We start from the raw sequence: 46,393 nt of genomic DNA, 5'->3' as shown, positions 1-46,393 counted from the left end.
GGGGGGGGGGGATCGGGGGGCGATCGGGCATGGGACTCGGTCCCGTTCTCGTCGACTCGTGGTGGCGCGCGGCCCTCGGCCAGCGATGCCGACGCCTCGCGACCCCGGCCGGCCGACCCCAGGCCGAGGCCCGGCATTATCTTATCACCCCCCGAGCCGATCGTAAGCCTCCGCGTCCGACGACCTCCGCCCCTCCCCTCCTGGCGATCCGCCCCCTTCCGGCGATCGACGGCCTCCCGGGGCGGTTACACCGACGCTCCGGCCGGTCTCTGTTCGGCGGCTCGGGGCGGCCCGAGCCGACGCCTCGACTCGATCAGCTCCCCAGACGGCTCGACTCCCCTCCCCCCTCCGGAGCCTCCCCGCCATGACTCCCCGACGCCGAACCTCCCCAACACTGCCCACCTCCCGATCCCCCCGACCGCAGGCCCAGGACGCCGGTCGGCTCGAAGGGCACGACGATCTGGCCGATGCCGTCTCTTGGTCCCCCGACGGCCGATCGATCGCCTCGGCCGGCTTCGACGGCACGATCCTCCTCGGGGACGCCGAGTCCCGGGAGCTTCACCGAGTGCTCGGCTCCCACGACGGTTTCGTCCTCCGCGTCGCCTTCGCTGCCGACGGCTCCCGGATCGCCTCCGGCGGCAGGGACAAGCTCGCCCGCATCTGGGCCGTCCCCGAAGACGTCGCCCAGGCCAACGAGGATCCGACTCTTATCGTCGAGCTGGCGGAGCACGGGTCCCAGGTCGATGCCGTCGCCTTCTCCTCGAAGGAGGGCTGCCTGATCGCGACCGGGGGGGACGATCGCCTGATCACGTTCTGGAACCCCGAGGACGGCGCCGAGGTCCGCAAGGGCGAGGCACATGCGGCGGCCGTCTCTTGCCCGGCCTTCCGCCCCGACGGCGGGCGGATCGCCGTCGCCGCGTCGGACGGCGCGCTCCAGCTGCTCGACCTCCCCCGAGCCCCGCTACGACAACCCCTCCTTGCCGTGTCGCACCGTTTCTCTTTTGCAATCATCAATGGCGCTGCTTTCGGGAACGCGAGCATGCCCGGAGCTAGGGTTGGATCAGAAGTCGGTTCGATGGACCGATCGAGATTCGAGCATGGCCCGGGGCCTCGCACCCCGCGGCGGCCCCGATGGCCCGCTGGGGCGGCCGAAGGTGACGGAGCGGTACGGAGAGGATTCGCCGATGAGCATCGACGTGATCGAGATGGAGGCCAGGGGCATCGGGGCGGACTCGGGGGCCCACGTCGGCGTGGAGCGTCGGGAGACCCCCCGGTTCACGCCGCTGGTGGATCGACTCTGGCTCGGCTGGTGGGACGGCGAGCAGTTCCAGACGATCGGCTCCCAGTTGATCGACATCAGCCTCGGCGGCGCGGCGATCGCCTGCACGGACGGCCCCGAGACGGGGGACGATGCCTGGTTCTGCGTGGTCGGGCCTCGGCTCTCGGGGGGCACCCGGGCGCAGGTGGTCGGGCGGGAGCCGATGCCCGGCTCCCCAGGCGTCTACCGGCTCCGCCTCCGATTCCTCCCGCGCTGCCCGCAGGACGTCTTCGAGATTGCCCTCGGCTTGCTTCCGGGAGACTCGGCCGAACCGGCTCTCCCCTGAGCGCCGCCCCCCAGCTCGCTCCCGGGCTGGGAACAGGGCCGGGAGATCGCTCCGATCATCGCCTGGCAGCTCCCTTGGCGGACGTCCTCGCGAGCGAGAGCCGCACGACGCGGGGAGGGGCGGGCTCAGGACGACGGGGCCAAGCCAGGCATTCGGAGGGGTCGAGCCCGTCCTCGCCGACCTCCGGCTCCCGCTCACCGACCCCGATCGCGAACTCCCGAAGCGTCGCCGACGGGTCGTCCCCCACCGCCCAGACCTGCCCCACGGCGCCGAGCACCCGGGGAGAGACGGCCCCCGGGCTCCCGGTGACGATCACTGCGTTGGCCAGCTCCCCCGGCGCTTCGGACGGCTCCCGGGAGGCTGGCAGCAGGCAAGGCGGCGCATCCGGCCCCCCAAGCACGATCCCCCAACCCCCGGGCTGGTGCGCGATCGCCCCCTCCGGATCGACCACGCAGAACTGGTACCCCCTTCCTGAGAGCCGATCGAGGACCCCGAGCACCATCGCCGACCTCCCGGCGCCCGAGGTGCCGGCGATCAGGATGGTCGTCCCGATCGGCGGGACTCCGAAGGGCCGCCCCCCGGCTCCCCGCTCGGCCCCGATCGGAAGCTCAAGCCGATTCAGCCGGGAGACGATCCCCGCCAGGTCGTCCTCATCGAGCCGATCGATCCGCTCCGCCACGCCTTCTCCCCGGCTTCCCGAGGTCGTCCAGTCGGCCTCCCCGGCCAGGGCCGGGACCGCGTTGGCAACGGCCACTCCGCACTCCGACTCCCGGAGCAGCTCTCGGTCGTTCTCCGCGTCCCCCACGGAAACGACATTCCGGGGGAAGAGGCCGATCCCCGCCATCGCCGCTCTCAGGCCGGACGCCTTGAGCCGCCGCAGGGGGTCTCGGGTCGGCCCGTCGATGGCGCCGTCCTGGGCGAGCGTGCCGTCGAAGTCGGCGGCCAGGGCGAGGAATCGAGGCATCGAGCAGCGCTCTTGCCGCGGTCCACTCCGGCCGGTTGGACGGGGGCCGTGGTCAGTCGATCGGCGTCGGCGCTGGCCGACGGCCCAGGACGGCCATCAGGGCCAGAATCGCGGCCAACTGCCCGGCGACCAGGGGAAGGAACTGGAGCCACTGCTCCCCCGGCCCCAGGCGACCGAACCAGCCCGGAACCCCTTCCGAGACGATCGTCCGGGTGAACCGCTCTCCAATCCACCAGGGGGGAAGCCGGGAGCCGGTCCAGAGCGGCAGGACCACCTCCCGGAGCGGGTCGGCCACGTCCTGCGGCAGCCGGGCCCCGACCCCCTGGAACAGCAAGATCAATCCTCCTCCCGCCAGGGCAAGCAGCCCCGAGACGATCGCCGCCGGCTTCCCTCCCGAGGCGACCACCCCCGCGACCCCGACCATCGCGAACGGGATCAGCGGCACCAGCAGCCTCGGCCCGGTCGACCAGCCCCCTGTCCATTCCGGGTAGCTGACATTCACCAGGAACACCGAGACGCTCGCCAGCAGCGAGACGATCGCCAGCCCGACCCTCCCCCTGGCGAGCAGCGCGGCCCAGCCGACAGGCGCCAGCATCAAGATCGGTGCATAGAAGAACAGCCCGCGATAGCTCCCCCAGAGCAGCGGCAGGACCTTCCCCCAGTCCGGTCCGCGCAGGCCCAGCGGGTTCTCCGCCGAGTGAACCTCGGCGAACTGCTGTGTCGCGTGGTGGGCATAGCCAATGTCGATCGGAGAGCCGAAGACGAGCACGTTGTAGCCCATCAGCAACGCGGTCGGCCCCGCCGCTCCGGCCGAGAATGCGAGCAGCCCTCGGACCGGAACGTCTCGGGAGATGACCCTCGCCACGGCGAGCAGCCCCAGCAGCGCCGAGATCGGCCCGGCCGACAGCTCGACGACCGACCCGAAGGCCGCCAGGAACCCGGCCGCCGCCATGCCGATCCCCGGCCTGAGCGCCCCGGGACGGTCAAGCAGTGCGAGCGACGCAAGCAGACAGGCCGAAGCGAGCTGGTGCCCGTAACTCATCGTGGCATAGGCATACGCCGGTGTTGCCAGCCCGTATGCCAGGCCGATCAGCGCGGCCCCTCTCGGCCGGCAGCCGACCCGGCCGGCAAGCACGACCAGCACCGCCGCTCCGATCGCCGTCGCCAGGCCCGCCGTGCCGAGCGTCGCCCAGTAGTCCCCCGGCCAGTACCGCAGCGCCGGCCCTCCGATCGGGTGGTCGGGCAGCCCAAGGGCCGCCTTCGCGATCGCATAGGGAACGACCGAGGCCAGGGAGTAGCCCGGCTGCTTGTCGGTGTAGTACCGGCCGTCGACCTGGGCGATGTCGTTGGTCTGCGCCCGGTACGCATCCAGCCGGATCGTCCCCTGATCGACGATCGCATAGGTCAACATCAATCGGCTGGCGCTGTTCCAGTCCCGGGAATGCCAGAAGAAGGCGAAGCTTGCGAGCAGGATCGCCGCCACTCCCGCCGGAGCCAGCAGGCGGTCCCTCCCGGACCAGCCGGGGAACCCGATCCGATCAGGCACCGTCCGCCTCCCTCCTCCTCCCCCGGACGAACCGGGAAGCCGCCGCGACCGCCCCCGCCACGAACCCCGAGGCGAGGATCGCCGAGCCGGACTGGATCGGCAGCAGGTAGCGGTCCCACGCCAGCGGGATGAAGACCGAAACCGTGGCCGCCGCCACCGCGAACTGCACCAGCACGGCCCAGGCCGTGGGCGGCGCTCCGAGCCGATGTTGCCGGAGGCCCAGCCAGGCCGCCCAGCCGACCCCGAGCAAGACCAGCGGCCCCCAGATCGCGGCGCCCCAGTCTTGCCGCCAGTCGTACCGGACCAGCGAGTCGGAATGCCTCGGCCCAAGCGGCCCGAATCTCCCGAACCCCTGGACGGCGACCACCGCCAGCTTCGACGGAAGGTCGGTCAGCGCATACCCCTGCTGCTGGAACAGCGGCGTCTGCTGCCCCGCCTTCGAGACGGCCGCCCGGTGCTCCAGCACGGCGAGCGTCCGGCCGATCAGCCCCGTCTCGGCCATCGCGACGTAGTCCTTCGGGGCCCCTCGAACCGGCCCGGGACGGGCGGTCAGGGTCGGGTTGCCGACGATGAACGTCCCATAAGCGATCAGCCCCGCGACCACCACCGCCCCGGCGACCGCCGCCTTCCGGCTCGCCGGCACGCCGGGCAACACCGCGGCCAGCGCGGCCCAGGCGGCCAGCGTCATCATCGCCAGGCCTCCGCTGAGCTTCGACAGGGCCGCCATCCCGGCGAGGACACCGCCGCCGAGGGCCATCGCCGCCGCCCCCCGGCCGGGTCGCCCGCCGATCAGCTCCCGCCAGGCCCAAAGGCCGACCCCCAGGGCCAGCAGGGTGAACGCCTCGGTCGGCACGTCGGACATCGCCCGTCGGGCGTGCAGCCGGTAGAGCGGGTTGATCGCCAGGACCATCCCGGCGAGGGCTCCGGCCCTCGGCCCGAAGGCCATCGCGCCGATCGCCGAGGCGGCCACGCAGCCGATCGCCCCGAGGACGACCATCGGCCAGCGGCACCACGAGAGCAGGCCCGGACTGCCGAAGGTCGAGGAGGTGTCCTTGTACCAGGAGAGGGCGTCGAGCCGGTCGGACATCGGGTACCCTCCCAGGGCGATCATCCCTCCGATGAGGTACTTCGGCAGCGGCGGCAGGTCGATCCCGCCGTATTCGAGCCAGGCGGGGTCGTCCCAGCGGCCCTCCCACCAGAGGGGGCCGAAGTAGGCCTGGGAGACGTAGGCCCACTCGTCGGCGAAGGGGGGCTCGGCGTCGAGCCCGACGCCGAAGACGAGCAGCGCCAGCAGACCGACGGCGGCCGAGCGGGCGAGGGCGGGTCGTCGGGGTCGGTGCTCGGAGGGGGGATCGGGGCCGTCGGCGGGCATGGCGTCGGGGGATTGGAGGAGTGGGGTGGTGACGATTGGACGGGTCGCGCCGGCAGGAGCGATGAGGCTATTTTATAAATCGGTACAGATGACTGGCAACCGTGCCGGCGTCGGATATGGTTCCGTGACGCCTCTCGTGCGCCCCCTCGGAGTCGGGAACCGGCGCCGGAGGGGCGATTCGTCGCGTCGCCGTCCTCCCGACGGGCGGGGAGGGCGGCCCGTCATCGCCGAGTCCCGACCGCCCCGAGCGAGCCGATGCCCCGAGCCGACTTCCCGACCCGACGCCTCCGGAGCGGTTCTCGTCCCCGACGAGCTCCCTCCGCCGGCCCGACCGGCCGGGGAGCCGGGTCCGTCGGGTCCCCGATCTCCTCCCGCCGCCGCCGACGGAGCGCCCGGCGGGCCGCTCGCCCGATCGGGTCGAGTACCCCCTGGAGGATCCCACGATGAAGACCGAGCGACGCGCAGCGACGGGCCCGCCCGCCTGGCGGGCTACGCCTCGCATCGCGCTGATCGCCTTGGCCCTGGCGACGATCGGCCTGGACGGCTGCCAGTCGCTCCAGTCGATCAACCCCTTCCGCAACTGCAACGGCTGCGGTCCGATCCGACGGCTGGGCAGCGGCATCCGGAACGGGCTGGGCAGCAGCGGCGGCGGCCTCTTCAACCGCAACCGGGGCCAGATCATCTATGAAGAGCCGCCGATCGTCATCGATTCCGACCCTGGCGTCGAGGTTCTGCCCGGCGCCCCCGCCATCATCGAGCCCGCTCCGTCGGTCGGCGCCCCGCTGACCTCGCCGGACCCGGCGCTCGAGCCCCTCCCCCGGATCGAACCCCCGTCGGACTCCCCCGAGTTGGAGCTGACCCCGCTGCCCGAGCCAACCGGCCGGGCTCCGCAGGGTTCAATCAATTCGAGGACCTCCGCCCTCCGGACCCCCGACGCCCGATCGACCGATCGGGCGCCGGCGTCCGTCATCGGCTCGGCTCCCCCGACCGGGGACGCCTACGCCGACCGGATGGCCCGCCGGAGCAGCGACGTGACCTTCTATCGGCCGGTCGCCGCCCCGGACTCCGGCAATCCTCGAGGGCCAAAGGTCCATCCGCTCCTGGCCGACGACCTGCCGAGCATCGACTCGATCCCGGCCCCAACGGCCCCCGAGCCGGCCGCCCCCGAGCCGGCCGCCCCCGGGCCCGTCGAGCCGGCCGCCTCCCCGCCCGCCCCCCCTCCTGACGAGGGGGGGGCCCCGGCCCCGGTCCCCGAGCCGACTCCCCCTGCGGAGAACTCCCAGGCCGCTGAGCAGACCACCGTGATCCCCGAGCCGAGCCCGACCACCGGGGCGGCGCCGGGGATCGCGGCGTTCTTCAGCGTCGAGCCCCACCTGGCCGGCGGCTCGGTGCCGGCCGAGGGGGGCTGGACGACCCTGGTGGAGCGGGGCTACCGCACAGTTCTGGACCTGCGACCGATCGACCAGGTTCTGCCGACGGACATTGCCGCCAGCAGCCAGGCGGGGCTTCGGCTCGTTCTGCTCCCAACGGCCCCCGGGACGATTGACGCCGCACTGGTCCGCCGCTTCGAGGACGAGATCGCCCAGGAATCGGCCCGGCCAATCTTCTTCTGCGACACCTCCGGGACGACCGCCGCGGCGCTCTGGTTCGTCCACCTCGTCGAGGCCGAGCGGTACGACCTGGAGCGGGCCCGCCGGGACGCCGAGCGGATCGCCCCGATCCCTCCCGACCTGATGCTCGCCGCCCGGGGATACCTCGGTCTTCTCCCCTCGGCCTCGGCCGGCGGGTCGCCCCTCCCCGAATCCTCGCCCCCCCTCGCCTCCGCCGATCCCGGCGCGTCGGCGACTGCGGACCCGGTCCCCACATCGACTCCCGACCAGCCCGAAGCGGCTCCCTCCCCGTCGGCCGTCGCCGAGGCGGCCCCCCCTGAGAACTCGACCGAGCCCGGTGCCTCCCCAACCGGCGACCCCGAACCGGAGGAGGAGAGCATCGCCGAGGTCTTCGCCGATCCGTTCGCCCGGCCAGTCCACCCGGTCGACTCGAAGCGATGGGGTCCGTATGCGGCGCTCTTCCTGACCATCCTGGTCGTGCCGCTGGCCTACTGGGGATCGCTGGGCATTCCAACCGGCATCAGGACGAGGGTCCGGGCCAGTCTGATGGCACCGGCGCGACGACCAAGACCGCTTCCGGCCGCGTCGGGTGACGGAACCTGAGCGACCGGGCGTGCAATCCCAGGCGATGCCCGCCGTCCGAGGCCGGCACCCGGGATCGAGCGCCGTACTTCAGGTCGCCCACAATGGGCAGCCCCCGACTCGACAACTGCACCCGGATCTGATGACTCCTGCCGCTGATCGGCCGGATCTCCAGCCAGGATCGGCCTCGCCACCGATCGAGCACCCGGAACGACAGCTCGGCGTCCTTCCCTCCCGCCCCCAGCCGCACGACATTGCTCCGCTCGTCCTTGACGAGACGATCGGTCCACGTCCCCTGGTCTTCCCCGGGCGTCCCCTCGACGATCGCCCAGTAGACCTTCTCGACCGTCCCGGAGCGGAACTGCTCCGACAGTCGACTCGCCCCCTTGCTCGTCTTTCCCAGCAGGACGACCCCCGAAACCGGCCGATCGAGCCGGTGGACCAGGCCGACGAACACGTTGCCCGGCTTGGCATGCCGGATGCGCAGGTCCTCCCGAGCCCAGTCCACCAGCGACAGGGCCCCTGACTCATCCCCCTGGGTCGGCATCCCGGCCGGCTTGTTCAGGGCGAGGCAGTGGTTGTCTTCAAGGAGGACGATCGGCTCCATCGACTCGGCTCGACCGGGGTGCCGCGGAGCGGGCGATCAACGACCTTCGATCCCAACGGCGGGGCGCGACGCCGCGTCGGTCAGCCGCTTGACGATCAGGGTGGCATAGGCCCCTCGGGGCAGCTCGAACGCCAGCTCCAGCCTCTTGTGGCCCGGGTAGAGGTCGTCTGCGACAAGCTCCGATTGATCCCATCCGGAGGGCCGGAACAGGGCGGCGCGGTCCCCCTTGGACAGGAAAACGTCCTTGAGGTGCCGGACGCGGAGATCCTCCCAGGCGATCCCCAGTTCGGAGACAACCGACCGGGCTAGCTCGGAAACCTCGTCCGAGCCCAGGGGGGTCCGGGAGGCGGGCAGCGGCAGACGGGTGGAGGCGAGGCGGTCGGCCTGGTCGGGGTCGAGGCCGACGGGGATGGGCAGCTCGGCGGTGCGGAAGGCGTAGGGGATGCGCTGGTCGGGACGGGTGAGGTGTTCGATGAACCGGCCGAGGATCAGGTTCCAGAGGTGGCTCTGATAGGCGGAGAAGTAGATCGAACGGAGGTCGCGGCGGAGGCGGGCGAAGGCGCCCCGGAAGTCGGTGGGGTGGTCGTCGAGGTAGGTGATGATGCTCCGGGCATGGGAGCGGTCGAGGGCGGCCTTGGCCTCGGTCCAGCGGCCCCAGAGGTCGCGGAGGAGGGCCTTCCGCCGAGCATCGCCGGGGCGATCGGAGTCGTTCGGCTCGGCGAGGGCGAGCCAGAGGGCCCGCTCGTGGTCGCCAGCGATCCAGGCCCGGCCGATCAGGTCGCCACTCGGTCCGACGGAGCCGAAGCGCTGGTCGTCGAAGTAGTTCGGGATGCCGTCCCGAGGGATCTCACCGGCGGCCTTCAGCGCGGCGGCGGCCTCGGCGTCGGACAGGTCTCGGAGGACGATCGTGAAGCGGTTCCCCCGAAAGCCGGAGGGGGCATAGGGCTGATCGACGCGACCGACCGGCTCCAGATCCAGGTGTTCCTGGTGCAGCGAGCGTTCGGGCCCCTGGAAGATCGTGAGGTACTGGACAGTCAGCGCGTGGCGGTCCTTCAGGCCGCCGTGGCGGACGGCATCGGGGGGGAGGTCCCAGCGGCGTCGGATGGCCTCGATCGCCTCGGGGGTGCCGAGACCGCGCTTGGTCAGGCGGTAGAGGACGAACCGGCCCCGGTCGCGGGGCGCGACGGTGGGAAGCTCCTCGACCCGGAAGTCTTCGGGCCGGCACTTGATCTTCACGATGAGGCTCGGAGCGGGGCGTTCGAGGGAGAAGCGACCATTTTCCCCATCATACAGAAGATCTCGCGCGGAGTCACAAAGCCGCGGGGAGATGGGGAGACAGGAGAGGACCATCTCCCTCGTCTCCTTCTCCTCTTTCGTTGCGGCTCCGCAACGCTGCGCGAGATCGTCTCTTCGCCCCAACACCTCAGCCGAACAGTGCGGTGACGGCCTCGGCCTTGACCAGCTCTCGGGGCTGGTTGAGGTGGTTGTAGACGATGGTGTCCGGGGCGATACCGAAGCTGTGGTAGATGGTCGCCAGCAGTTGGCCGGGGTGGACGGGGTCGTCGACCGGGGCGGAGCCGGTCTTGTCGGACTGGCCGTGGAGGTGGCCGCGACGGATGCCGGCGCCGGCGATCAGGGCGGTGTAGCAGTAGGGCCAGTGGTCGCGGCCGTCGGCGCTGTTGCCGTTGCCGGAGGTGCTGACCCCCTTCTGCGGGCTGCGGCCGAATTCGCCGACGGCGACGACCAGGGTTTCCTCCAGCAGACCGCGCTCGTCCATGTCGGAGAGGAGGCCGTAGAGCCCCTGATCCAGCATGGGGGCGGACTTGTCCCGCATGCGGTTGGTCAGGTCGACGTGGTGGTCCCAGGAGTGGTTGTCGCTGTTGGCAACCTTGGGCCAGATGACCTCCACGACGCGGGTGCCGGCCTCGACCAGGCGACGGGCGAGCAGGCAGGACTGGCCGAAGGTGTTGCGGCCGTAGCGGTCGCGGAGGGCGGGCTTCTCCTGGGAGAGGTCGAAGGCCTCCCGGGCTCGGCCGGAGACGACGAGGCTCAGGGCGCGGTCGTAGTACTCGTTCAGGTTGTAGGAGGAGACGGACTCATCGAGCACGGGCATGGCGTCGTTGAGGGCGTCGCGCAGGCGGGCTCGGCGCTGGAGGCGGAGGGCGAAGACTTCCGGGCGGAGCTGGAGGTCGTCGACCTTGATCCGGCTCATCTTGTCCATGTCCATGTCGTCACCCTCGGGGTAGAGGGTGTAGGGGTCGAACGCCTTGCCGAGGAAGCCGGCGGTGCCGCCCTTCCCGACGACGTTCGACTCCTGCAACGGACGGGGGAGCATGACGAACGGCAGCATCGGCACGTTCGGCGGCTGGAGCCGGATGATGTTCGAGCCGAAGTTGGGGAAGTCTTTCGGGCTGGGGGGTTCGAGCTGGCCGGAGGGGCTGACCTTGTCGGTCGTGTAGCCGGTCATCATCTGGTAGATGGCGGCCGTGTGGTTGAACAGCCCGTTGGGCGTGTAGCTCATCGAGCGGATGAAGGTGAACTTGTCCGTGATCTCGGCGAGCTTCGGCAGCGTCTCGACGACCCGGATGCCGGGGACCTTGGTGGGGATGGAGTTGAAGGCACTGCGGACCTTCTCGGGGGCGTCATCCTTCGGGTCCCAGAGGTCCAGGTGGCTGGGGCCGCCCTGGAGGTAGACGAGGATGATGCTCTTGGCCCGTCCCCAGCCGGGGGCGCCGAGGCGGTTGCCGTCGGCCGCGGAGGCGGCCTGCATCTGGAGCATCGCGCCGAGCGACATGCCGAACAGGCCGGAGGCCCCGACGCGGAGGATGTCGCGTCGGGTGCTGCCCAGGTGACGGTCGCAGAGGTCCTTGCCGCTGGGGCCGGGAACGAACAGCATCGCGATCCCCCTTTCGTCGGGAGCCGGTGGATTCCGGTCGAGTCGAGTCGGGTCGGGTCGGTCGGTCGCCTCGAGTCCAATCAATGGTTGAACAGGAACGCCGGGCTATTGATGAGGGCCCAGGCGATGTCCTGCGCGGCGGTCAGCCGCCGGGATTCGATCTGGTTGGCGCTCATGGCCAGGTCGGCTCGGAGCCGGGCGAGGGTTGGGTCCTCGGGGATCGGTTGCTCGGCCTCGGCGAGCCGCTGGCGGAGCTGGACGAGCTTGGGATCCTCGGGCAGGGGAGTCTTCGCCGCGGCCAGAGCGGCCTGCTTCTGGCGGTAGGGCCCGTCGGTGGCCTTGAAGTAGGCGACCACCGCCGAGCGTTGCTCGTCGGTCCACTCGCTGTCGCTCGAGGAGACGATCGCGGCGAGCTCCTCGGTGAGGCTCAGCCCGACCGGCTCGGCCTGGGTCGACAGCGACAGTCGGAAGCGGCCGATCGAGTGCTCCTTGCTCTGATAGTTTTGGGTCATCTTGACCGTCAGCAGCGTGCCGCCGGGGAAGTCGAGCGGTTCGGCAAGCTGGAAGGTCGCCCAGTGAGGGACGCCGGAGGAGGGGGAGATGGCCCAGCCCTGGGCGGGGTCCTTGGTATTGCCGTCGATCGCCGCGGCGATGGGGAAGTTGTCCTGGTTAAAGTCGGCCAGAGGGTTGGTCAACGTGAGTTTGCGGACCTGGGTCGGGTCGGTCAGCGGGGCGGCGAAGACCTCGATCTCGTTGAGCACGAAGTTGCCGTCCTTCGCTCGGCCGGGGCCCCGGCTCGGGAGGTCGGGATCGGTCAGCACCTCGAGTCGGAGGGCGTGGACGCCGGTCGCCTCGGTCTCCGCGACGATCGTGTAGACGCCCTGGCCGTTCTTGTCGCCGGTGGCGACGATCGAGCGATCGTCGCGCTGCTCCAGGGTAGAGCCGTTCGAGGCGGTCAGCCGTCGGGCCTCCAGCGGCTGCCAGGGGACGAGGTGCTGGGCCTGCTCGGCGGCCCAATCGGCGATCTTCTTCGCCAGGTCGTTTTCCTCGTAGGAGGAGAGGTCGGCCTCGGCGGCGGCGATCGCCTGCTGGCGCTGCCGCTCCCGTTCGGCGAGCGTCGGCGCGATCTCGGCCTCGTAGGAGGCCAGGGCCTGCTTCGCCTGGGCGATGGCCTCCTCGCGCTCGAGCTCCCACTGGGGCATCAGCGCGGCGACCTCGGCCTCGCGCCGGGCCAGGGCGGCGACGAGGGCCTGGTGGTCGGCCTCGATCTGGTCGAAGACCTCCAGGCAGGCGTCGATCTCCTCGATACGGGCGGGGCGGTTGAGGATGCGGAGGAACAGTTGGTTGATCAGCGCGGCGTTCCCCTCCAGCTCTCGGGACAGCGCGGCGATCGCGTTGTTGGGGTCGCCGATGGCCTCGGCCACGGTGGGGCCGCTGACGAGGGCCATGATGGGGCCGAGCTGCAGGTCGTCGGAGCGCTCGCACTCGCAGGCGCTCTCGCGAGCCGGGCGGCCGAAGGTGGTGAGGAAGCCGCTGGGCAGGTCGATCCCCGAGTCGGGCAAGGCGGCGGCGCGGGTGCCGTCGGGAACGCCGGGGATCCTCGGGATCGAGCCGGCGACCTTGAAGATGGAGTCATACAGCACTTCGGCCGGCAGCCGCTTGGGCAGGGCATGGGAGTAGTTGATCGCGTCGTCGGCGTTCCACTCGTTCGTCTCGACCGAGAGCTGATACGTCCGGGAGGTGGCGATCAGCCGCATCAGGTGGCGGACGTCGAAGCCGCTGGAGACGAACTGCTCGGTCAGGTAGTCGAGCAGTTCGGGGTTGGTCGGCGGGTTGCCGGCGCGGATGTCATCGAGCGGTTCGATGAGGCCGACGCCCATCAGGTAGCCCCAGATCCGGTTGGCGTAGCTGCGGGCGAAGTACGGGTTGTCGGGAGAGGTGATCCAGGCGGCCAGTTCCACGCGGCGGGACGCCCCCTCGGGGACCTGGTACTCGGCCTCGAACGGGAATTCGGGGGGGGTGACCTCCCCGGTGCGCTCGTGGGTGATCTCCCCCTGCTCCGCGTCGGCGACGATCTCGTACAGCGGCTTGGCCCCCTCGACGGCGGTGCCGCCGATGCGGCGGTCGCCGCTCTCGGGGTCGGGCTTCAGGTCGACGCGGGCGAAGTAGGCGGCCGTCTCGTAGTACTGGTCCTGGGTCCAGCGCTCGAACGGGTGGTCGTGGCACTTGTTGCAGTTGAACCGGACGCCGAGGAACAGGTGCGTCGTGTTCTCCATCGTCTCCGCCGGGGAGCGGAGGATCTTGTAGTACGACGCCGCCGGGTTCTCCCGGTTCGAGCCGCTGGCGGTGAGCACCTTCCGGACAAACTCGTCATACGGGGTGTTCGCCGCCACCTGCTCCCGGATCCAGCCTCGGAAGGCGGTGGCTCCCTCCTGGCCCAGGAACTTGGCGTTCACCTGGAGGAGATCCGCCCACTTGTTCGTCCAGTACTCGACGAACGCATCGGAGCCGATCAGGCGGTCGACCAGCGCCTCGCGCTTGGCGCGGGTCGGCCTCGGGTCCTCGAGGAAGGCGGTGACCTCCTCGGCCGAGGGGGGAAGTCCCGTCAGGTCGAGGAACACGCGGCGGATGAATTCCGAGTCGGTGCAGAGGCCGGAGGGGAGGATCTTCATCCGCTCCCACTTGCGGGCGACGAGCCGGTCGATCGGGTTGTACATCTCGGGCTCGACCCAGGCGAAGCCCTCGCGGTCGCCCATGACGGTGAGGGTCGTGGCGGCGTAGGCCCCCTCGAAGCGGGCGAGGATCGGAGCCTCGCCGCGACGGGCGGCGGAGATGAGCCCGCGGTCGCCGGCGGCGGCAACCTCGGTGTTCCCGCTTTCGATGAAGGCGTCTCGGGTCACGTCTCGGGAGGAGCCGTCGGCGTAGGTGGCGACCACTCGCATCTGCTGCCGGGCGCCGACCCGACCGATCACCGGCTTGGCCGGCAGGACCTCAATCGAGGCCACGCGAGGGGTGTCCAGCTCGAGTCGGGCACCGGCGGCGATCCAGTCGCGGACGATCCGGTAGTACGGATCGTCGGGGCTCATCAACACGCCTCCCTCGTGCGGGACGATGCCGGCCGGCTTGAGCAGCATCAGGCTGTCATCCGGCGAGGCGAGGTTCACGCGACGGGCGGCGTGGTCGTCGGTTAGGGAGCGGATGTCGAAGATCGGGTCGTAGCCCCGAAGCGAGAGCTTGAAGCCGTTCTTGCCCGCCTGGGCGCCGTGGCAGGTGCCGGCGTTGCAGCCGAGGCGGGAGAGGACCGGGTTGACGTCCCGGACGAAGTCGACCTCGAAGGTGCCGGAGAGCCCCTGCACGACAACTGGCACGCTGGCCGACTGCCCGGCGAGGCGGATCTCCAGGAGCGCGGACCCGTCGGTTCTCGGGGTGACGAACCCGGATCGGGAAACGGCGGCCACGGGGCTGGAGAGGGAGAGCTCGGCCGTCCGGGTCAGGTCGACCACCTCTCCGCTGGCGAGCGTGCCGGAGACGACGACTTGGACGGAGTCGAACGGATTGGTCAGACGGACTTCGGCGGGGGAGACGGCCAGTTCGACGAGCTCGGCCCCCTCGGGGAGGCGGTCGGCCTCGGCGACCTCGGCCGAGGAGTCGGCCTCGACCGCCCGGGGAGTGACCGGCCGGTTGGCGTCGGCGACCTCGGCCGAGCCTTCATCGAGCGGCGCCGGGGAGAAGGTGGCGGCGATGGCCCCGGTCGTCGGGTCGATCACCCGGACGACGCCGTCTCCTCCGGAGGCCAGCAGCATCCCGTCGGGCCGGAACGCGAGGGCGTAGAGGCCGGTCTCGGGGATCGAGACACGGGCCAGCTCCTTGACCCCCTCCTTGTGGTAGGCGTCGAGCTTGGCGGCCTCCTCGGCCGACCGGGTGGTGACGACCTTCTCGTTGATCGCCTTGATCTCGTCCGGCAGGCTGGTGTCGAAGTCGTAATTGAAGACGGCGACCTCGCCGGCGTTATCGAGGCTGCTGGCCGCGGCGATCTTCGAGCCGTCGGGGCTGACGGCGACGGCGAAGATGCGGCCCTTCAGCGCGGGGAACTCCCGGATCAGGTTGCCGTCGTCGCCAATGACCCGCTTGGTCAGCCGCTCGATCCGGTAGAGCTTGGGCACGCCGTCGGCCCCGCCGACGACGATCTCGTCCCGGCTCGGGTGCCGGGCGACGGAGTGGACCCCGCCCTTGAGGGCACCAGGGGTGATCGAGGTGATGTTGTCGACGAACCGCTGGGTGTCGACCTCCACGAGCTTCACGGCCATGTCCCGCCCGACGGAAACCAGGTGCGAGCCGTCGGCCGAGAAGATGGTGTCGAGGGCCCAGTCCTCGTGAGCGAGGAGAAAGAGAACCTGCTCACCGGTTTCCACGTCGATGGCGCGGACGGTGTTGTCGGCGCAGCCGAAGGCGACCTTGGTGCCGTCGGGGGACCAGCTCGCGCCGTAGACGGTGTCGTAGGTCACGGGGACCGAGCGGAGCAGGCGGCCCGACGCGACCTCCCAGATCTGCACCTCCCCCATCCGGCCGGGGTTGCCGCCGGTGACGGCGAGCTTCGAGCCGTCGGGGCTGAAGGCGACCGACTCGATCCGCTCCGACATGCCGATGAGGCGGGCCTTGCGCTCGGAGCCGTCGGCCGAGAGGAGCAGGACCTCGTTGAAGCCGGAGACGGCGATGGTCTGTCCGTCGGGAGCGACATCGATCGAGGAGATGACCGGCGGGCGGACGTAGACGGGCGGGTTGTCCGAGCTGTAGCGGACCCCCTCCCCCTCGGGGGAGTCGTCCACAGCCCCCTCGGCGATCCAGCGTCGGATCAGCTCGATCTCGGAATCGTCCAGCGGAGGGCCGTCCTGAGGCATGAGGGCCTCGCCGTCGACCGGAGTGACCTGGTCGAGCAGGTAGCTCTCCTCCGGGTGGCCGGGGACGATGGCCGGGATCTCCGACTCTCCGCCCGCGAGCAGGCGGGCGAAGTCGGTCATGACGAACTTGCCACCGGCCTTGGCCGGCTGGTGGCAGCCCTGGCACCGGGCCATGAAGATGGGACGAATCTGCTGGTGGTAACTGACCTTCGCGTCGCCTGGGGAGCCCGACGCCTCGGGCTCGTCGGCCCCGGGGGCCGTTGCGGCAGGGATCAGGGAGAGCATGAAGGCCGAGACCGGCATCAGGTGCCCGAACCATCGTCTCATGTCGGCGGTCTCCTCAGCGGCTCGATCCGGCTCCCGGAACTCCGGAGTCCCGGGAGCGGCGACCGGCGCCTCGGCCGGCGGCGGCTCAACCGGGTTGCTTCGGCGGGATGATCCCGGGGAGGGCTCGCCCGGAGGGATTCGGCGCGCACGACCCGGGCGAAGGTTCATCTTTGGTTATACAGAGTCCCTCGCCATGGGACCAACACAATTCCGACCCGAGCTCCTCGGGATCGTGCCCCCGATCGTCGCCGAAGGCCAAGCCGGTCGAGCCGATTCCGGCGGGGGTCGTCGCGATTCGGGTGATTTCGCCGCACAACCGGCCCTCGGTGGCGAATAATCAGGAGAGAAGCACCCCCGGGAATGGGATGGACCGTGGAGGGACCTTCTTGTGATCCGCGATCGCTGCGGCCAGGAGCGGCTCGGCTGAGTGCTCGGCTCCGGGGCCGCGACCGACCGCCGCGGCCCTGCGGAAAGGAGCCCACAATGAAAAGCACAACTTTAGAAGGGAAAATCAGTTACGTTTCCTGGATCCTCGGCCAGACGTCGGCGTTGCTCGGCGTGATCCTGTCAATCCTCTGGGGATTCGAGCTGGTCTTCCTGCGGGCGCAGGCCCTGTATGCCCAGACAGTGGGGCAGGATCTGGCGACGTCCGACGGCGGGGCTCCCCCCTTCGGACCGGCCTTGCTCGGGCTGGGAATCGCTCTGGCTGGCTGGTTGGTCGCTCATCTGAAGCACTGTCGGACGCCGACCCCGGTGTTTGTCGGCGCGGCGGTCAACCTGCTGGCGCTGGTGCTGGCGATGCTCGCCTCGGCGTTTTGAGCGGGGGGGGGGAATCGAATGGGCGCGGGCCCCACCGGAATCGGTCAACCCGGTCGAGCCCCCTCAGAGGCGACTCGTTCAAAGTAGTCCCGAAGCCGAGGGATGCAGACATCAAGCGAGTACCGCTGCTCGATCCGCTCCCGGGCCGCCCGGCCGATCGGGGAGAAGGCGGCCGGATCGTCGAGCACCCGGCGAGCGAGGTCGAACTGGGCGTCAAGGTCGAACAGCGGCGCGACCAGGCCGGACGTGTCCGGCTCGATCACCTCCCGGACGGCCTCGACGTCCGAGCCAAGCACCACGGCGCCGCAGGCCATCGCGTTGAAGAGGGACCACGACGGCACAAACGGTACGGTCGGGTAGACGTGCAGGTCGCTCCGGGACAGAAGCCGGGCGATGACCTCGGGCTCGACCTGGCCGAGGAAGAGGATGCGGGACGGGTCGACCGGGGAGCGCTCGAGGGCCCAGTCTCGGAAGCTCGGGCGGCCGACGTGGAGGCGATCCCAGGCGTAGTAGCTCCACTCCGAGCCGGCGACGACGGCCAGCACATCGGGGCGGTGGCGCATCAGCCGGCGGGCGAGCTGGAGGAACAGGTCGAAGCCCCGCATCGACTCCAGCCCCCGGGAGACGTACGAGATCACCCGAGCATCCTCGGGGATCGACCGCCCGGCGATCGTCATCGGCCCCCGGGGGCGGGGACGGTACAGATCGGTGTCGATGCCGTCGAAGTGAACCTCGATCTTGGGAAGGAACCGCGAGGGGAACGATCGCCGCTGAGACTCGGTGGCGGAGTAGCCCGAGTCGCAGGCCACCAGACCGAGGAGCGTCGTCGCGTTGATCGACCGAGGGTAGAACGGAGAGAGCTCGACGGGAGGGAGGTCGACGCGGTAGGTCAGATCCCCCATCCGGGGCTGGTGGTAGTATTCGCAGTAGGAGATGGTCGGGCAGTCGATCTCGACGTCCAGGAACAGGACCGGGCCGAGGCCGCAATGGCCGACGATGAGGTCGGGCCTCAGGTCGGGCCGGCCCCGGAGGTAGTCGGCCTGGCGGCGGCAGAGCTCGACGGCGACCTCATGCGCCCGCATCCAGTGCGTCACTCCCCGACCCAGGTCGGGCCCGGGGGGCAGGCGGTGGAGGTCAACCTGCTCGAGCAGCTTCGGAGAGGGGGGAGGGCAGCTCCCCATCTCCTCGGCGAGGAAGGAGCAGCGCCAGCCAAAGCGCTCGGACAGCTCGACGGCGAGGTGGCCGAACTGCGACGGGAAGGCGCGATGGAGGAACAGGACGTGCATCGGCGGCAGGACGCTCGACGGTCAGGGGCCGGATGCGTCGTCGGCGTCGGTCGGCCGGCGACGGCGACGGGCCCGTTCCCGGTGGGTCGCCAGCTCGCGTTCGAGGGCCCGGCGACGGTCGTCGGCGAGCCTCCGGCGCTGGCGATCGGCATACCGTCGGGTCGCCCAGAGGTCGAGAACGGCCAGCAACATCACCTGGCCCAGCAGCAACAAGACCACGAGCCAGGTGGCGATGAAGGCCATCCGCTCTCCCCGGCCGGCTCGGATGTCGATGTTGCCCCCGACGCCGATGCCCAGGCCGAGCAGGGCCAGCAGAACCACTCCCCGGTAGCGTCGGCGGTCCTGGCGGGCGAAGAAGCGGCGGTCGGCCTCGTCGTCCAGCTCCCGGCGGCGGCTGGTCTCGACCCGCTGACGCCAGGTCAGCAGGAAGGCCACGCCGATGACGAAAAGGGCGAGCACGGTGCTCGCCGGGCCGATCGAGAGGTCGTCGTCGATCCCCATGCGCGTCGCCTCGATCCGAGGGGCCGTCGGGGAGTGGCGATCGGCGGCCCAATCACGAGTCGGGGGGGCGCCCGGAGGCAACCCGTTCGAAGTAGTCTCGCAGGTCGGGGACGCAGGCGTCGAGGCTGTACCGCTCCCGGATCAGGTCGGCGGCGGCCCGGCCGATCGGCTCGAACTCCGAGGGGCGGGCAAGCACCTCCAGCGCCAGCTCGGCCCAGCGGTCGGTGTCGAACAGCGGAGCGACCAGCCCGGTCCGGCCAGGATCGATCACCTCGAGCACCGGGGCGACCTCGGCGCCGATCACCACCCGAGCGCAGGCCATCGCGTTGAAGAACGACCACGACGGCACGAACGGCACCGTCGGGAACAGGTGCAGGTCGCTCCGGGAGAGCACGGCCGCCAGGGCCTCCGGCTCGATGTGGCCGAGGAAGGCGAAGCGGTCGGCCGGGGCATCGAGACGCTCCATCGCCCAGGATCGGAAGGACGAGGCCCCTCCGGTGTGGTGATTGTCCCAGCCGTAATAGGTGATCTCCGATCCCGCGCAGACGAAGACGACGTCGGATCGCTCCCGAGCGATCCGGGAGGCAACCGCGACGAACAGGTCAAAGCCCCGCATCGACTCCAGCCCTCGGGCGACGAAGGTGACGACCCGCTCCCCGGGGCCGATCCGGCGTCCGTCCGGGAGGATCAGCTCCCCGGCCGGCTGGGGGCGGTACAGCTCGGTGTCGATGCCGTCGAAGTGGACCTCGATCTTCGGGTGGTAGCGCTCAGGAAACGAGTCGCGCTGGAACCGGGTGGGGGAGTAGCCGGCGTCGGCGTTCTGGAGGGCGATCAGCGTCGGGGCGTTGATGCAGCGGGGGTAGAACGGCGCGACCTCGGCGGGAGGGAGATCGACGCGGTAGGTGAGATCCGCGAACCGGGTTGGGAAGTAATATTCGCAATAGTTGACAATCGGGGCACTGACCGCCTCCCGGAGGAAGGCGATCGGCGCCCCCTGGCCGCCGTGGGCGACGACGAGGTCGGACCGGAGGCCGAGCCGGTCGAAGGCGGAGCGGTACGAGGAACACTGCTCCAGCCAGCCGCCGAAGACCTGGGGCCAGGGGAGGCCCCCCCTGGGTCGGGGAGGATCAACCGGGACCTGGTGGATCTCCAGCGTTTCCAGCATCGACCGGCTCGGGGTCGGGCAGGCCGAGAGCGACTCGACCAAAAACCGGCAGCGCCAGCCGTACCGCCGGGCCAGCTCCAGCGCCAGCCGGCCGAACTGGGCCGGGAATGCCTGGTGGATGAACAGGACATCCATCGGCGATCACCGCCCCCCGATCGCCGGGGAGTAGGACCGCTTCGCCAGGTCGTCCAGGAGCCCGGCCAGTCGGGAGAGGCAACGATCTCGGTCGAATCGCTCTCGGGAGACGGCGGCGGCTCCCTCTCCGATCGCCTGGCGGGTGTCGGCGTCGGCGAGGAGATCGAGCGCAAGGAGAGCGGCCCGCTCCGGGTCGTCGGCGGGGGTGATCCGGCCGGTTCGGCCGTCGTCGAGCACCTCGCGCACCGGCTCGGCGTCCCAGGCCAGGACCGGGGCCCCGGCGGCCATCGCCTCGAACAGCGACCGGCTCGGCACGAAGGGCCGGGAGGGGTAGACGTGGAGGTCGGTCGTCCGGAGCAGCTCGGCGACCGTCTCGGGGGAGACGGCGCCGAGCATCCAGAGGCGAGCCGGGTCGGCGGGAGGGTCGTCCCGCAGCGCGAGGGTGCCGAAATCGGCCCCGAAGTGCTCGACGTCCAGGCCCCGGCGCACCGGGCCGCCGCCGAGGACGACGCAGATCACGTCGGCTCGTTCCCGGATCAGGCGATTGGAAAGCGAGAGGAAGCGGTCGAACCCCCGGAGGCGATCCGGCTCCGGGGCGATGAAGCTGACGACGAGGGCCCCTTCCGGCACCGATCGGCCGGCGATCGCACGCGATCGGCTCCCGGCCCGGCGAGGCTCGCCGCGGAAGCGGCGGAGGTCGACGCCGTCGTGCTGCACGAAGAAGTCGTCGCGGTACTCCGGGGGAAAGAGGCCGCGCTGCCATTCGGAGGTGGTCCAGGGGAGGACGCCGTTCTCCAGGTCGAGCAGATCCATGGCGTTGGCGGACTGCCGCCATCGGACGTAGTCGGGGGGGAGGCGGTGGGCCAGGTCGTCCGCGAGGTCGTACGAGCGGGGGAGGTAGTAATAGTCGAACAGGTTGACGATCGGGGCCCTCGGCGCGAAGGCGGGGACGAAGAGCGTGGAGCCGAGGCCGTGGGAACGGCCGAGCACGACGTCGATTGGCCCGGGTCGGCGGGCCTCGAGCACCTCCCAGGCGCCGTAGGCGTAGCAGAGGCCGCGCTCCAGGGAACGGGTCCAGGGGACCGAACGCTCCCGGGCGACGCCGCCGACCTCGAAGCGGACGACCTCCAGCCCCCGGCCGGTGGAGGGAGGCCAGTGGTCCCGCGGGCCGACGCCGTTGCAGTAGAACCAGCAGCGGTAGCCCCGGGTGCGAACGAGCCAGTCGGCCACCGCTCCCAGGCGGCCGGGGAACCTCGGCTCGACGCAGAGCAGGCAGAGGGGGTCCTGGGCCATCGGTCCGATCCCTTCCCGCCCCGGGGTCAGCGGGGAGCCCGGCCCGGGACGCCCGATCCCTTCGACTTCGAGCCGCGCGCCGCCCGGCTTGTCCCCGACTTCGACCGGGAGGCCCGGCGCCTGGGCTCCGGGAAGAGGGCGGCGACCACGTCATCGAGCGACTCGACCCCGCGGAAGGTGAGATCCTCGCGGACCTCCTCGGGCAGGTCGGTAAGATCCTTCTCGTTGTAGCGGGGGAGCAGAACCGACTTGATCCCCGCCCGACGAGCACCGAGCACCTTCTCCTTCACGCCGCCGACCGGCAGGACGCGGCCGGTGAGGGTCAGCTCGCCAGTCATCGCCAGGTCGCGGCGCACCGGCTCGTCCCGGAAGAGGCTGATCAGGGCGGAGGCGATGGCGACGCCGGCCGAGGGGCCGTCCTTGGGCACGGCGCCGGCAGGCACATGAATATGCACATCCGTCTTGGCGAACCGAGCCGGATCGATCCCGAGCTGCCGGGCGTGGGTCTTCAGGTAGCTCATGGCGGCCTGGGCGCTCTCCTTCATCGACTCGCCGAGCAAGCCGGTGAGCGTCAGCGCCCCCTTGCCGGGCATGCCGGTGGCCTCGATGAAGAGGATCTCGCCTCCGGTCGGGGTCCAGGCCAGTCCGGTGGCGACGCCGGGGACCCCGGTGCGAGCGGCGACCTCTCGGAAGTGCTTCGGCGGCCCGAGGAAGGAGGGCACGTCGTCGGCCCCGACGGCGGTGGCTCCCTTCTTCCCCTCGGCCCGCTTGCGGGCGACCTTGCGGCAGATGGCAGCCAACTCGCGCTCGAGGTTGCGCAGGCCGGCCTCCCGGGTGTAGTCGGAGATGATCCGCCGGACGGCGTCGTCGCCAATCGTCAGGTGCTTCTCGGTCAGCCCGTGGCTCTCCAACTGCTTGGGGATGAGGAACCGCTGGGCGATGAGGACCTTCTCCTCCTCGGCGTAGCCGGGCAGCTCCAGGACCTCCATGCGGTCCAGCAGCGGTTGGGGGATCGACTCCAGCATGTTCGCCGTGGCGATGAACATGATCTTGGAGAGGTCGAAGTCAATGTCGAGGTAGTTGTCGCGGAAGGTCGCGTTCTGCTCCGGGTCGAGAACCTCCAGCAGCGCGGCGGAGGGGTCGCCCCGGAAGTCGGCGCCGAGCTTGTCGACCTCGTCGAGCATGAACACAGGATTATTCGTTCCAGCCTTGCGCAGTCCCTGGATGATCCGGCCGGGCAGGGCGGCGACGTAGGTGCGGCGGTGCCCCCGGATCTCGGCCTCGTCGTGCACGCCGCCGAGGCTGATGCGGACGAACTCGCGGCCCATGGCGCGGGCGATCGAGCGGCCGAGGCTGGTTTTCCCCGTGCCGGGGGGGCCGGCGAAGCAGAGGATCGGCCCCTTCATGTCCTTCTTCAGCTTGCGGACGGCGAGGTATTCGAGGATGCGCTCCTTGATCTTCTCCAGGTCGAAGTGGTCCTCGTCGAGGATCTGGCGGGCGCGTTTGAGATCCAGGTGGTCGGTGCTCGACCGGGCCCAGGGGAGGCTGGCGAGCCAGTCGACATAGGTGCGGACGATGGAGTACTCGGCCGAGCTGGGGTGCATGCCGGCCAGGCGGTCGATCTCTCGGCGGGCCTCGGCGCGGGCCTCGGGGGGGAGCTTGGCGCGGCGGATCTTGCGTTCCAGCTCTCGGGCCTCGGCGGCCTCGGGCTCCCGCTCGCCGAGTTCTTCCTGGATGGCCTTGAGCTGCTGGCGGAGGAAGTGCTCCCGCTGGGCCCGGGTGATCTCGGAGCCGACCTGGGCCTGAATCTTGGTGGACAGCTCCATCACGTTCAGGTGCCGCGTGAGGAACTGGCCGAGGGTCATCAGCCGGGCCTTCACGTCAAGCTCGGCGAGCATCGCCTGCTTCTCCTCGACGGAGAACGGCAGGCTGGAGCCGAGCAGGTCGGCCAGGCGGGCGGGGTCTCGGGTGTTCATGGCCGCGACCTGGAGCTCCTCCGGCACGTTCTCGCTCAGCCGGTTGAACAGGCCGTTGACCAGGTGGACCAGGGCGTCGAGTTCCTCCCCCTGCTCGGCCCGCTCTCCCAGCGGCTCGACCCGACCGATCAGGTAGGGCTCCGTCTGCTCCAGACCGATCAGCCGGGCGCGGGCGATTCCCTGGCAGACGATCCGGGTAGAGCCGTCGGGGAACTTGAGCATCTTGAGGATCGAGCCCACGCAGAGGGTCGGGTACAGCTCGGCGGGACCGGGCTCGTCGAGCTCCGGGGAGCGCTGGGTGGCCAGGCCGATGATGCGGTCGCCGCCGGCGGCGTAGACCTCATCGATCAGCCTCATGCCGGCCGGCCGATTCACGACCAGCGGCACGACGGTCTGGGGAAAGACGACGTCGGCCCGCAGGGGGAGGATGGGCATCCGGCCAGGCAGGGACGGCCCGGCCTCCTCGATGGTCGGGACCGCCAGCGCGCGGCCGTCGGCCGGCGGCTCGCCGGGGGAGGGGGAGGGATCGGGACGGGGGTTCGCCTTCGACTTGCGCTTGCTCATCGTCTCGTCGCTACAGATCCCTATCGGTACGCCGAGGGGCCGGCGCGGGCTGGAAGCGATTGATTCTCGGCCAATCGGCCGGCGATTGGAAGGGCGCGGCGGCTCATCGCAGGTGATCGATCAGGAAGTTCCGGGCCCGCTGCCGGGTCCCCGGGCCAATCCCCCCGGAGAAGCGAAGCACGGGGGTCCCCCCCGGCCCGAACCGGCCGACAATCCGGCCCCGGGGAACCCCTCCCGGCTGCTCCCGGAAGAACCCTCGGATCCCCGGCACCTTCGACCGGGGAACCCGGCCCCGCACCTCGACCCGGTCTCCCGGGCCGAGCCTGATCTCGAAGTCTCCCCGCCCCAGCCCCGCCCGGCCCACCAGCCACAAGGCCGCCCCCAGCGCCAGGAGCACCGCGACGATCCCCAGCCAGATCCCCGACGGGCCCATCGCCATCGTTACCGCCCGCCCCGCCACCAGTCTCCCGGATCGTCAACGGCGCCTCGGCCGCGCTGCAACACCTGGAGCTGCTGGAAGTTGTTGAAGGCGAAGAGGCCGAAGAAGATCGCCAGGAACATGTCCTGCTCCGAGGCCGCCCACAGCGCCACCAGCCCGGCGGTGATCATCCCCACGATGTGCGTCTGCCGCATCCCCTCGAACCGGCGACGCCGGCAGAGGCGCTCGGCGAGGAACTGGCCGCCGTCCAGGAACCAGATGGGCAGCAAGTTCACCAGCGTCCAGCCGAAGTTGAAGAAGAGCATGCTCCGGTAGAAGCTGAACAGGTACTCGTTCTCGATCTTCCAGGACGCCGCGATGGAGTCCCCCGAGCCGAGGCCGAACAGCGCCAGATCGTCGGTGAGGGTCATCCCGGCGCCGGCGAAGCCGACGGCCGCCGTCACCAGCCCGAGGACCAGCCCCGCCGCCGGGCCGCCGAGGATGACCGCGGACCTGCCGGGCAGCGGCAGGCGGTTGCGGTCGCTGAAGCAGAGCCCCCCCATCCAGTAGAGCAGGACGCTCGGCCGCAGCCCCAGCCCCTTCGAGGCCAAGGCGTGCCCCATCTCGTGCCAGAGGATCGAGACGAACAGCACGGCCACCCAGACGAGGGTCCTCCCCGGGTCCGTCTGGTCGAAGCCCAGGATCACTCCCACGAGCCAGAAGGCCGGATGCACCCGGATCGGCACCCCGAGCAGAGAAAACCTCAGGTCGTACGGGGTGGTGTCGGGCTGTCCCAGCATCGTGGTCGGACTCCTCGGAACGCTCCTCGAGCCGGGGAACTCCCTGGTGCCCCCGGCCCCTCATCAGCCTATCGCGGAGGGCCCTGAGCACGCCACCGCCTCGGGACTCCGGGAGGGCCGGGACGCTCCCGGGGCGATCGAGGCCACCGCGTCGGCCAGTTCCTGGACCCGATCCGGGGAGACGCTCCCCAACCGATCTCCGCCGGCGCAGGCCGCCCCCCGAACCGCGACCACGTCGGGGCCGATCGCCGCCAGCGCCGGGACCTGCTCCGGCCGGATCCCCCCGGCGAGGGCGACGAACCGGCCGGAGTCCCGGATCGGGGAAAACCACCCGGGAGGCAATCCCAGCCGGGCCGCCGGAGCGGCCTTCTCCCAGGTGTCCAGCAACAGGCCGACGCACCCGGGAAGCGTGCTCGCCAGGTCTCGAATCTGGGCCGGAGGCGGGGAGCCGGCCCGATCGTGGTCGAGGTAGGCGACCGCCACCCAGGGCGGTCCGGGGCCGAACGCCCGACGGACCTCCTCCCAGAGCCGAGGCCACTCCCGGCCCGACATCCCGGCGAGGCCGACCTTCCGCGCCGCGATCCCCTCGAAGGCCGAGGCCGGGGGCGGATCCTGGCCGAGCCAGTCGCTCAGCTCTCCCAGGGCGACCGTCACCGGAATCTCCCGAGGGACCTCGGCTCGGACGGCGAGCCAAGTCCCGGGGTCGGCGCAGCCGAGCGGCCCCCGGGCCGGTTCCTTCACGTCGATCACCGAGGCCCCGCCGAGAACGGCTGCCCTCGCCTCCTCCGTCGACCGAACACTGACGAGCAAGGCCGGGGCCGGAAGGCCGAACACCAGGCGGCTCACTCCGCTGAGACGCCGGCCGTCGCCACCGGCCGGGAGGCGAGGACCGGCCGGAGCAGGGCGTCGAGCCCGAAGAGAGCGACGGCGCCGAGCAGGTCGGCCGCGATCGTGTTCCGGTAAAACGGCACGGCGTCGCCGAAGCAGGCGATCAGGCCGGTCGGCGTCCGGGGCTGGAGCGACATCCCCGAGGCCCAGGCGGCGAAGTTCGTGACGAAGAAGAACAGGAGCGAGCCGACCAGCGTCATCGTCACCGGCACGGCGAACCTCGACTCCCGGCAGGTCTGTCGGCCGAGCAGGACCATCGCGAGGTAGGCCCCGTAGACCGCCAGCCGGGACGGATCGAGCAGCGCCCGCTCGTACTCGGCGTAATAGTAGCGATCCAGCACGAAGTCGCTCGCCACCATGATCGCGACCGGCACGGCGAAGGCCCAACCCCGGGGGAGCCGGGCACCGGCATAGAGTGCCATCGCCCCGATCGGCACGAGGTTATGGACGTGGTCCGGATTGAGCCGGGCGGCGACGCCGAACAGGATCAGCAGTGTGGCGATGAACATGCGGTCCTCGGGCAGCGATTCGATGCGTCCCCGACCGTCGGCCGGCCGACCGGGGACCGGAAGCAGCCGTCGACCCGGGCAGGCCCGACGGGTCGGCCGAGGCGGCCTCAAGTTCCTAAGTTAGTCTCCCCGGGGAGTCGGTTCAAGCGGAGCATCCGGCCGGAGCCCCGTCGAGGGGGGGATCGAGCCTGCTCCGGAGGGGCCGAGTTCCTCGATCGATCGGACCCGATCGAGCCGAAACGCCTTCTCGAAGCCGTCTTCCAGGCACACCGCCACGAGGTAGGCGGCCCCCCCCTTGTGCGAGAACCGCCGGGGGACGATCTCCCTGGGCCCCGGTCCCCTCGACCCGCCGGCGTACCGGATCCGGAGCCGGGCCCCCCGGGCGATCGCCTCGGAGACCGCCTCCCAGCCGGAGGGGGCGGTGTCTCCCCGGCTCGGATCGAAGATCGGGTAACGAACGAGCGGGCCGCCCTGGCCTCCGATCGCCAGCCAGAGCCCCTTCACACGCAGGCAGTCGGCGATCGCCCGGTGCGCGGGGCCGGGGTCGATCCCCAGTTGCTCGCAAAGGACCTCAAGTCGGTGGCTCGGGGCCCGGGGAAACAGGCGGCGGGCCAGGGCCAGGGTGTCGGACACCTCCAACGCCGGCAGCGGCCGACCCAGTCGGGCCAGCTCCCGCCCGAGAAACGCGGCATCGAACCGGGCGTGATGCGCCAGGACCAGTCCCGGCGGGTCCTCCTCCAGCCACAGAAGGAAGTCGGGGAGAACGACCGCCGCGGGGTCGGCCCCGGCAAGCATGGCGTCGGAGATGCCGTGGATCCGCTCGGCCGAGGGGCTCATCGGCCTCCCGGGATGGACCAGCCGCTCGAACCGGCCGGATTCCACTCCGTTCGCATCGAACCGGACGGCGCCAATCTCGACGATCCGGTCCGATTCCGGGAACAGTCCCGTCGTCTCCAGATCGATCGCCACGATCGGTCCGCCCGGCCTCGCCGTCATGCTTGCCCCCTCCGCTTCGGTGGACCTCGGCACCCCGACCGATGGATCGACCGATCGATTCTACGGGGAGCCCAGGCCGCCCGCCTGCCCGTCCGAGTCCCGGGCTTGACCTGGTTTCGAGTCGAGGAGATCGTGCGCCATCGGCCGTCCCCGGGCCCTTCCCGGCGCCGCTGGATCCGAGTCCCGAGCCGATCCGACCTGGAGGACCGCTCCCGATGCGTCTCCCGGCCCGACCGACAGGACCGCCCTCTCTTGCCTGGATCGCCCTCCTCCCGGCCGCGCTGGGGTTGCTGCCGATGGCCTGCGGCGGCCTTCCGAAGCCGCCGGCCGGGACGCCCCGGGTTCCAACGGAGCGAATCGCCACCCCGATTCGGCTGGGGGGAGGGCAGACGGGGCCCGACGCGCTCGGCTCGGCCCTGCTGGAGCGGCACAACGCCATCCGAACCGCCCGGGGCCTGCCGCCGCTCTCCTGGTCGCCGACCCTGGCCGACGCCGCCCGAGAGCACTCCTCGGGCCTGGTTTCCCTGGGCCGGCTCCGCCACAAGGGGCACGACGGCTCCTCGCCGGCCGATCGCGTCGAGCGGCGGGGGTATGCGTTCCGGAGCGTTGGTGAGAACATCGCCTCCGGCCAGGAGACGGTCGAGGAGGTCATGGAGGGCTGGATGAACAGCCCGGGGCATCGGAGGAACATCCTCGGCGACTTCGAGGAGCTGGGTGCCTCCCGCCGGGAGGATGAGGGCGGCCGACCGTACTGGTGCGTCGTCTTCGCCACCCCCCTGCCCTAGCTCGACCCTGGGCGGGTCAGGGCCGAGTCGCACTCCCTCGCCCTCGCGACCGACAGGAACGGAGCATCGCTCCGATCCGGCCCGAGGAGATCGCCGATCGTCCTGGCCCGAGGCTCCCCCGAGGGGCATACTTCCCCGGGCGATGCCCGGACCGACCGTCCGGTCCATTCCGATGGTGGATCGCCCTCAGGAGGGCTGATCTCATGTCGTCGAGGACAATCGGGATGGTGCTGCTTGCGCTGGCGGCTGGTATGACGACCGGTTGCCACCGCAAGGAATTTCTCCGGAATCAGTCGATCGCGATGGATCCGTCGATCGTGGCCTCGGACCCCGCCGCGGGCGTCCCGAACCGGGTGACGTTCGTGGACCGCCACCCGATGCTCCGGAAGCCGGTGGAATACTATCAATCGACCGGCACGGGGACCGCTGGCAAGGTGGCCGCGGCCGCGCTCATCGGCGTTCCGGCCGGGATCCTCGGCGAGATGAGGCAGATCGTCGTCGGCTGCCCTCCGGGATTCTGAGCCGGCTCGGGCCGATCGCGATCAGCCCGAGAGGATCCGGGCCGCCAGTCGGTCGAAGACCGGATCCGGCAGCGCCCTCACCAGCCGGAGCAGGGCGGCCATCGGCCCGGGGAAGTCGATCCGACGACGTCCCCGGGCGATCCCGTCCAGGATGATCCGGGCGGCCCGGTCGGCGTCCATCAGCCAGGGGCGGGGGTGCGTCGCCCGATCGGTCATCGGGGTCTGCACGAATCCGGGCTGGACGATCGAGACCGAGATGCCGAGCCTCCTCAGGTCGACTCGGAGGCCTTCCAGCAGGGTCGCCAGCGCCGCCTTGCTCGCGCAGTACCCGGCCGAGCCGGGGAGCCCTCGGATCGAGGCGAGGCTGCCGATGCCGACGATCCTCCCTCGTCTCCGCTCGATCATCCCCGGCAAGACCGCCTCGATCGCGGCCGACGCCCCGATCAGGTTCACCCGGAACAGCTCGTCGACCACTCCGGCCGAGAACCCGACGGCGGGCGTGCTCCGGCCGATCCCGGCGTTGGCGATCAGCAGATCGACCGGGCCAATCTGCCGGTCCAGCAGCGCGATCGCCCTCCGGGTCGCGTCCGGATCCGCCGCGTCGGCCGCCGAGACGGCCGCCGTCCCTCCCCGGGCCCGGATCGAGGCGGCCAGAGCGTCCAGGAGGTCGGTCCTCCGGGCCGTCAGCCCGACCCGCACTCCCCGGTCCGCCAGTTGCGCCGCCATCGCGGCGCCGATCCCGCTGGAGGCCCCTGTCACGATCGCGGCCTCGGCTCCCACCGGACGGCTCACGGGGCATCCTCCCCTGGGGACGAGCCCCCGACCGCTCTCCCTCCCGACACAGCCGGGTCGACCGGAACCGACGGCCTCCCGAAGGTCCCAAGCCGCTCAACCGACCGGCTGCCCAGGGTCGATGGGAGTGTCGAGGAGAGGAGGGACGACCAGACGCCCGGGACGATCGGCCAGCGGAGGGAGGCGATGGGGATGATCGCGACGGCAACGACGCGGGGCATCGCCCTGGTCGTTTTGGCCTCGGGGCTCGCGACGGCCCAGGATGAGCGACCGATCGTCCGCATCGATCCCCCGTCGGAGGTCCGGCCGACCCCGCCTCCTCCCGCCGGGATGTCGGATCCGAGGACCGGCCCCTCACCGTACCGAGGCCTGCCGGGACTGCCCTCGGCGAGCGTCCCGCCCTCCCCGGCCCGGCGACGTCCGGCTGCCGAGCCGGCGGGCCCAGTGGGCGTCGGGAGCCTTCCGGCCCCCGCCGGGCCGCCATCGAGGACGGTGGGAGTCGCCCCCCCCCTCTCGGTTCGGCCCGCCGAGGGGACGAGGACGAGGACGGGAACGGGAACGGCTCCCCTGGTCCTCTCGCCAGCGATCAGGCCCCCGATCGGGGTGGACACGGGATCGAATGGCGACCGAGACGGCTCCAACCCGCTCCTCGCCCCGGGGCCGAGCCGAGCGACCCGCCGAAACGACCGCGATGCGTCGGAGGAGCCGAATCCGGGAGCGTTCGGACGCCCCCGGCCTCCCTTCCTCGGCGGGCTGTTCGGGAGGAGGCTGGGAACGCTCCCCAGGGACTCGGGATCGGTTCCGATGGCCGCCCCCGGGTCGGAACCGGCCGGAGCGCCTGCGATCGACCCCGAGGACCCGGAGGCGGTGGCGGCCCTGAGGAGGGCGCTGGAGCGCCGGATCGTGGCGGGCTCGGGAGACCGGCTCGCGGCGCTGGAGATTCTGATCGTTGGCCGTCGGGTCCACATCCGGGCCCAGGCGAGTCGCTTCTGGCAGCGTCGGGCGCTCCGGAGGGACCTGGAGGCGATGCCGATGCCGCCGGGGTTCCAATCGACCGTCGAGGTCCGTTGAGCGCGCTCAGGGCGGGGCCGTGGGCTCATTCGATGCCTGCCCCGGATCCGGGGTGCTCCGGTGGTGGGGAAAGCCGATCGAGCAGCTCCTGGAAATCCTCCCGATCGCGCAGCGGATCCAGTTCCGGGTCATCGAGGATGATCGGGTTGTCGAAGCCGAGCTCGAACGCCTCCCGGAGCGAGGCGACGGCCTCATCGAGTTGGCCGTCGAGGGAGCGGTTGCAGGCTTCGTTGTAGAAGGCGGTCGCGGCGACCACGAGATAACGGTCCTCGATTGGTTGTTCGGCGAGCAGTTCCCGGGCCAGTTGGGCGGCCTCGTTGAGGGGTCGCTTGCTCTCGTCCCGGAGCCTGTGATTGAGGGCGAGGTCGGTCCCCTTGTCCTCCAGGGCGACCATCAACTCCAGGCGGGCGTCCCGGTTCTCCGGCTCCTTCTCGAGGGCGGCCCTGAGGATCCGGATGCGCTCGTCGGCCTCGAAGGTCAGCCGGGAGCGGTCGACCAGCTCGGCGGCGGTCATCTCCTTCAGTTCCTCGTCGGAGATCGGCCGGCCACGCTCCCGAGGAGCCGTCACGAACGGAGGCTTCCCCGGAACGCGGAGCTTCGCCGAGTCCGGGTCGAGCGTTCCTTCCGGCTTGGCCTCCTCGACCTCGGGCGGGGGAGCCTCCTCGATCAGCCACCCACAGCCGACGACGAGTTGGAGGGCCCCGGCCTGAAGGACCGTCGCCAGGAGTTGGGGGACGCGAGGCATCCTCATCGAAGAAATCCTTCAGCGATCGGGTCGCGCGGAGAGGTCGCCCCGTCCAGGGGGTCTGGAGAGGGGGACGATCCTCGGTTGTATCCGGCGGGCCGAGCCCGATGCAACCTCATCACTTCCCTGGCGATGCGGGGCGGCGAGGGCTGGATTCCCCCGCCCCTCGGGGGCACCATGAACGGAGGAGGCGGGGCCAGTCCCCGGGATCGACTCCCGCCGATTCGATCTCCCGCCGCCGGCGATCATCCGTCAGTCTTCCGCGACGAGGATGGACCTATGGACCTCGGTCTGATCAACTCCGCCTGGGCCCAGGCGGGCCGGGAGACCTCCTTCGGCATCCAGAAGACCAAGGAGATCGGCTTCGACACCATCGACATCTTCGCCGATCCCCTCGACATCGACGTCCGCGAGCGCAAACTCATCAAAGATGCCTGCGACACGCTCGAACTGCCGATCGTCAGCATCCCCTGCGTGGCGGTCGGCCTGATCGACTTCAACCCGAGCGTCCAGCGCTTCCACCTCGACCGCTGCCGCAAGTACCTCGACATGGCCTACGAGTTCGAGGCGAGGAACCTGCTGCTGGTGCTGGGGGAGTACATCTGGCAGAAGCAGGTCATCCCCCCCGAGGAGCAGTGGGCGGCCGCCGTGCGGAACGTCCGGGCGTTGGGGGAATACGCCGAGGACCTTGACCTGGAAATCGCCCTGGAGCTGGAGCCGTTCGAGCTGTCGCTGATCCGGGACGTGGACGGCATGGCCCGGTTCCTCGACGAGGTCGACCACCCGAACGTGAAGGCGAACCTGGACATCTCCCACCTGGTGCTCTCCGGAGAGCCTCCCGAGTCGATCGTCCGGCTCTCAGGCCGGGTCGCTCACATGCACATTTCCGATTGCGACGGCAGGGTCCACGGCGACCTCCCTCCTGGCCGGGGAGTGGTCGACTTCCCCGGCTACCTGAGGGCGATCAAGGCGTTGAACATCCCCGACGCGACCATCTCCGTCGAGTTGGAGTATTCGCCCGAGCCCGAGAAGATCGTCGACTGGGTTCGCGAGGCCTTCGAGTCGACCAGCCGACTGATGCGAGAGGCGGGGCTCCGGGCGTGAGCGGCGACCGCCTGGCGCCGGCGGCGGGCCGGATGGCGGCGGCCCTTGGCCTGGTGGCGGTGCTGGGCTGGCCCATCGCGGCGACGGCCTGGCAGGCGGTCCGGGGAGCTGGGGCGCCGTCGGGCTCGTTCGCCTTGATCGACGCCGGGGCCTTCGGCCGGGAGGCGTCGCTCGTCGCCGGCCCGGCGGTCGAGACGCTCCGGGTGTCGGGGGCCGCCGTGCTCGGGGCGCTGGCGATCGGACTGCCGATGGCCGTGCTCCTCTCGCGCACCGACCTGCCCGGCCGGCGGCTCCTGCGGGCCGCGATGGCGCTGGCGGTCTTCGTCCCGATGCCGATTCTCGTCGCCGGCTGGCTCGGCGGCTTCGGCGGCGCCGGCTACGGGCAGCTCTTCGGCCGGGAGCCGCTCCTGAAGGGCTGGCCAGGGGCCGCGTTCGTGCACGCGGTGGCGGGGGTGCCGTGGGTGGCGTTGCTCTCGGGGATCGGCCTGCGGGCCGTCCCGCCGGAGCTGGAGGAATCGGCCCTGCTCGACCTGCCGGCCTGGCGCGTGCTCCTCGGGGTGAGCCTCCGGGGGGCGGCCGGGGCGATCGTCGGCTCGGCGGTGCTGGTGGCCGCGCTGACGGCAGGGGACATGACCGTCACCGACCTGCTCCTCGTCCGCACCTTCGCCGAGGAGGCGTACGTGCAGTACGGGCTCGGGAGGCCGCCGGCGGCGGTGGCCCTGGTGGCGATCCCCCCGGCCCTGACGATCGGCCTGTCGCTGCTGGTCGCCGGGCGGCTGGTGCTGCGGGTCGACCCGGCCCGGATCGCCTCGGCCTCGGCGGCCTCCCGGGAGTGGCGGTTGGGGGCGTGGCGATGGCCGATCGGGCTGCTCGCGTGGCTGGTCTCGGCCGCCCTGTTTGTGCCTCCGGTGCTGGCGATGGCCTGGAGAGCCGGCCGGGTGGGGGGCGATGCCGCGGCGGGAGTCTCGCCGTCGTGGTCGCCGGGGGGGCTGGGAGCCTCCCTCTCGTATGCGGCTGCCGAGGTGCGGGGGCCGCTGCTGGAGACGGCGGCCGTCGCGGCTGTGGGCGCCTCGCTGAGCGTGCTCCTCGCCTGGGGGCTCGCCTGGCTCTGCCGGCGCCCGGGCCCCTGGCGGTGGGCGACCTTGCTCTCGGCCAGCCTGCTGCTGGCGCTGCCGGGGCCGGTGGCGGGCATGGCGTTGCTCCAGGCGTATCTGCCCGTGGCGCCGGTGTCCGACTCGCTGGCGATCGTCGCCCTCGGGTACGTGATGCGGACCCTCCCCTTCGCCCTGCTCGTCCTCTGGCCGGCGGTGCGGGGAATCCCGGCGGCGCTGCTGGAGTCGGCCGAGGTGGACGGCCACGGGCCAACCGGTCGGATCGCTCGGGTGGCCCTGCCGATGACCGCCGGGCCGGTCGGGGCGAGCTGGCTCGTCGGCTTCGTGCTGGCGACCGGAGAGCTGCCGATCACCAACCTCGTCTCCCCCGCCGGGACCGATCCCCTGACCAAGTTCCTCTGGGGCCAGATGCACTTCGGGGTCGATAGCCGGATCTCGGCCGTCGGCCTGGTGCTGCTGGCGGCCTTCGCCGGGGCCGGAGCACTGGCGGTGGGAGCCTGCCGATGGGCCTACCGGGGGAGTCGCTCCGGTTGACCCAGATTCCCTCGGCCTCGGCCTCCTCCTGGCGATCCTGGCGAGGTCCCGGTTAAGATCACCCCCCGACCGGCGAAGAACGCGGGGATCATCGCGCACCTGGCACACCAGCGGCGGGGGCTCGGGACATGGCGAGGCATGTGGGACTCGGCCCGGTCTTCGCATTCGAGTGGCTGACCTCCTCGAGACGATGGCAGCCCTACGCCCTGCGGTCGCTGACCGTCGCGCTGCTGCTGGGCACGATGTGGCTGGTCTGGGCCGAGTCGTACGTCGGTCGAATGGGCCCGCGCGACGTGACGATCGAGCAGCAGGCGGAGGTGGGCCGGGGGTTCTACACCGCGACGGTGATGGTGCTGCTCGGCCTGGTCGGCCTGGCGGCGCCCGCGGCGACGGCCGGGGCGGTCTGCCTCGACAAGGCGAGGGGCAACCTGACGCTGCTCTTCGCCACCGACCTGTCCGACGCGGAGATCGTCCTCGGCAAGCTCGCCGCCCGGCTGGTCCCGGTGCTGGGGATGGTCCTCTGCTCCTCCCCGGTGCTGGCGATCGCGACGCTGTTCGGGGGAATCGACCCGGTCGGCCTGTTCGGGGCGATCCTCGTGGTGCTCTCGTGCGCCGTCTTCGGCTGCTCGCTGGCGCTGACGCTGTCGGTCTGGGGCAAGAAACCGCACGAGGTGCTGATGGCAACCTACGTCTTCGGCATCCTCTACGTGCTGGCCGCGCCGATCTACGCGGGAGTGCGGAGCCTGGTGCCGGGTCTGTTTCTGAAGCTCCCCTGGGTCCCGGGCTGGCAGGACCTGGCGGTGTACAACCCGGTGTTCCTGGTGATCGCCGTCATCGACTCCCCCCCGGGGATGGCCCCGGTGAGGATCGGCACGCATGCGATCTTCTTCGGCCTCTCCCTGTTCGCGTCGGCCCTGCTGATCGCTCTGGCGACCTGGCGGATCCGGACGGTCACGATCCGGCAGCTCGGGAGCGGGGAGGGAGCCTCCCGGAGGAGGGTCCGCAGGCTGTCGGCCCTCGATGCGCTGAAGCCCGATCGCCTCGGGCGGGCGGGCCGGCTGCTGCTCGGGATGCGTCGGCTGTACCGCCGGATCCGACCGGAACCGTCCCTGGACCGCAACCCGGTGCTCTGGCGGGAATGCCAGCGGAAGCGGCCGTCGCGGTGGACCCTGGCGATCTGGGGGATCTACGTCCTGGTCTGCGGCGGCTTCAGCCTCCAGGCGATCGTGCTGATGGTCGACGCCTGGGGAGTCGGCTGGAACTCGGGGAAGGATCTCGGCATCTTCGTCAACTGCCTCCAGGTGGGGTCCGGGCTCCTGCTGCTGAGCGTCTCGGCGGCGACAAGCCTGGCCGAGGAGCGGCAGCGAGGAAGCCTCGACGTCCTGCTGGCGACCCCCCTGCCGACCCGGTCGATCATCTGGGGCAAGTGGTGGGGGACCTTCCGGGGGGTGAGCCCGCTATTGATCCTGCCCACGGCCGTGACGACCGCCCTCGCCGGGTTCTCCGGCCACTACGGGGCGGTCCTCCTGATGGCCGCCTTGATCCTCTCCTACGGGGCCGCGATCACCAGCCTCGGCCTGGCCCTGGCGACCTGGATCCCGAGGTTGGGACGCGCCGTCGGCCTGACCGTCGGCTGCTACACCGGGATATGCATCGGCTGGATGTTCTTCGCGCTGTTCCTCTTCGAGGACGGCTCGGGGGACGGTGCCGGCCTGGCCTCGGCCAGCCCGCTCTTCGGAGTGGGAGCGTACAGCGCCCTGATCGCCGGGCAGGGCTCTGGGAGCGACTTCGTCGAGCAGACCGCCTGGACGATCTTCTGGACGATCGCCTACCTCGGCGCCGCGATCGCGCTGCTGATGGCGACCCTGGGCACGTTCAACCGATGCCTGGGGAGGGTGGACGACCCGTCGTTCTTCGACGAGGATGACGACGTCCCGGCGGAGAAGCCAACGGGTCTGGTCGCGACGGCTCCGCTCCCGGAACCCGCCCGGGGAGCGCCCGGCAGCTCCTCGGCGGCCGACCTGCTGGGCTCCGACCTCTGACCGCGACCGGTCCGCGATCTCCGATCAACCTCCATCCTCCTCCGCGTCCCAATGGGCCGTGGCCCACTGGCCGAAGTTCTCCTCGACCGAGACGCGCATCGCCCGGGGGAAGGGCATCCCTCTCGAGGCGATGGCCGCCCGGAGCCGGTCGCCGAGGTGGTCGGCGATTCGCTCGGCCGTCGTGTTCTCGATCGGGAGGATGACGCACTCCTCCGCCGGGAAGCTCCAGAGGCGGTCGCGGTGGCGGCAGACGACGTTCCGGCCCTCGACACCCACCCGGATGTGAGGGTTGCGGTCGGGCAGAAGCATCCGGTGGTCCAGCTCGGCCACAAGGGCTCGCGTCAGGTCGCGCAGCGCGATGAAGTCGAAGACGTAGTGGTTCTCGTCGAGCGGCCCGTCCACCTCGACGGCCACCCGCCAGTTGTGGCCATGAATGCGCTCGCATTCGTCGCCGTTGAAGGTGATGAAGTGTCCGGCGCTGAAGACCAGCTCGTCCTTGGTGACGCGGACGGTGTAGCGGCGTGATGTCATGGGAGAGCCTCGAGGTCGGTGGTCGGGGAGATCACGATCGGGAGAGGGAGACGCACTCCCAGCCGGATCGGTTGACGTGTTTGGGGAACTCGATCGTTCCTTCTCGAAGGGCCACGAAGAGGCAGGCGGCGATCAGGTCGGCCGTGGCTCCGGGGTTCCGGGAATGGCCGTCGGCTCGGAGCCAATCGTCGAGCCGGCGGAGCTCGTCCCCCGAGGAGGGACGATCCGGCCATCCCGAGTCGAGTACGGCGGCGGCCCTCCGGGACGACTCGGCCGCGATCTCGGGGCCACACTTCCGGCCGATCAAGGTGTCGGGGCGCTGGGCCATGAGTGTCAGGTGGGCCCGAAGGATCGCGGTCTCCAGGGGCCGGCCGACCCGGATCTCTCCTCGGAGGGTGGGCACGCCGATCTCGAACACGTCCTCGAAGGCGGTGACGTACTGCCGGGCGATCGCGTCCCGATCGGAGGCCAGCCGCATCGCCTCCCGAAGCGAGACGGTCGGCTCGCCGGCCACGTCCTGCTCCCCGGTCGAGCCGAGGCCGCCGGGCCGGGCGAGCCGGATGGCGGCGAAGACGGCCCGGGCGTCGTCGATCGTCGTCCGCTCCAGGATCCGGGCCAGCGCTCCCCGGAGGTCGGCCGAGTCGTCCTCGATTGATGCGAGCGGGGCCAGCAGCAGGATCATCCCGAGGTTCGTGTTGTGCCCGACCCGTCGGATCGAGTCGGCGACCGCCTCGGCGATCAGGGGGCCGAGGCCGAGCCGGCGGTATCGCTCGGGGGTCAGCAGTCGGTCGAGCGCCGAGGCGCTGACGACGAAGTCGAGGTAGTGGGCGTCGTCGAAGTCCCGGAAGCGGTGGACGTTGCCCGGCTTTCGGGCGGTAGCTTCGAGGAGGCAGGCGAGCTGGGCGGACATGGCGGGAGCCGTCTCGGCCGGAGGGGTCATCGCCCCGTCGAGCATAGCTCCTCCAGGATCGCCGACGCCACGTCGACCCCCGTCGCCCCGGCCAGCGCCCGCCAGCCGGGAACGGCGTTGACCTCCAGGACGACCAGCCGGCCCGAGTCCTCGTCGGGAAGCAGGTCGACCCCCGCCATTCGGGCCCCCACCGCCTCGGCGGCGGCCAGGGCGAGGCGCTCGCCCTCGGGGTCGAGCGTCACTGGCTCCGCGCTGCCGCCGAGGGCGACGTTCGTCCGCCACTCGCCGCCGGCCGCCGTCCGTCGGATCGCCCCCAGGACCCGGCCCCCGAGGACGAAGGCGCGCAGGTCCCGGCCCAGGTTCCTGATGTGCTTCTGAACGTACAACGTCGCGCCGATGCGTTCCAATGCGCGAAGGACTCGGGCCGCCAGCTCCGGGTCGGACACCCGCACGAGCCCCCTCCCCTCGGCGCCGAAGAGGGGCTTGATGACCGCGTCACCTCCTAGGGCGAGGAAGGCGTCGATCGCCTCCCGGGCCGATTCGCCGACCCAGGTCGGAGGCACGGGCAACCCCTGCTCGTCGAGCTTGGCCAGCGAGAGGAACTTGTCGACCGCCGCCTCGACCGCCCTCGGCGGGTTGAGCACCGGCACGCCGGCCGCCTCCAGGCGGTGAAGGGCGTCCATCCGGAAGACGACCTGCTCCAGCGACCCGGGGGGCATCATCCGGACCAGGACCCCATCGACCGCCCCCAGGTCGATCCCGCCCGCCTCGATCCGTGCCGGCCCGTCGCCGAGGAGAGCCGACACCCTCGGGAACGGGACCGCATCGAACCGGAGACCGAGCCTCCCCGCCGCCCGGATCAGATCCTGGACGTGCCAGCCGGAGCCGGAAACCAGCGCGACGACGTGCTTCGGCATCGAAGGCTCAACCGGCCTCGGTGCCGAACGACCGCGCCAGGACCTCGGGCTCGACCCGGCCGAAGGCGAAGCAGCGGCCGGTCTGGAGGTTGCGGAAGACGACCTCGGCCGGGCTGAAGAGGTGGGGATCGACCGCGTAGAAGTCGTGGTTGTATCGGGAGAAAACCGCGGCGAACGGCTCGCCGTGATCCCGGGAGGAGGACGACGGAACCTTCGGGCCGATCTCGAGGAGGCTGTCGTCGTCGCCGGTCACGTCGAAGACGACCCGACCGCCGTAGAGGATCGCGTCGTTGGTCCGGCCGATCGCGGCCAGGTCGTCCCCGGCGACCGGGGGCAGCGGGGCGGTCCCGAATGCGGAGACGATCCGGGAGAGGTCGAAGCCCAGCTCGTGCAGCTTGTGCAGGCCCGTCTCGACCGACCGAGCCACCACCTGGACCCCGCCGGCCAGGCTGGCGGTCGGCGCGATCAGGAGCGTCACCGCTGTCGGCGTCACCCGGCAGGACTCGGCGACCAGGGCCATGACCTCCGGCGTCGGGATGGCCCTCCCTTCGAGCACTCCCACCACCGCGCCGGCCTCTTCTCGGCAGCCGATCGCGTCGAACACCGCCTCGCCCCCCCAGGCGGCTCGCATCGGGCCGGAGCCCATGGCGAAGAAGTCTCCCCGCGCAAGCTGCCAGCCGGCGTACTGGCTGGCCAGGCAGGAGGAAACCGGGTGATCGGTGGCCACCTGCACGACCGGGCTCGAGCGGTCGCCGACGATCCCCGGCACCAGGGCGATCTCCGCCAGGTCCGCCATGCAGATCCGGGCCAGGTCGAGCCCGGCGAGCAGCCCTCCCGCCGCCTCGACGCCGCAATCGACCACGCGACCGCCGCCCGGCACCTCGATCACCCGGACTCGGCGCTCCTCGGCGCGGGACAGGAGGGCCTCAACCCGTCGGGCGGCTCGGTCGTTGAGCGTCATGGGGGATCCGGCACGGGGGAGCGGGGTTCAGTCGGCCTCGAGGCAGAGGATCTCCCCCTGCCCTCGATCCAGCAGATCCCCGTTGTACCGGGAGACGCTCGCCCCTTCCAGGCCCGCCGGGACCGGGAAGCCGCGATCGAGGAGGTGGCGCAGCAGGATCGTCAGGACCGGCATCGCGAAGCTCCCCGAGGCGGCGAAGGTCGGCGAGGGCTCGAACGACGGCCCCGGGTCGAACAGTGCGATCGTCCCCCGCTTCATCCCCGCCCCGACGAGCCGGCCGACACGACCGAACGCCAGGATCGAGCCGGCGATCATCCCCCGGCCAAGCCCGTCGCTGGCCGGACCCGAAACGGCGATCAGCCCCCGCCGCATCGCCAGTCCGGCATCCCGACCGACGGGTCCTTCGACCAGGATCTCCCCGTCCCGCATCCCCCGACGGCTCCCGGGATAGGCGGCTCCCAGCGCGTCTCCGGCCGCTCCCCGAATGCGGATCAATCCCCCCCGCATCTCGGCCCCGGCCCAGGAGGAGGCGGCTCCGGTCAGCTCGATCGTGCCGCCGAGCATCTCCGCCCCGAGGTGAGGCCCCACATCCCCTCGGATCGTCAACCTCCCCGAGGCCATCCCCGCGCCGATCCGGCGGACGTGCGCCAGGTCCCCTTCGAGGATCAGGTGGCCGTCGCCGCCTTCCCCTTCGATCCGGAACAGGTCGCCGAGCGGGACCGTCTCCTTCCCGACCCGGGCCGGGAGCCCCGCCACCTCCTCGGCCGATCGCCCGGCGATCACGTCGGGTCGAAGGGCGTCGGATTCGACAGGCAGCGACGTCGAGGCGGTCCAGGTCATCAGCAGCGGCATGGCGGCCCGGGGCGTGCGATCGGGATGGTGCGGTTTGGGAGGCGGACCCACGATAGCCGCCGAGGTCGGCCCCGGCAACGGCTCGAGCCCGGTGAGGGTTCAATGATGGCCGAGGCCCTGCTCCTCGACTGGAGTCGGCTCGATCGCCTCCCAGCTCGCGCCGGTCCGGGAGGCCCGCGTCCAGAAGGCGCGAGCGGAGCGAAGGTGGAAGCGCTCGCGAAGGTCGGCCAGCAGCTCGGCCCGACGGTCCTCGGGGCCGTCGTCGAAACCGTAGAGCGTTGGGCCCCAGGAACTCTGACCGACGCCGTGCAGCCCTCGGTCCTTGAGAAAGCGGGCGACCTCCTCGACCTCCGGCCCGGCATACAGCCCGCCCCCCTGGGCGGGGGCGAACCAGCGGCCGACGAGCTCCTGGAACTCCTCCAGCGCCGCCCCGAACCCGGGCAGGTCCCGCTCGGCGATGCTCGGCAGAAGCCCGAGCAGGACGAGGCGGCAGAGGCGATCGCTGGTCGCCTCGGGCATGGGGGGCAGTTCCCGGAAGGCGGCGCGCTCGGCCTCGCCGTGCAAACCGGGCGGGGAGGCCGGAATCACGACGAGCACGGCCCAGTCGTCGGGGAACTCGGCGTGAGCCACCAGCGGGGCGGGAGATCCAGGAGCGCGGTGCCCCCCGTCAACGATCAGCCCCCCGCGATCGAAGCCGAGAATGCCGATCCCCGACCGTGCTCCCCGGCCGGTCAGGGCCGCCAGCCGATGCGCCGGCAGCTCTCCCTTGCCGTTGACCAGCGTGATCGCCCGAGCGATCGCCAGGCCGAGCTGCGTCCCCGTGCCCAGGCCGACGTGCTCCGGAGGGGCCTGCTCCAGGTGCAGCAAGGTCGCCAGCGCCCGGGCCCGGTCCATCTTCCTCGCCAGCTGGAAGAGCACGCGGGAGGCGAAGTCCGACGCCCTCGGCCGGAGGCCGATCATGCCGGTGATCGCCCAGTCCTCGGCCTGCTGCGCCCGCAACTGAACTCCCGGATGCTCGATCATCAGGCCGACGCCGCCGAACCGCCGGCCCGACGCCGACGCCCCCCACGCCAGCGGGCCGAAGTGCAGCCGGCTGGAGGTCCGCACGCGAACCGCCTCGGGCACACCCGGCCCCTGGCCGGGGAGGGACACCCCTCGCCGTCGGGCGATCGACGTGACATGGTCCCGAAGCAGGTCGAAGGCCAGCCGCTCGTCCGGCCCGGCCGTCTTCTCGACGAGCGTGGCCAGCCGGTCGTACTGCTCCAGGATCTCGGCCAGGGGCAAAAAGTCGGTGCGGGTGGCGAGGATCGCCGCCTCGACGACCGCGTGCTTCGCCCGGTTCAGGCCGAAGAAGTCGCGGAGCCGGCCCGAGGCGACGGCCTCGCACCGGATCGTCGCCCGCTCCTCGCGATCGTCCAGGTCAACCACCCGGAACTCGACGTATCGGCAGGCCGAGACGAGGATCCGCCCCCGCACCACCTCGGCCGGCCGGGTCGGGACCTTGTCCGGCTCGAGAGTGCCAATCGCCCCCCGGGCCACGGTGAGCACGTCGTCGGTGACGTGCAGCACCCCCTCGCCAAGGGCCTTCAGGTTGCGATACGTCGTCGAGCCGGTGTACGGGCGCAGGACGAACCGATCCAGCCCTCCCGGCTCGACGACCGGCCCCATCGGAGCGACATTCAGCGCCCCGTCCGGCCCAATCGTGGTGACGATGCCCTCGAGGATCACGACCCGGCCTCCCTCGCCTCGCGATCGCGGCGGCGATGCCGGTCGCGCTCCCGATGGCGACGCTCGACGGCGCTGACCTCCGGCTGGGTCAAATGGCCCCAGTCGAGCGCCTGGTCCTGGCGATAGTGCTTGCCCAGGGTCAGGGCGGTCCGGGCCTTGGCCAGCTCGTAACCGAGATAGAAGGCATGCTCCGGGTCGTCCACTCCCATGCGGTCGAACAGGGCGAACGGGTCGGCGTCGGCCAGGAAGTGCGCGTGGTTCAGGGCGTAGATCATGCCGTCCTCGGCAAAGATCCGCCAGTTCGGGTCGCGAACCCGGCGCTGAAGCTCCTCCAGGTTGGACCGGCCGAAGGCCGGCACGGTCGGGTCCCGGAGCACGACCAGGCCCGGCTCCAGGTGCTTCGGCAGCGTCCGGTGGGTCACGGCATGATAGGAGAGCCGCCGCGCCAGGTCGATCTCCCGCACCGACGACCTCGCCCAGTTGATGACCGCCGTCGTCAGCACGCTGCCGATCCGAAGCTCCTGGCAAAAGCCGATCAGGGCGACGTTCATCCCGCTCGAATCGACGTCGGTCAGCTCGGTCAGGTTCCCCACCCCCATCATCATCGCCGCCTCGGGAAAGCGGCGCCGAGTGTTCAGGTACCGGCCGAGCGACTCGGCGAAGCCGAAGCCGATCGGCTCCACGATCGGGTCGATCCGGAACGGGACCCCCTTCGCCTCCAGGAACTCGATCGACGCCTCCAGCCCCTCCAGCGTGCCGACTCGATCCGGAATGACGACCACCTCCACGCCCCAGTCGGCCGCCCGATCCCGGTTCGAGCCGTTGACGCTCAGGACCAGGTCCGCCCCGGCCGCGATCGCCGATTCGACCTCGACCGGGTCGAAGCTGTCGATCGAGACGCGGTACCCCCGCTCCCGAAGCGCCCGCACCGCCTCCCCCACCCCTCCCCAGGGGCCGCCGGGGTCGCAGCCCAGGTCGATCCGGTCGGCCCCCTCGGCGGCGAAGCGGTCGGCCTGGGCGACCAGCTCCTCGATCGAACGGGTCGGCGCGTGGTTGATCTCCGCGAGGATCTCGATGTCGAACGCCCCGTAGCCGTCGGCCTTCGGGCCGTCGAGGCCGAACCACCGGGGCAGCTCCCGGAGGTCGTCCGGCCCCCGCTCGACCGGAACGCCGGTCTTCTCCCGCACCGGCTCCAGGTCCCCCTTGCACATTCCCGGCACGATCACCCGGTCGATCCCGGGAGGGACCTCCAGGTGTCGGGCGATCCAGGGGGAGGGCATCAGGGCCGCCACCGTGATCGGCAGCACCGCGACCTCCCCCTCGAAGCCCGCCCTCGGCGCGAGGTCGTCGAGCACCTGGCGCAACGCGAACTCGGCGAGCCGGCCAGTGACGAACAGGATGCGGGGGCGATCGCGCTCATTCGACTTCGACATGGACCGATTGTCGCACCCACCCCCGGCCCATCGTCAACGGGACTCCGCCGCCGCGTCGACCGCCGCGAGGTAATCGGCCAGGACGCGGACGTTCCGGATGAAGGTGGCCGAGTTGATGATCGGCGAGCCGTTGTCCGCCTCCTCGACCCAGGCGCCGCGACCGTCCAGCGCGGCGATCGCCTCCCTCGCTCGCTCGGCCAGCCCGCTGGAGAGCCTCGGGGGCCCCGGCGCCTCCGGAGCGGCCGGCCTTCCTCGGGCCCGGATCGCCTCGTACTCGGCGGCGATGCGATCCAGCCTTGAGGAAACGATGAACCCGTAGTGGGTCGGCATGTCGTCGCTGCTGTCGGTCAGCGTGTAATCCTTCGTGAAGTAGAGCGGCCGGTTCGTCTCCAGCTCGTAGAAGCGGGCGAGCCGGCCGTCGGGGAGCCGAGAGCGGCGGAGGTACTCCAGTGCCCGGGGGATCGGCTCCAGGTAGGTCTCCTCCCCGGTCGCGTCGTAGAGCCGCATCAGGGCCTGGAGGATCCCCTGCGACTCCCCTCCCGTGACGGCCGGCGGCTCGAACTTGCGAGACCACTCGGGGTGCATGGCCACGTTGTACTGCTGCGCCCAGGCGGGCTGGGGCTCGGGAAGCTGGGCGAGGACGAGGAAGTCGCCCGCCTTGCGGGCCGAGTCGAGGTAGCGCTGCTCGCCGTAGGTCCGATGGGCGAGCAGCAGCGTGTCGATCAGGTCGGACATCAGGTTGTCGTTGGTGACGTAGCGTCCCTCCCAGGTGTTCGGCCACTCGCGGAGCCAGGTCTCGGGGAAGGAGGCCGCCAGGACGGGGTACTCCTGCTCGGAAGGGGGTTCCGGAAAGCGATCCCACCAGACGTACCAGCCGCCGTTGGGGTACTGGGCGCGGAGGACGGCGTCCAGGGCGTAGGAAGCGGCGTCGTGGATGCGGGCGTCCTCGAAGCCGAGTGCCTCGTCGAGGCGGACGAGGAATCGGATCGAGGCCTGGGTCGTGTCGTCGTCGAGCGTCGTCCGGCGCCGGTTCCGGCCGGCCGTTGTCGGACGATTGGGATTCTCCCGATAGTCGAACTCGGGCCGCTTGCTCGGGTCGAACTCGATCGAGTAGTCCCATCCTCCGGAGTGCATTTGTCCCTTGCAGAGGGCATAGGCGGCATCCCGGGCGGCGTCGAGCGCGTCGGGGTCGTTCGAGGCGAGGTAGGCGTCGAGCATCGCCTCGCCGACGCTCGGCGTGCCGGGGGGCTGGACCCAGACGGTCGTCGGGCCGACGACCGCCTCGCCTCGGCGAGAGGTCAGGTCCGAACTGTAGCGCCAGACGTAGCCGCCGTGGGAGGAAACCTCCCAGTGGAAGAACTCGATCGCTGTCTTGAGGGCGAGCAGCGCCTCGTCCCGAGGGGGGTCGGTGCGCCCTCCGCCTTCGCCCTGCCGGGCGGAGGCCCGACCGGCCATCGGCGCGACGAGCAGGAACAGGAGCAGCCAGGGTCGCAACGCCATGAGTCGGCCCTCCGTCAGCGGATCGCGCCGCCGTTGATGCGGATGATCTGGCCGGTCAGGAACCCGGAGCCGGGACCGACGAGGAAGCGGGCGACCTCCGCCACGTCCTCCGGCGTCCCCCAGCGGGCCAGGGGAGTCTCGGAGACGGCCCGGCGCTGCCAGTCGTCGGAAGCCTGCTCGCCCCAGGAGGTCTTGATCCACCCCGGGGCCAGGCAGTTGACGCGGACCTCCGGCGCGAGGCTCAGGGCGAGGCTCCGGGAGAAGCACATCACCGCCCCCTTGGTGGCCGAGAACAGCTCGCCGGAGTCCCCCTCCATCCCCGTCTCAGCCTGATCCCAGCCCATGGTGAGGATGATCCCGCGCCCGCTCGCCTTCATCAAGCGCCCGACCCGGCGGCAGAGCCGAAGCGCGGCCGCCACGTCGACGGCCCAGAGCAGGTCCAGCTTGGCGTCGAAGTCGAGCCGGGCGCCCTCGCCGGTCAGGGTGTCGGCCCCGGCGATCTGGATCCAGGCGTCGAGCCCTCCCCAGGTCGCCCACGCCTCTTCCACGAGCCGGTCGCCGGCCTCCCGATCGGCCAGGTCGGCCATCAGCACGGCCGATCGGGCCGATCCCAAGGCGAGGCAATCGGCCGCGATCGCCTCGGCCTCCTCCCGCGATCTCCTGCCGTGAACGATCACGTCGGCCCCCGACCGCGCCATCGCCCTCGCGGTCGCCCGGCCAATCCCGGAGGTCGAACCGAGAACGGCGACACGAAGGCCGGAAAGGTCGGGAGGCATGGGAGGGGGCTCCTGAGAAAAGGAAGACGTTCTCGCGCAGAACGGCGCAGAAGTGCAAAGGCGCAAAGAACAACAAGGGAACCATCATTCGCCTCGCCTGTCATCCTCGGCGTTCTCGCCTCGGGCGTCGTCCTCCGCGTTCTCGCCTCCGCGACTCCGCAGCGAACAACGAGGGGACCACCTCTCGCCTCGGCCGGTTGTCCTCCGCGTTCTGGAATCCACAGTTCTTGCAGCGAAAACACCGGGAGTCGCCGCTCGCCTCGGCCGTTGTCCTCCGCGTTCTGGAATCCACAGTTCTTGCAGCGAAAACACCGGGAGTCGCC

37 protein-coding genes and 1 pseudogene are annotated in these 46,393 nt (G+C 71.1%); 10 read left to right on the top strand and 28 right to left on the bottom strand.

Annotation, left to right across the window (positions count from 1 at the left end):
* Positions 1-364 precede the first annotated feature (364 nt).
* Positions 365-808, top strand: a pseudogene (locus TsocGM_RS27975) (WD40 repeat domain-containing protein); the annotation flags it as partial.
* A gap of 376 nt (positions 809-1,184) precedes the next feature.
* The gene (locus tag TsocGM_RS26220; RefSeq protein WP_158633669.1) at positions 1,185-1,604 is read left to right on the top strand and encodes a PilZ domain-containing protein; all 420 of its coding nucleotides are present in this window, start codon (positions 1,185-1,187) and stop codon (positions 1,602-1,604) included.
* Positions 1,605-1,659: 55 nt separating this feature from the next.
* On the opposite strand, the gene TsocGM_RS20645 is transcribed toward TsocGM_RS26220, so the two are convergent.
* Genes TsocGM_RS20645 through TsocGM_RS20635 form a run of 3 tightly spaced genes read right to left on the bottom strand, consistent with a single transcriptional unit; the run spans position 1,660 to position 5,486 of the window.
* Positions 1,660-2,568, bottom strand: coding sequence for an HAD hydrolase family protein (locus TsocGM_RS20645; RefSeq protein WP_126727359.1), 909 nt, complete (start codon positions 2,566-2,568; stop codon positions 1,660-1,662).
* A gap of 52 nt (positions 2,569-2,620) precedes the next feature.
* Entirely contained in the window at positions 2,621-4,114 is a 1,494-nt protein-coding gene (locus TsocGM_RS20640; RefSeq protein WP_233579064.1) for a hypothetical protein, read from the bottom strand.
* Positions 4,107-5,486: an ArnT family glycosyltransferase gene (locus TsocGM_RS20635; RefSeq protein WP_126727358.1), complete on the bottom strand. Its 1,380-nt coding sequence runs from the start codon at positions 5,484-5,486 to the stop codon at positions 4,107-4,109. Before TsocGM_RS20635 ends, TsocGM_RS20640 begins: the two co-directional genes overlap by 8 nt.
* A 443-nt stretch (positions 5,487-5,929) precedes the next feature.
* Between TsocGM_RS20635 and TsocGM_RS27810 the strand changes: the two genes are divergently transcribed.
* A complete protein-coding gene (locus TsocGM_RS27810; protein WP_126727357.1) occupies positions 5,930-7,699 on the top strand; it encodes a beta-lactamase hydrolase domain-containing protein in 1,770 nt (589 codons plus the stop codon).
* Here the strand turns inward: TsocGM_RS27810 and TsocGM_RS20625 are convergent.
* From TsocGM_RS20625 to TsocGM_RS20610, 4 genes are all read right to left on the bottom strand, one after another.
* Entirely contained in the window at positions 7,617-8,285 is a 669-nt protein-coding gene (locus TsocGM_RS20625) for an RluA family pseudouridine synthase (protein ID WP_126727356.1), read from the bottom strand. The genes TsocGM_RS27810 and TsocGM_RS20625 overlap by 83 nt on opposite strands.
* A gap of 36 nt (positions 8,286-8,321) precedes the next feature.
* Positions 8,322-9,521 (bottom strand): tRNA pseudouridine(13) synthase TruD, encoded by a 1,200-nt coding sequence (gene truD / locus TsocGM_RS20620; protein ID WP_233579063.1) that lies wholly within the window; start codon positions 9,519-9,521, stop codon positions 8,322-8,324.
* Positions 9,522-9,708: 187 nt separating this feature from the next.
* Entirely contained in the window at positions 9,709-11,181 is a 1,473-nt protein-coding gene (locus tag TsocGM_RS20615; protein ID WP_126727354.1) for a DUF1501 domain-containing protein, read from the bottom strand.
* An 80-nt stretch (positions 11,182-11,261) separates the two neighbouring features.
* The gene (locus TsocGM_RS20610; RefSeq protein ID WP_199756849.1) at positions 11,262-16,406 is read right to left on the bottom strand and encodes a DUF1549 domain-containing protein; all 5,145 of its coding nucleotides are present in this window, start codon (positions 16,404-16,406) and stop codon (positions 11,262-11,264) included.
* 483 nt (positions 16,407-16,889) lie between these two features.
* Between TsocGM_RS20610 and TsocGM_RS20605 the strand changes: the two genes are divergently transcribed.
* Complete coding sequence (locus TsocGM_RS20605; RefSeq protein WP_126727353.1) at positions 16,890-17,225, top strand: hypothetical protein; 336 nt, start codon at positions 16,890-16,892, stop codon at positions 17,223-17,225.
* Between the two features lie 44 nt (positions 17,226-17,269).
* On the opposite strand, the gene TsocGM_RS20600 is transcribed toward TsocGM_RS20605, so the two are convergent.
* From TsocGM_RS20600 to TsocGM_RS20560, 10 genes are all read right to left on the bottom strand, one after another.
* Positions 17,270-18,511, bottom strand: a complete 1,242-nt coding sequence (locus TsocGM_RS20600; protein WP_126727352.1) for a glycosyltransferase — start codon at positions 18,509-18,511, stop codon at positions 17,270-17,272.
* A gap of 21 nt (positions 18,512-18,532) precedes the next feature.
* Positions 18,533-19,012, bottom strand: coding sequence for a hypothetical protein (locus tag TsocGM_RS20595; protein ID WP_126727351.1), 480 nt, complete (start codon positions 19,010-19,012; stop codon positions 18,533-18,535).
* A 52-nt stretch (positions 19,013-19,064) separates the two neighbouring features.
* Complete coding sequence (locus TsocGM_RS20590; protein ID WP_126727350.1) at positions 19,065-20,312, bottom strand: glycosyltransferase; 1,248 nt, start codon at positions 20,310-20,312, stop codon at positions 19,065-19,067.
* A 6-nt stretch (positions 20,313-20,318) separates the two neighbouring features.
* Positions 20,319-21,605, bottom strand: a complete 1,287-nt coding sequence (locus tag TsocGM_RS20585; RefSeq protein WP_126727349.1) for a glycosyltransferase — start codon at positions 21,603-21,605, stop codon at positions 20,319-20,321.
* Positions 21,606-21,631: 26 nt separating this feature from the next.
* Positions 21,632-24,145 (bottom strand): endopeptidase La, encoded by a 2,514-nt coding sequence (lon, locus tag TsocGM_RS20580; protein WP_126727348.1) that lies wholly within the window; start codon positions 24,143-24,145, stop codon positions 21,632-21,634.
* A gap of 103 nt (positions 24,146-24,248) precedes the next feature.
* A complete protein-coding gene (locus TsocGM_RS27705) occupies positions 24,249-24,584 on the bottom strand; it encodes a hypothetical protein (RefSeq protein ID WP_126727347.1) in 336 nt (111 codons plus the stop codon).
* A 2-nt stretch (positions 24,585-24,586) separates the two neighbouring features.
* Positions 24,587-25,363 carry a site-2 protease family protein gene (locus tag TsocGM_RS27700; protein WP_126727346.1) on the bottom strand — a complete coding sequence of 259 codons (777 nt, stop codon included), beginning with the start codon at positions 25,361-25,363 and terminating at the stop codon, positions 24,587-24,589.
* 63 nt (positions 25,364-25,426) lie between these two features.
* Complete coding sequence (locus tag TsocGM_RS26215) at positions 25,427-26,197, bottom strand: (5-formylfuran-3-yl)methyl phosphate synthase (protein ID WP_158633668.1); 771 nt, start codon at positions 26,195-26,197, stop codon at positions 25,427-25,429.
* An 8-nt stretch (positions 26,198-26,205) separates the two neighbouring features.
* Positions 26,206-26,760, bottom strand: a complete 555-nt coding sequence (locus TsocGM_RS26210; protein ID WP_158633667.1) for a DUF6580 family putative transport protein — start codon at positions 26,758-26,760, stop codon at positions 26,206-26,208.
* Positions 26,761-26,880: 120 nt separating this feature from the next.
* On the bottom strand, positions 26,881-27,756 hold the full coding sequence (locus TsocGM_RS20560; protein WP_126727345.1) for an exonuclease domain-containing protein: 876 nt from the start codon (positions 27,754-27,756) through the stop codon (positions 26,881-26,883).
* A gap of 215 nt (positions 27,757-27,971) precedes the next feature.
* Here TsocGM_RS20560 and TsocGM_RS20555 point away from each other — a divergent pair, with 215 nt between their 5' ends.
* A complete protein-coding gene (locus tag TsocGM_RS20555) occupies positions 27,972-28,541 on the top strand; it encodes a CAP domain-containing protein (RefSeq protein WP_158633666.1) in 570 nt (189 codons plus the stop codon).
* A 203-nt stretch (positions 28,542-28,744) separates the two neighbouring features.
* On the top strand, positions 28,745-29,062 hold the full coding sequence (locus tag TsocGM_RS20550; protein ID WP_126727343.1) for a hypothetical protein: 318 nt from the start codon (positions 28,745-28,747) through the stop codon (positions 29,060-29,062).
* A 21-nt stretch (positions 29,063-29,083) separates the two neighbouring features.
* On the opposite strand, the gene TsocGM_RS20545 is transcribed toward TsocGM_RS20550, so the two are convergent.
* Positions 29,084-29,854: an SDR family NAD(P)-dependent oxidoreductase gene (locus TsocGM_RS20545; RefSeq protein ID WP_126727342.1), complete on the bottom strand. Its 771-nt coding sequence runs from the start codon at positions 29,852-29,854 to the stop codon at positions 29,084-29,086.
* 804 nt (positions 29,855-30,658) lie between these two features.
* On the opposite strand from TsocGM_RS20545, the gene TsocGM_RS20540 reads away from it, so the two are divergent.
* Entirely contained in the window at positions 30,659-30,925 is a 267-nt protein-coding gene (locus TsocGM_RS20540) for a hypothetical protein (protein WP_126727341.1), read from the top strand.
* A gap of 25 nt (positions 30,926-30,950) precedes the next feature.
* Here TsocGM_RS20540 and TsocGM_RS20535 read toward each other — a convergent pair whose 3' ends face one another.
* Positions 30,951-31,676 (bottom strand): TPR end-of-group domain-containing protein, encoded by a 726-nt coding sequence (locus TsocGM_RS20535; RefSeq protein ID WP_126727340.1) that lies wholly within the window; start codon positions 31,674-31,676, stop codon positions 30,951-30,953.
* Between the two features lie 273 nt (positions 31,677-31,949).
* On the opposite strand from TsocGM_RS20535, the gene TsocGM_RS20530 reads away from it, so the two are divergent.
* The 3 genes from TsocGM_RS20530 to TsocGM_RS20520 all read left to right on the top strand — a co-directional run bounded on the left by TsocGM_RS20530 (position 31,950) and on the right by TsocGM_RS20520 (position 36,462).
* Positions 31,950-32,774 carry a sugar phosphate isomerase/epimerase family protein gene (locus TsocGM_RS20530; protein ID WP_126727339.1) on the top strand — a complete coding sequence of 275 codons (825 nt, stop codon included), beginning with the start codon at positions 31,950-31,952 and terminating at the stop codon, positions 32,772-32,774.
* Positions 32,771-34,420 (top strand): ABC transporter permease, encoded by a 1,650-nt coding sequence (locus TsocGM_RS20525; protein WP_126727338.1) that lies wholly within the window; start codon positions 32,771-32,773, stop codon positions 34,418-34,420. Before TsocGM_RS20530 ends, TsocGM_RS20525 begins: the two co-directional genes overlap by 4 nt.
* A 128-nt stretch (positions 34,421-34,548) precedes the next feature.
* Entirely contained in the window at positions 34,549-36,462 is a 1,914-nt protein-coding gene (locus TsocGM_RS20520; RefSeq protein ID WP_126727337.1) for an ABC transporter permease, read from the top strand.
* 24 nt (positions 36,463-36,486) lie between these two features.
* Here the strand turns inward: TsocGM_RS20520 and TsocGM_RS20515 are convergent, their stop codons facing one another.
* From TsocGM_RS20515 to TsocGM_RS20470, 9 genes are all read right to left on the bottom strand, one after another.
* Positions 36,487-36,993 (bottom strand): 6-pyruvoyl trahydropterin synthase family protein, encoded by a 507-nt coding sequence (locus tag TsocGM_RS20515; RefSeq protein ID WP_126727336.1) that lies wholly within the window; start codon positions 36,991-36,993, stop codon positions 36,487-36,489.
* A 31-nt stretch (positions 36,994-37,024) separates the two neighbouring features.
* Positions 37,025-37,903 (bottom strand): triphosphoribosyl-dephospho-CoA synthase, encoded by an 879-nt coding sequence (locus TsocGM_RS20510; protein ID WP_233579062.1) that lies wholly within the window; start codon positions 37,901-37,903, stop codon positions 37,025-37,027.
* A 26-nt stretch (positions 37,904-37,929) separates the two neighbouring features.
* Positions 37,930-38,820: an ATP-grasp domain-containing protein gene (locus TsocGM_RS20505; protein ID WP_126727334.1), complete on the bottom strand. Its 891-nt coding sequence runs from the start codon at positions 38,818-38,820 to the stop codon at positions 37,930-37,932.
* A gap of 7 nt (positions 38,821-38,827) precedes the next feature.
* Complete coding sequence (mch, locus tag TsocGM_RS20500; RefSeq protein ID WP_126727333.1) at positions 38,828-39,781, bottom strand: methenyltetrahydromethanopterin cyclohydrolase; 954 nt, start codon at positions 39,779-39,781, stop codon at positions 38,828-38,830.
* Positions 39,782-39,808: 27 nt separating this feature from the next.
* Complete coding sequence (locus TsocGM_RS20495) at positions 39,809-40,633, bottom strand: formylmethanofuran dehydrogenase subunit C (RefSeq protein WP_126727332.1); 825 nt, start codon at positions 40,631-40,633, stop codon at positions 39,809-39,811.
* 99 nt (positions 40,634-40,732) lie between these two features.
* Positions 40,733-42,361, bottom strand: a complete 1,629-nt coding sequence (locus TsocGM_RS27230; protein WP_233579061.1) for a beta-ribofuranosylaminobenzene 5'-phosphate synthase family protein — start codon at positions 42,359-42,361, stop codon at positions 40,733-40,735.
* Positions 42,358-43,794 (bottom strand): DUF6513 domain-containing protein, encoded by a 1,437-nt coding sequence (locus tag TsocGM_RS20480; RefSeq protein ID WP_126727331.1) that lies wholly within the window; start codon positions 43,792-43,794, stop codon positions 42,358-42,360. Before TsocGM_RS20480 ends, TsocGM_RS27230 begins: the two co-directional genes overlap by 4 nt.
* Before the next feature lie 33 nt (positions 43,795-43,827).
* Positions 43,828-45,294, bottom strand: a complete 1,467-nt coding sequence (locus TsocGM_RS20475; RefSeq protein WP_126727330.1) for a pectate lyase — start codon at positions 45,292-45,294, stop codon at positions 43,828-43,830.
* A gap of 14 nt (positions 45,295-45,308) precedes the next feature.
* On the bottom strand, positions 45,309-46,070 hold the full coding sequence (locus TsocGM_RS20470) for an SDR family NAD(P)-dependent oxidoreductase (RefSeq protein WP_126727329.1): 762 nt from the start codon (positions 46,068-46,070) through the stop codon (positions 45,309-45,311).
* Between the last annotated feature and the right edge of the window lie 323 nt (positions 46,071-46,393).

The organism is Tautonia sociabilis (genome assembly GCF_003977685.1).
In the GTDB taxonomy this organism is placed as follows: Bacteria; Planctomycetota; Planctomycetia; order Isosphaerales; family Isosphaeraceae; genus Tautonia; species Tautonia sociabilis.
Note: the sequence above shows the minus strand (reverse complement) of the source record. Positions and strands in the feature narration are given on the sequence as shown.

What these genes read in the sequence shown, in the direction of transcription:
- TsocGM_RS26220 (WP_158633669.1), top strand. Translation starts at nt 1,185, where the DNA reads ATGAGCATCGACGTGATCGAGATGGAGGCCAGGGGCATCGGGGCGGAC.
- TsocGM_RS20595 (WP_126727351.1), bottom strand. Translation starts at nt 19,012, where the DNA reads ATGGGGATCGACGACGACCTCTCGATCGGCCCGGCGAGCACCGTGCTC.
- TsocGM_RS27700 (WP_126727346.1), bottom strand. Translation starts at nt 25,363, where the DNA reads ATGCTGGGACAGCCCGACACCACCCCGTACGACCTGAGGTTTTCTCTG.
- TsocGM_RS20560 (WP_126727345.1), bottom strand. Translation starts at nt 27,756, where the DNA reads ATGACGGCGAGGCCGGGCGGACCGATCGTGGCGATCGATCTGGAGACG.
- TsocGM_RS20590 (WP_126727350.1), bottom strand. Translation starts at nt 20,312, where the DNA reads ATGGATGTCCTGTTCATCCACCAGGCATTCCCGGCCCAGTTCGGCCGG.
- TsocGM_RS26210 (WP_158633667.1), bottom strand. Translation starts at nt 26,760, where the DNA reads ATGTTCATCGCCACACTGCTGATCCTGTTCGGCGTCGCCGCCCGGCTC.
- TsocGM_RS20495 (WP_126727332.1), bottom strand. Translation starts at nt 40,633, where the DNA reads ATGCCGCTGCTGATGACCTGGACCGCCTCGACGTCGCTGCCTGTCGAA.
- TsocGM_RS20605 (WP_126727353.1), top strand. Translation starts at nt 16,890, where the DNA reads ATGAAAAGCACAACTTTAGAAGGGAAAATCAGTTACGTTTCCTGGATC.
- TsocGM_RS20550 (WP_126727343.1), top strand. Translation starts at nt 28,745, where the DNA reads ATGTCGTCGAGGACAATCGGGATGGTGCTGCTTGCGCTGGCGGCTGGT.
- lon (WP_126727348.1), bottom strand. Translation starts at nt 24,145, where the DNA reads ATGAGCAAGCGCAAGTCGAAGGCGAACCCCCGTCCCGATCCCTCCCCC.
- TsocGM_RS20625 (WP_126727356.1), bottom strand. Translation starts at nt 8,285, where the DNA reads ATGGAGCCGATCGTCCTCCTTGAAGACAACCACTGCCTCGCCCTGAAC.
- mch (WP_126727333.1), bottom strand. Translation starts at nt 39,781, where the DNA reads ATGACGCTCAACGACCGAGCCGCCCGACGGGTTGAGGCCCTCCTGTCC.
- TsocGM_RS20535 (WP_126727340.1), bottom strand. Translation starts at nt 31,676, where the DNA reads ATGAGGATGCCTCGCGTCCCCCAACTCCTGGCGACGGTCCTTCAGGCC.
- TsocGM_RS20585 (WP_126727349.1), bottom strand. Translation starts at nt 21,605, where the DNA reads ATGGCCCAGGACCCCCTCTGCCTGCTCTGCGTCGAGCCGAGGTTCCCC.
- TsocGM_RS20615 (WP_126727354.1), bottom strand. Translation starts at nt 11,181, where the DNA reads ATGCTGTTCGTTCCCGGCCCCAGCGGCAAGGACCTCTGCGACCGTCAC.
- TsocGM_RS27705 (WP_126727347.1), bottom strand. Translation starts at nt 24,584, where the DNA reads ATGGCGATGGGCCCGTCGGGGATCTGGCTGGGGATCGTCGCGGTGCTC.
- TsocGM_RS20645 (WP_126727359.1), bottom strand. Translation starts at nt 2,568, where the DNA reads ATGCCTCGATTCCTCGCCCTGGCCGCCGACTTCGACGGCACGCTCGCC.
- TsocGM_RS20470 (WP_126727329.1), bottom strand. Translation starts at nt 46,070, where the DNA reads ATGCCTCCCGACCTTTCCGGCCTTCGTGTCGCCGTTCTCGGTTCGACC.
- TsocGM_RS20520 (WP_126727337.1), top strand. Translation starts at nt 34,549, where the DNA reads ATGGCGAGGCATGTGGGACTCGGCCCGGTCTTCGCATTCGAGTGGCTG.
- TsocGM_RS20475 (WP_126727330.1), bottom strand. Translation starts at nt 45,294, where the DNA reads ATGGCGTTGCGACCCTGGCTGCTCCTGTTCCTGCTCGTCGCGCCGATG.
- TsocGM_RS27810 (WP_126727357.1), top strand. Translation starts at nt 5,930, where the DNA reads ATGAAGACCGAGCGACGCGCAGCGACGGGCCCGCCCGCCTGGCGGGCT.
- TsocGM_RS20600 (WP_126727352.1), bottom strand. Translation starts at nt 18,511, where the DNA reads ATGCACGTCCTGTTCCTCCATCGCGCCTTCCCGTCGCAGTTCGGCCAC.
- TsocGM_RS20540 (WP_126727341.1), top strand. Translation starts at nt 30,659, where the DNA reads ATGGCCGCCCCCGGGTCGGAACCGGCCGGAGCGCCTGCGATCGACCCC.
- TsocGM_RS20510 (WP_233579062.1), bottom strand. Translation starts at nt 37,903, where the DNA reads ATGTCCGCCCAGCTCGCCTGCCTCCTCGAAGCTACCGCCCGAAAGCCG.
- TsocGM_RS20505 (WP_126727334.1), bottom strand. Translation starts at nt 38,820, where the DNA reads ATGCCGAAGCACGTCGTCGCGCTGGTTTCCGGCTCCGGCTGGCACGTC.
- TsocGM_RS20530 (WP_126727339.1), top strand. Translation starts at nt 31,950, where the DNA reads ATGGACCTCGGTCTGATCAACTCCGCCTGGGCCCAGGCGGGCCGGGAG.
- TsocGM_RS20480 (WP_126727331.1), bottom strand. Translation starts at nt 43,794, where the DNA reads ATGTCGAAGTCGAATGAGCGCGATCGCCCCCGCATCCTGTTCGTCACT.
- TsocGM_RS20555 (WP_158633666.1), top strand. Translation starts at nt 27,972, where the DNA reads ATGCGTCTCCCGGCCCGACCGACAGGACCGCCCTCTCTTGCCTGGATC.
- TsocGM_RS20610 (WP_199756849.1), bottom strand. Translation starts at nt 16,406, where the DNA reads ATGAGACGATGGTTCGGGCACCTGATGCCGGTCTCGGCCTTCATGCTC.
- TsocGM_RS20515 (WP_126727336.1), bottom strand. Translation starts at nt 36,993, where the DNA reads ATGACATCACGCCGCTACACCGTCCGCGTCACCAAGGACGAGCTGGTC.
- TsocGM_RS20635 (WP_126727358.1), bottom strand. Translation starts at nt 5,486, where the DNA reads ATGCCCGCCGACGGCCCCGATCCCCCCTCCGAGCACCGACCCCGACGA.